A 44,409-nucleotide genomic window follows, 5' to 3' on the forward strand; every position below is an offset into this window, starting at 1 on the left:
CGCGAGGCGTCGCGCCGGGGCGCTGCCCCGGACCCCGCGGGGGCTGTTCGCCCCTCGACCCGAACCAGGGCAAGCCCTGGACCTTCAGGGAAGAACTGCGCGATGCGCAGTTCTTCCACGGGCCGGTGGCAAGACCAGGGACAGCGTTGCCAATAGAAATGGCAGCGCGGCTGTCTTGGTTGGCAGGGGTCGTTCCTCGGCCTGTTCGATGAACTGCGCATCGCGCAGTTCATCGACCCCGGGTCCAGCGCTTGCGCTGGTCCGGGTCCAGGGGCGGATAGCCCCGGTGGGGCCTGGGGCAACGCCCCAGCGAAGCGGCTCCCAGATGAGACCAATGCTCAGCCCCCCCCGCGCACGTTTCGGGAGTCCGCTCTCGCCTGCCTCGTCGATCATTGCGGCGGGCGCGCCTGTAAAGTTGGCCACCCATTGTAGGGCGACTACCTTGCCGCTCCAACACCAGAGTTTTCGTGTGTCTCGAGACGCGGTGTTGGAGAGTTATGCCCCGCGACGATTTCCGAATCATCAACCGCCTTTTCGCCGTCCTGTTTGCCACCCTCGCCGTCGCTGGCAGCGGCGCATGCAGCCAGATCGACGAGAGCGTACCCGCTGAGGACGTCCACTCCTACCACGACAGCGAGCTCGGCTTCTCGCTTCAGGTCCCCGCGGGCTGGAAGCTCCCCGACGAGCAGCCCATGGGCATCGGCACGACGGTCTCCTTCCGCGATCCGAACTCCACCGCGAAAATCGAGATCGGCGTCCACACGGCATCGTTCAAGCCAAACGATACGCTGGCGAGCTGGACTCGGAAGTACGAGAAGGCTTCTGCCGTCTACGGGCCCGGGGAAACGTCCACGACCCTCGAGACGGGCTTTCGGGTGTCCGGCGAGGATGCGTTGCTCATGACGGGCACGACGCCCGAGATCTCGTACCGAATGGTGAACATCCGTCGTGGTGACGCCATATGGTTCGTCTGGTCGAACCTCCCCGAAAGCGACGCGGCCCTCTTCGACCGCGCCGTTGCGTCATTCACCTTCGACGAGACGAGCCCTCGGACGCTCGCCGAGGTCTATGGCCCGGACTTCCGCGCGCTCGATCTCGACGCATACGATTCGTCCGGCGTTCTCGCCATCAAGGCGCCGACCTCGGCGACCAACCTCGTGGGGACGTACCGGCTCCCGTTCGTCGGAACCTCGGCCATCAGCACGGGCCCGGGGTGCAGCGCGACGCACCAGGGAAGCCATTACGAGGCCATCGACTACATGCTGAGCGACAACTTCCCGGTCCGTGCGGCTTACAGCGGATGGGTCTCATTCTTTGGGTGGAACAATGAAGGTTTTGGTAACCTGCTCAAGATCAACCATCAGAACAGCGAGGAGTCCTTCTACGCGCATCTCAATGGCTGGGCCGGCACGATGTGGAATGGTCAAGCGAGGAGCACCGGCTGCACGGTCGCGTACGCTGGCTGCACGGGCAACTGCAGCGGCACCCACGTCCATTTCGAGGTGCGCGTGAACAGTGTTGCCGCCTCGATCCGGAACCTCCCCGGCAACGTATGGTATACGTCCGCCAATCCGCCCTGCGTGACGAACAGCACCGACGGCTCCGGTACGGGGCCGAGTTCCCCGTGCCCATGAGCGCTGAGCGCCAGATCGTTTCCCGGTAAAGCTTTCCGGGTACGCGGCTAACGCCCGAGATATCGCGTCTCGCCCACGTCGAGGATCCAGAGGTTGTCCTCGGCGCCGCCCTCGGCCTGCCACGCCGCGCGCGCCCGCTCGGGCGGCTCGCCGATCGGCTCGTCCGTCAGCTTGAACGTCCCCCAATGCATGGCCACGAAATGCTTCGCGCGTAGCATCTTCGCGGCCGACGCCGCCTCCTCGGGCCCCATGTGTTGCGGCTCCATGAACCAGCGCGGCTCGTACGCGCCAATGGGCAGCATCGCCCAGTCGATCGGCCCCGCCCGGCGGCCAATCTCTTCGAACGTATCCCAGTACGCGGTATCCCCGGAGTGATACGCCGTGCCCTCGGGCCCGCGGATCACGTATCCGCCCCAGAGCGCGTCATTGCGATCCCAAGGAAGATACATCGACCAGTGCCGCGCCGGCACGAGCGTGATTTCCAGCGAATCGATGCCCGTCGTCTCCCACCAGTCGAGCTCCACGATCTTCGCCGACGCCCCGGCCGCCTTCAAAAACCGCGCATTGCCGAGCGGCGCCACGTACGTCGGCCGATCGCCGAGCCGCTCGATGCTCCACGCGTCGAGGTGATCCCGGTGGTTGTGCGTGATCACGACGATGTCGATCGGCGGCAAGTCCTGCCACGTGATCCCCGGCGCGACGAGCCGCTTGATCGGGCCGATCCGCTCGCCGAGGACCGGATCGAAGAGAATGTTCTTCTTGCCGAGCGTGAGCAGAAAACTCGCGTGCCCGATCCAGGAAAGGCTCGGCTCGGGGCTCTTCACGAGGTCCGCGTCGTGCGGGCGGCTCGGCGTGATGAACCCGCCCGGATCCTTGATCTTCTTGCCTTTCAGCGGATCGAGGACCCGCCAGCGGAAGAGGTCGGCCGGGCCGCGGCGAGGCTGGGTGGCGAGGTGATCGAATCGACCCACGAGACCTCCTCCTTTTCGGAACGCGCTAGCTCACGATACGCAGGCTCTTGCCGACGAGGACCTCGTTGTGGCTGCCCACGCGGTAGCCGGCGAGGTCGAGCGTGACGTACTTGAATCCGTTCTGCTTGCCCGCCGCGACGATCGCGTCGCGGATCTCCGGCTCGGCCGCGCGCGTGAGCTCGGCGAGCGCGAGCTCGATCCGAGCGAGCTCGCCGTGGTAACGCACGCGCACCTGCCGGAAGCCGAGCCGCTTCAGCGCGGCCTCGAAGCCGCCGATCTGCGAAAGCCGTTCCCGCGTGACGCTCGTACCGTACGGGATGCGGCTCGACAGGCAGGCGGCCGCGGGTTTGTCCCAGATGGGCAGTCCCATCGCCGACGCGCCCGCTCGGACGTCGGCCTTCGTGAAGCCGAGCTCGACGAGCGGGCTCAGCACGCCGGCGAGCCGCGCCGCTTCGAGCCCCGGCCGGTAATCGCCGAGATCGTCGATGTTCGTCCCGTTCAGGATCGCCGAAAGCCCCCACTCGGCCCGCTTCTGCGCGGCGATCCGGTAGAGCTCGCTCTTGCAGTGGAAGCAGCGGTCGGGGTTGTTCGCGACGTAGCCGGGATCCTCGATCTCGTTCGACGCGACCAGCCGATGATCGGCGCCGATCGAGCGGGCGACCTCGATGGCATCCTCGTGTTCGCCCGGCGCGAGGCTCGGCGAAACGGCCGTCATGCCGATGGCGCGAGGACCGAGGGCCGCGTGGGCGGCCGCGAGCACGAACGCGCTGTCGACGCCGCCGGAGTAACAGACGAGGACCGAGCCGAGCTCGACGAGCCTCTCGCGAAGCCGAGCGAGCTTGTCCTCGATGGCAGGTGCTTCGGCCATGGGCTGAGGATGTAACACGCGGTCAGTCCCCGGGAGGGGAGGCGGCCCGCTTTTCGTCGGCGTTCTCCGGAGCGGCCACGGGCGCGGCCTTTCCATCGGGCGCCTTCGTATCCTCGGGTTTGGCTTCGGTCGAGGGCGCCTTCGGTGTGTACTCGAACACCTGCAGGTTCGGTTCGAGCAGCTTGAAGATGCCCTTTTGCACGTCGTCGCCCATCTGGCCGGTGATCACGGCGATCCAGTGCGGGTGCGTGTTCGCGGCCTGTTCGAGACGGTTCCACATGCGCGGGCGCAGGCTCACGCGCGCGCCTCGCTTGCCGAAGTCGACGTGGAATTCCTTCCAGCCGTTCTTGTCCGTGGTGACCTCGGTGGGGAGTCGGTTGATTTTGATGGTGACTTCGAGCTTGCCGACGAGCGCCATGCGGGCCTCCACGTCCTCGGGACGGTGCCTAAATCGGAGCCGGAACACAAGTCGAGCCCGCCTCGCACCGAGTTACTTGCGGGAGAAGGCCGGAATGGGTGACGCTTGGGGCCTCTCATGAACCGCACCTCGCTTGGAAGGTCCGTCGCGCTCGCCGCCACGCTGGGGGCTTTCGCCGCGCTCGTCGGCTGCTCGGACAACCGCCTCCCGCCCGTGCCCGTGCCGAAGGCGGAGCAGAAGAGCCAACTGCCGCGCTGGTACCCCGAGAAGGCCTGGACCGCGAAGGAAGGCCAGAGCCAGATCTACATCGAGGGCAAGATCGTCTTCCAGACCGGCAGCGCCACGATCCACAAGTTCGGCGAGACCGAGAAGGTCCTGAAGACGCTGCTCGCGTTCATCAACGAGCACCCCGAGGTCACGCGCCTGCGCATCGAGGGGCATACGGACGACGCCGGAGCCGAGGACAAGAACCAGGACCTCAGCGCGAGGCGCGCGCTCAGCGTGTGCAACTGGCTCGTCGACAACGGCGTGAGCCACCTGCGCCTGCTCGCCGTGGGCTTCGGCGAGACGAAGCCGCTCGCGCCGAACGAGCTCGAAATGGGCCGCGCCGAGAACCGCCGTACCGAGTTCCACGTCGCCGAGGTCGACGGCAAGGCGTTCCTCGGCAAGGACCCGACCGCCGGCGGCATGGTGCTCGACGTGCCGAGCCTCGAAGAGCGCAAGGCCGAGGAAGAAGCGCGCAAGAAGCCGGTGATCGCGGTCGTGCCGACCTTGAACTTCAAGCCCACGGGCAACGAAGTGAAGAAGGTCCAGGACAAGCAGATCTCGCTCGACCCGACGCAGAAGAAGCCCGAGCAGAAGAAGTAGCGGCTACGGTCCGAGGTGCCGCGCGGCGGGGTTCGGCGTGCGGTACCGATCGAGCATCGCGAGCGTCTCGCGGAGCGACTGCCAGTAATCGAGCACGTTGCCCTTGGGCGTCGCGTATTCGAGGAAGAGGTTGTCGTCGGTGGAGACGATCGGCTCCCCGGGCGTCTCCGCGACGAACCGATCGAGCTCCTCGCCCGACGCCACGAGCTCGTCGAGCAGGCCCGGGAGCGTGCCGGCGCCGAGCGTCTCGCGGATTGCGGGCACGGTGGCGAGGCGATCGAGCTCGGCGCGCGAGGCGACGAGGGGCCGCGCGCTCGCCACAAGGATGCCCTGCGATCCGCCGACGAAGAGCGCGACGTGCGGGAAGACGACGCGCAGCGTGCGCACGATGGCGGCGAGCTCGCGCCTGCGGATGTGGTGGAGCTGCACCCACTGCTGGAGGATGCCGCCCTCGGCGAGGCGCGCTCGTACGAGCTCGTAGAATTCGCGGCTGTAGAGGCTCGCGGCGCCCGCGAACCACACGCTCGTGAGCTCCATCGTGACGAGGTCGTATCCGCCCGGCGAGACGAGCAGGTGGTTTCGACCGTCCTCGAGCGAGAGCACCGTGCGCGGATCGTCGAGCGAGTTTCGCGCCGGGCCCGAGAAATATTTCCGCGACGCGTCCACGATCGCGGGCGAGATCTCGGCGACCTCGATGCGCTCCCACGGATAGGTGGCGATCGTGCCGAGCGTCGTGCCCGTGCCGAGGCCGATGACGAGCACGCGCTTTTCGCTTCCGCGGAGGAACATCGAGGGGAAGTGCGCGAACCTGCGCTGCGCGGCCATCTCGGGGCCGTTGTCGCCCTGGAATTTGCCGTTCGTGTAGAGCGTGAGCACCTCGGCGCGCCGCGCCACCGTGGTCACGCCGCCGTGCACGTCCTCGCGCACCATCTCGATACGATCGGGCGGCGGGCCCGCGGAGAAGTAGACGTTCGCGCCGTTCGTCATGCGCGCCATGTCCCAGCGCGGGAGTACGAGCGCGACGACGATCGCGGCCGCGGGCAGCGCGAAACGCGACACCGCCGAGCCCTTGTCCCCGGCCGCCACGCGTGACGCGAGCACCGAGGCGATCGCGAGCGCCGCGACCACGCCGAGGAGCGTGCCCTGCGACCCGAGCGCCGGGAGGATGAAGTAACCCGTGATGATCGAGCCGAAGATCGTGCCGACCGTGTTCACCACGGTCAGCCGTCCGACCCGCGCGCCGACGTCGGGCATCGAGGCGACGCGGTGGAGGAGGAGCGGAAACGTCGTGCCCAGGAAGACCGTTGGGACCGCAAGGATCAGGAGCGCGGCGAGAGCACGCACGAGCTCGCGGCCGGCCCAGGAGTGCACGTGCTTGCCCGCGAAGAGGAAGAGGCGCGGGAGCTCGGCCCAGAGCGGCATCGTGACCGCGAGCGAGATCGCGGCGGCGCCGAGGCCGAGCGCGAGCGCGCGATCGCCGCGTTTCTCGGCGAGGGCAGGGGAGCGCGCCGCGCCGATGGCCAGGCACACGAGGAAGACGGCGAGCATCAGGCCGAACGCGTACGCGCTGTTGCCGATGAGCAGCGCGAGCAGGTGCGTCTCGACGACCTCGGCCGCGAACACGATGAACCCCGAGGCGAACGCGAACGCGAGCGCCATTTCCTCGCGGTAAGGACCGTGATCCTGCGCGGCGGGCGCCGTGGCTTTCCGGCCCGCATCGTCCGGCTCGTTCGTCTCCTTCGCATTCAAGATGGAACGCGCCGGGGTCTCCGCGGGCGCGCGTCTGCCCGCGACGATCGCGGTCACGCCGATCGTCACGTTCGCCAGGGCCGCGGCCCAGATCGTCCCGCGCACGCCGAGCGCGGGCAGGACGAGGTACGCGCTCGTCAGCGCGCCGATCGCGCCACCGGCCGTGTTGATGGCGTACAGCAGCGACAGCCTGCGCCGGCTGTGCTCGCCGACCTCGCCGGCGACCACGCGCGACAGGATCGGCAGCGTCGCGCCCATCGCCACCGTCGGAACGATGACCACGAGCGCCGTCAGCGCGCCGCGCGCCGCCGTGAGGATCGCGAGCGAACCCGGGGCCTTTTGCGCGACGTGGACGTACGCCGCGGTCAGGGCTTCGAGCGCGGCGGGCGAGGCGGCGACGACGAGGCCGACGATGATCTCCAGCACCCCGTAGGCCACGAGCGGGCGGGCGATGCGCGCGGCGCGCTTGCCGCCGAGGTGCGCGCCGAGCGCCATGCCTCCCATGAACGCGGCGAGCACCGTGCTCACGGCGTACGCGGTCGCGCCGAAGACGTAGCCGAGCAGCTTGCCGAACGCGACCTCGTAGAGGAGCCCGGTCGAACCGGAGACGAGGAAGAGCGTCACGACGAGGGAAAACCGAGGTCGCACGCCGCGGACGATAGTCGAAGGGGCCGAGATCGCACGGCGCGAAAAAGGCCATCGCGTTGATCCCGGCGCGCGTGGCCCGCGGTATCCTCGGGGCGCGATGCGTGGCCCTGTGATGAAGATCGAGGACATCGCCGTTCGTTACGGTGATTGCTGGTCCATCCGATCGGCCACGATCACCCTCGAACCCGGCGTGATCCACGCGATCCTCGGGGAAAACGGGGCGGGCAAGTCGACGCTGCTCAAGGCGGCGGTGGGGGTCGCCCCGCGCGTGGCCGGCACGGTGCGGATCGAGGGCGGTGCGGGCGCCATTGGAATGGTGCACCAGCACTTCATGCTCGTCTCCGCGTTCACGGCGCTGGAGAACCTCGTCCTCGGGAACGAGCCCACGCGCTCGTTTGGCCGACTCGATCTCGCGAAGGCGCGGCGTGAGGCCGAGGCGCTCATGGAAAAGACGGGGCTCCGGGTGAACCTCGACGCGCGCACCTCGGATCTCGCGGTAGGCGAGCGGCAGCGGCTGGAGATCCTGCGCGTGCTCTACCGCGGCGCCCGCGCGATCCTGCTCGACGAGCCGACCGCGGTGCTCTCGCCGCTCGAAGCGGAGGAGCTCTACACGACACTCGGCGCGCTCGCAGAAGGCGGCGCGACGATCGCCGTGGTCACGCACCGCATGGACGAGGTCATCCGCTTCGCCGGCCACGTGACGATCATGCGGCGCGGCAGGACCGTGCTCTCGCGGCCGATCGCCGCGGAGGAGCGCAGCGATCCGAAGCGGCTGGAGGACCAGCTCACGCGAGCGATCATGGGCGGAGAGCCGCCGCCCGAGGCGAGCCCGCCCGCGCTCGCGGACGATGCGAAGATCGCGCTCTCGATCGAAGACCTCGTGCTCGTCGACGCCGGGGGCAAACGTGTGCTCGACGGCCTCAGCCTCACCGTGAAGAAGGGCGAGATCGTGGGGATCGCGGGCATCGAGGGCAACGGGCAGCGCGAGCTCGTGCGCGCCGTGGCGGGGCTCGAACCCGGCGTGGCCGGCTCGATCGTCCTCGGCGGGGCGCGCCTGCCCGCCGTTCGATCCACGGAGGATCTTCGCAAACGGCGCCGCGCGATCGCCGTGGTCCACGAGGATCGCCACGCGGACGGGCTCATGCTCGACGCGTCCGTGGGCGACAACCTCGTGCTCGGCGAGCTCGGCGAGATCGACGGACCGGGCGCGGAAGCTGCGTTGATCTCGCGGCGGATCGAGCGGTTCGGCGTGAATCCGCCCGAACCGGCGCGGCGCGCGGGGGAGCTCTCCGGCGGCAACCAGCAGAAGGTCGTGGTGGGGCGCGCGCTCGATCGCATCGAGGCGAGCCCCGAGCGCGCGCTCGTCGTCCTCGGACAACCGACCCGCGGCGTCGACGTCGGCGCGGCGTCGACGATCCACGGCGCGATCGTCAAGGCCGCGGAAAAAGGCCTCGCCGTGCTCGTCGTGAGCGCGGACCTCGGCGAGCTCCGGCGCCTCTCGCATCGCATCCTCGTCCTCCACCGCGGCCGCATCGTGGCCGAGCTCCCGCCCACGACCTCGGACGACGTCATCGGCCGGGCCATGCTCGGCATGGAGGACGCGTGAACGACAAACGCGCCCGCGCCCTGCTCCCGATCGTCCTCGCGATCGCGGGCGGCATCCTGCTCTTCAACCTGATCGCGTTCGCGTTCGGAGAGGCGCCGGCCTCGGCGCTGCGCCTCGCGTTCGAGGGCACGTGGGGAACGCCCTACGGTTTCGGGCAGGTCCTCTTCAAGGCCACGCCGCTGCTCTTCACGGGCCTCGCGTTCGAGGTCGCGCTCCGCGCAGGCCTCTTCAACATCGGCGCCGAGGGACAACTCGCGCTCGCGAGCCTCGTGGGCGCGCTCGTCGCCGCGAAGCTGCCCGCCTCGCTGCCCATGCCGATCGCCCTGCCGATCGTGCTCGCCTCGGCCGCCGCGGTTGGCGCCCTCGTCGCGTTCGTCCCGGCGATCCTGCGCGCGCGTCGCGGCGTGCACGAGATCATCACGGCGATCATGGTGAACCGCATCGTGGACGCGATCCTCCCGTGGACGTTCTCCACGGTGCTTGGCTCCACGTCGCTCCGCACCGCGGACATCGCGCCCGGCGCTGCGCTCCCGCGCCTCGATCGTGTCGTTCCCTCGTTCGCGGGCAGCGCCGCGAGTTTTGCGTTCCCGTTCGCCGTCGTGACCGTCTTCGTCGCGATGTCGCTGCTCGACCGCACCCGGCCTGGCCGCGAGATCCGCTGGGTCGGCCTTCGCCCCGAGGCTTGCCGCGCCGAGGGCATCGACGTCGAGCGGCGCATGCTCTTCGCGATGCTCCTCTCCGGCGCGCTCGCCGCGCTCGCCGTCTCCTCCACCGCGCTCGGGTACAAGGGCTACTACGAGCTTGGCCTCGGCGCGGGCGCGGGGTGGAGCGGCATCGCGGTTGCGATGCTCGGACGCGGCAAGGCGATCGGCATCGTGCTCGCCGCGATTTTCCTCGGCACGCTGGAGCAAGCCGGCCTCGCGGTGAACGCGCGTGTCCCGAAGGAGGCGATGGACGTCCTCGAAGCCACGCTCATCGTCCTCGTCGCCGTGGCGAGCCGTGTCGCGACCAAGCGCACGGGCGTCGTGCAGACCGCCGATCCCGAGCCTGAACCTCCCCGCGACAAACCCGCCGCCACGCCTGCCTCCGAGGAGGTCCGCTCGTGAGCTCGATCTTCTCCCTCACCATGCTCGCCGAGTCGATCCGCATCGCCGTGCCTTACGCGTGCGCGGCGATCGGCGGCGTGTGGGCCGAGCGCGCGGGCGTCATCCAGATCGGCCTCGAAGGCATCCTGCTCACGGGCGCGTTCACCGCGGTCGCCGTCACGCACGCGACGAACAGCCCCACGCTCGGCCTCGTCGCGGCGATCGGCGCGGGCGTCGCGCTTTCGCTCGGCCACGGCCAGCTCACCGAGCGCGCCCGCGTGCACGCCGTCATCAGCGGCATCGCCTTGAACCTGCTCGCGCTCGCCGCGACGCGCATGGGCCTGCGCGCTCTTTACGACAGCGCCTCGAACTCCCCCGGCATCGAGGCGTTCCGCTTCGGCCCCACGGGCGCCACGGGCGGCGCGATGCTCCTGCGCGTCCTCGCCGATCCCGTCTTCTTCTGCGCGCTCGCGGCCGTCGCCGCGACCCCCTTCGTCCTGCAACGCACCCGCTTCGGCCTGCGTGTTCGCGCTGCGGGGGAAAACCCTGTCGCGGTCGCGAGCGTCGGCATCTCCGTCACGCGCGTCCGCCTGGCCGCGCTCGCCGTCTCCGGCGCGATCTGCGCGCTCGGCGGCGCGCACCTCGCGTACGACCAGCAACGTTTCGAGTCCGGCATGTCCGCGGGGCGTGGCTTCATCGCGCTCGCGGCCGTCGTCGTCTCGGGATGGCGCGCGGGCCGTGCAGCGCTCGCGTGCCTCGCGTTCGGCGTGCTCGAAGCCTTGCAGATCATGCTTCAGGGTGACGTGCGCAAGACGGCCATCGGCGACCTGATCCAGACCTTGCCCTACGTCGCGACGCTGCTCGTGCTCGCGCTCGCCCCGCGCCGCGCGGGCGCGCCGGAGGGGCTCGGCAAGCACGCTGCCGACTAGGCGGCATCCCGGCCGCACCTCGATCGACGCAAAAGCTCCCCACCGCGTGCCGTGACTGTCCTTGCGCGCGTGCAACTCGCCTCGATCCACGTGCACGGAGCTCCTTGCACCCGGGCGAGCGCAACCAACGACCGTGGATCCCTCCGCTTGCACCGACGCAAGCGCGAGCCCGCACACCCAATCTCCTCGCTCGCGCCGGTGCGAGCGCCCCCGCGCCATGTGCGCGATGCGCCTTGCGCGGGTGCAAGCCACTCCGAGCAGATGGCGCGGACCTGCTTGCGCGTGTGCAAGCGCATTCGGCGACGGGTGATGGATCCATTTGCGCGCGTGCAACACACGCCCCGCAACGCGAGGAGACTCTTTGCTCCCATGCAGGAGCTTTGACCTCACCCCCCAACCCTCCCTCTCCACACAGTGGAGAGGGAGGGTTGGGGTGGGTGAGGTCGGATGCCTGTGGAACCCCCTCTCAACCCGGCCGCTTCACCACATCCACAAAACTCTCCACCGTCCGCCCATCCGCCACCCCGATCACCCGTGTCTCCCGCGACGGCCCCGTCGCTCGCACCACCTCGTCGAGCGGCACGCCCCACGCGCGCGCCAGCGCCTCTAGCACCGCGCCTGCCAGCGTCTGCAACACCGCGCGCCATGGCTCGCTCCTCGGCGCTTCCTCGCTTGGCCACAGCGTCGGATCACGCGTGTCTTCGAGGATCGCCGGCAGGTGCATCCGCACCACGAGCACGTTCGGCGCGAGCTTGATCTTCGAGCGCCACCACGGACCGCGCCCGCTCTGGTGATCCCGCACGAGCAGCACCTCGTCCGGCACCGCGTCCCACGCTGCGATCGCTTGCTCCGACAGCCATCCCGTGGCGCCCTCCGCGATCGGCAGCGCCCCGAGCCGACCGCCGCATGCACGCACGACCTGCGCGCACGCCATCTGCTCCGCCGGCTCCTTCACGAGCGCCGGCAAGAGCGCGGCTTGCTCCGACGCCCACCGCGCGAGCTCCTGCCGCTCCACCACCGGCACCACCGTCGCCTGCCGTGTCGCCCCGGGCCGACCCACGAGCACGCCCGAGATCCCGCGCATCGAACACGCGCGCAGCCCGCCCACGGCCACCACGCCCGCGTAGGTCGGGTGGATGCACGCGCGGCCCACCATGTCGCCCGACGAGGTCGCGAGCGGTCGCAGGTTCTGCGCCATCTCCGGGATCTCGCGTGGCCAGAGCCTCTCGAACGGCTCGGGCTCCGGGCTCCATGTCCGACCGAGCAGCTCGTAGCCGTCGATCGTCATCCAGTCCGACGCGGGCACCACGCGCGTGCGCTTGCCGTGCGCGTCCTCCATGTCGAGGTGCACGTCGAGCGCCGGGCACAGCCACGCGCAGAGCTCCTCCAGCGTCCAGCAGCGGTCGTGCCCGCGCCGATAGAAGATCCCGTCCGGCGCGTCCGGCGGCGCGCGCAGCCACACCCGCACGCGCGTCCCCGCGTCGCTCATCACCTCGCCTTCGCCGGCTGCGCGCAAGATCGGGCGCGTCGTCCCGCCCGCGTAGAGCTCGAGCACGCTCGTCTCCTTGCGCCCCCGCTCCGACGTGCGTGTCGTGATCCGGGCCCTTTGACCCCAAAGGAACACGGCGAACGGCCCGAGCCCGCCGCCTCCGCGGCGGAAACCCTTCGCCAGAAGCCCCGGCGGATCACGGCGCAGGAGCAGCGACGACCAGTACTCGCTCGCCGTGTCGCGCAGCGGCGCCGAGAGCGCCGCCGCGGACATCCCCGTACCCGTGTCCTCGATCTCGAGCCAGTGCCCTTCCTCGTCCTCGCCGAGCCGTACCGTGATCGTGCCCCAGTCGCTCGGCCACTCCTCCAGCATGCGCCGCGCGCGCACCGCGCTCGCCGCGTTTTGCACGAGCTCGCGCAGCGGTATCGACGCGTCGCTCTCGTCGAGCCGCGTCGCGCCGAGCCGCTCCACGAGCGACGGGATGTCCGTCACGTGCACCCGCGTGTCCACCGGCGTCCATCCTTCGACGGGAAGGAAATCCGCGAGCCGGCTCGGATCCTCCACGCCCGCCACGCCCCGCGCCACGAGCCTCGGACGACCTGCCTCCGCGAGCAGCGTGTCCACGATCCGGAGCTCGCGATCCACCGCGACCAGCGTGTCCATCCCGAGCCAGAACGCGGGCGCTTCCTCCACGGTGAAGGGACTATCCGCGAGGAAGATCAACCGGCTGTTCGCGACGTACGGCTCGCGCAGTTTCTCCTGCAGAACCCAGTGCTCCCGCCGCGCCCCCGCGGGCCTGCGCGCCGCGCGCCAGAAGTGCGGCGCGCGTGAAAAATCGATCCGCGACACGTCCGCGATGCGCAGAAGGCACGCGAGCTTGAACGCGTCCACCGTCCAGCTCGAGGGCATCCCGGGCAGCGGCGCGATCGTTTCGTGGAAGTGCTCCGGCAGCTCCGTCGCGAGCCACAGGTGGCTCCGCGCGATACGCCCGATCGTCGACCCGTACGCGTGCCTGAGCTCTGCCGGCTCGACCAGGTGGTGCTCCTGCCCGCGCGCGTCCCCGTACGGCGCGAGCGCGAGCCGCTCGGCGTGCCGCGCGTAGAGCGTGCGCAACGTCTCCGCGATCGCCTCTTGCTCGATGTCGGCCGGCGGCTGCTCGAGCTCCGCTGTCGTCGGCGCGCGCCCGAGCTTGCGCACCAGCATGCCCACGACCGCGTCGAGCCATGTGCGCTCGCCCTTCAGCGCGTCCGTGCCTTCGTGCATCGTCGCCAGCGCGAGCGCGAGATCGTGCACCACGAGCGACGATGCGAGCACGAACGCCTCGGGTGGCGTGAGCGGGAAATTCGGCCCCGCCACCGTGTCCGCGCTGATCCACAGATCGTCGGTGTGCAAAAGGTCCGCGAGGCTCGGCTCGTCGGTGCGCGCCGCGACCATCTCGTTCGCGATGGCCGTGGCGCGCCCGCGGATGCGCATCAGCGCGTCGCGCAAGGTCCCGCGTGGACTCGCGGCGTCGTCGGCCTCGCGGGGCGCGAGCGTGCTTTCCCAGAGCGTGGTCGTCTCGAGGTGCGCCATCGAGACGAGCGTATTCTGACTCTGCCCGTGAGGGGGAGGGGGAAGGGGGCGCGGGAAAGGGAGGAGACGTGCTCGTCTGCCGAGCGCAATGCGTTACGGCGCGGGCGAGCGCGGCTCCTGCGTGGCGGGCTTGTCCGACGCATCCCGCGGGAACCGCTCCTTGTGCGTCGCGAGCATCCGTTCGGCGATCGCGACCACGTCGCCTACGTCCTTGCCGTATCCATCGGCGCGGATCTCCTCGGCGAACGAGGGCGTCGTCACGGCGCCGCCGATCATCACCACGTGCGGCAGCCCCTGGCCTCGCACGGCGTCGATGACGTCCTTCATGCGCATCATCGTCGTCGTCATCAGCGCGGACAGGCCGATGATCTGCGCCTTGTGCTCGCGCGCGGCGGCGAGGATGTCCTCGAGCGGCACGTTGCGGCCGAGATCGTGCACGTCGAAGCCGAAGTTCCGGAGCATCAGCCCCACGATGTTCTTGCCGATGTCGTGGATGTCGCCCTTCACCGTGGCGAGGATGACCGTGCCCTTCTTCTCGACGTTGCCCGACGCTTCGAGCAGCGGCATCAGCACGGCGACGCCGGCCTTCATCGCGTCGGCGCTGGCGATGAGGTGCGGGATGAACTTCTTGCCCGTGCCGAACAGATCACCGAGGTGCCGGATCGCCGGCGTGAGCACGTTCAGGAAGATGTCGAAGGGATCCAGGCCCTCCGCGAGCCCGCGCTTCACGAGCCCGGGCACGCCGTCCTTGTCGCCCTCGACGACCGCGTCCCAGAGAAGGTCGCGTGTCCCCTTCGCCTTGCCCGCGCCCGCTTCGCCCTTCGGCTCGTCGCCGCCCGGCGTCGCCACGTTGAGGAGCTGACCCGCCTTCGCCGCGTCGAGCATCGCCTGATCACGCTTCCTCTGCGCTTCGAGCGGCACGGCCATGTCGATGTAGCGCCGGCAGCCCGCGTCCCTTCCTGCGAACAGGCTCGCCGCGGCCACGGTCTCCTTGAGCAGAGGATCGACCGCGTTGCAGATCGCGCTGTCGAGCCCCGCCGCGATCGCCTGCGCGAGGAACGTGTTGTGCACGGTCTTCCGCAGCGGGATGCCGAACGAGACGTTGGACAACCCCAGCGTCGTCGCGCATCCGAGCTCGGTCGTGATGATGCGGATCGTCTCGATCGTCTGCGCCGCGGACGCGGGTGCCGCGCTCACCGGGATCGAGATGCAGTCGAAGACCACCCACTCCTTGGGGATCCCGTGCTCCTCGCACATCCGCAGGATCTTCTCGGCGTTGCGCACGCGATCGATCGCGCGCTCGGGGATCTCGCTCTCGGCGCACATACCGATCACGGCGCAGCCATAACGCTTGATGATCGGAAGTAAGAAGTCCGCCTTCTCGCGCACCGGATCGACGCTGTTCACGAGCGGCCGGCCCGGGAACGCCCGGATACCACGCTCGAGCGCGTGCACGTTCGCCGAGTCCACGACGAGCGGCAGATCCGTCACGTTCTGCACGGCGAGCACGGCCTTCTCCAGCATCGCCGCCTCGTCCACGAGCGGCACGCCGACGTTCACGTCGAGCGCCATCGCTCCGCCCTCGGCCTGCGCCCGCGCGTCTTGCACGATGAGGTCCGTCCGGCCCTCGCGGATCGCCTGCGAGAACACCTTCCGCCCCGTCGGGTTGATCCGCTCGCCGATCGTCACGAACGGCGCGCCCTTCCCGATCCGGAGGCTCCGGCTCCGCGACGTGATCCACGTCCCCGGCAAGCGGCTTGTCGCCGCGTGCGGCTTGTGCCCGACCTCCGAGGCGATCATGCGGATGTACTCGGGCGTCGTGCCGCAGCAGCCGCCCACGATCGCCGCGCCGCGATCCACGAACTGCTTCGCGAACGGCGCCATCTGATCGGCCGTCTGCGGGAAGACCGTGCGGCCGTGCCGCATCACCGGCAGGCCCGCGTTCGGCTGCACCGAAAGCGGCAGTGACGTCGCGCGCGCCATGCGCCCCACGACCTCCAGCATGTCCTCCGGCCCGACCGAGCAGTTCACGCCGATCACGTCGGCGCCGCAGGCTTCGAGCACGATCGCCGCCGTCTCTGGATCCGTGCCCGTGTCCGTCAATCCGCGCACCGTGTACGTCATGTGCGCGATCACGGGGACCGTCCGCGAGACGTCGCGCACGCCGATGAGCGCCGCCTTCATCTCGACGAGGTCGAACATCGTCTCGATCGCGATCACGTCGACGCCCGCGTCCACGAGCGCGCGTGCTTGCTCCGCGAAGATCTCGACGGCCTCTTCGAACGGCAGCTCTCCGCCCGGTTGCAGCGTCGTCCCGCTCGGGCCGATGTCGCCCGCGACGAGCGCGCGCTTATCCCCGATCGCGCGCCGCGCGTTCTGCACGGCCGCCGCGTTGATCTCGCGCACGCGGTCCGACGCGCCGTACTCGCCGAGCCGGAGCCGCGAGGCCCCGAACGTGTTCGTCAGGAGGATGTCCGCGCCGGCGTTCACGTACTCGCGGTGCACGGCGACGATCGCGTCGGGCTCCTCCACGTTCCAGAGGTCCGGCGCGTATCCGTCGGGAAGCCCGCGCGCCTGCAAGAACGCGCCCATCGAGCCATCGAGGATCAGCACCTCGCTGCGCAGCCGCCTCGCGAATTCCTGACGATTCACGCGGTCTCCTTAGCTCGATTTCGAGCCGGTGACGACCGGATCCCCCTCGTTTTCCAGCGCTCCCCCGTCCTCCCGCGGTACGAACGCCACCACCGTCGTCACGGATTTCCGGGGCCAGAGGCTCATCGCCTCGTTTGCCGTCACGCCGATCCGCGAAGCCTCCACGAACTGGCAAAGCGCGCCTTGTGCCTCGATCGGATAGCCTTCATACCCCGGCCGATACCGCGAAAGCCGCGCGAGCCCGGCCCGCGCGAGATCCGATGCGATCCGCGCCTCCACGGCCCGCGACGCACGGTCCACGAGGAACGTCCCCAGCGCGTCGAGGAACCACGCCTCGGCCGGCTCGCCGCGCCGTGCGAGCTCATCCAGCGCCTCGTCCCATCGCTCCCCGAGCGTGACCGCCAGGAACCCGACCTCACGCGCGCCCGCAAACCGCCTCGCGAGCACGGACGAACGCAGAAGCCCCGGCGGCGCCCCGCACGTCACGACCTCGTCCTCGCGGATCTCCTCGACTTCCGCCGTTCGAAACACCCCTTCGAACGAGGCCATCGCGAGCGCGCGGCCGTACGCGAGCCGAATTGCCTCCTGCACCCCGCGCTCCTCGATGTCGGTGATCCGCGTCGCGTGCGGCACGCGGAGGGCGCGCAGCACCTCGCGCTCGTCCGGCGCCTCGAGCCCGCTCCGCATCGTGATCACGCCGTGACGTAGCAGCCGCATGGCGTTTTGTTCCGTAGCGTCATCTACCACTGGCAAGTGCGCGGGAGGTTGCCTATCTTAGGGAGCGTCTGGGAGCCGCCGGCCTCTGCGCGGCCTCTGTGACGCAACAACCGGCGTCCATGGCTCCTCCGGACGAGGCTACGAGGAGGACTATGTCTATCAGCATCACGCCTAAAGCGGCCGAGAAGGTCGTCGAGATTGCGACGGCCGAGGACCTCATCGGGCAGGGCCTGCGTCTGCGTGTCATCGGCGGTGGTTGCGCCGGCTTCTCCTACGATCTCTACTTCGAGGACAAGCCGACCGACCTCGACGAGACCTTCGAGGACAAGGGCATCAAGCTCTACGTCGACCCCCTGAGCTATCAGTACCTCGACGGTACGGAGATCGATTACGTGGAAGGCCTCCACGGCTCGGGTTTCAAATTCTCGAACCCGAACGTGAAGAGCACCTGCGGCTGCGGCTCTTCGTTCAACGCCTAGCACGCTCCCTGAGCCCGCCCGAGGCGCTCCCACGCGCCTCGCCGTCCGCTCTCCCGCGGACGGCAAAAGACACGAAAATCCCTTCGATTTCCGGTTTTCTGCGTTCTCCGGTCCCTCGGAGATCGCCCCCGTTGCGCCCGTTCCGGTCGCACAGCGTGCAGCCACGCCGCACCCATGGTCCTTTCTCTCTGGGGCCATGTCACCCCGTGAGCCAGGGGCGTGCCACACGTTGGCCACCTTCAAACGAATCGCGGGCGGCGTGAGTCATGCAGGGAGTCGGTCCGTCGGGGCCGACGTCCTCGAAGGCCCCTCAAACGGCGTCCACGGCGGGTAGGCCCGAGCGACGACGGTGCGCCTCACTGGAAATCGCACCTTTCATGAGAATGAGGGAAGACGTGCAGACCTCTCGAGACCAAAGCAGCGCGGTTTCTCGGTATATCGCGCACGTTCGGCAAATTCCGGAGCTCTCGCGCGAGGAGGAGGTCGAGCTCGCCCGTGCTTTCCGGGATCGGGGAGACGAGCGCGCGGCCGCACGGCTGGCGCTCGCCAACCTGCGGCATGTCGTGTCCATCGCGATCAGCTACCGGCGTTATGGCATTCCTCTCGCCGATCTCATCGCCGAGGGGAACTTCGGGATCGTACACGCGATCCGCAAGTACGACCCGGATCGCGGCAATCGGTTCGTCACGTATGCGGCATACTGGATCCGTGCGTACATCCTGAACCACGTGATTCATTCGTGGAGCCTCGTCGGCGTCGGATCCGGCCCGCTCCGGTCGAAGATGTTTTTCCGTCTCCGCCGCGAGCGCGCGCGTATCGCAGGGCTCGTGGGCGAGGGCGAAGCGGGGGACAAGCTCCTCGCCGAGAAGTTCGGCGCCCCCGCGGAGAAGGTCGTCGAGATGGCCCGGCGGCTCGAAGCCCGAGACGTCTCGCTCGATACGAAGGTGTTCGAGGACGGCGCGCGCTCGCTCGTCGATACGCTCGTCGCCGAGGACCAGGATCAAGAGGAGCGATTCTCACGCGCCGAGGAGGGAGCGCTCCTGCGCGAGCGGCTCGAGCAGGCGGTGCAGAATCTCGATCCGCGGGAGCGATACATCGTAGAGACGCGCATGATGGCCGATCCGGAGGAGGAGCTGTCGCTCGCCGAGATTGGCAGGCGCCTCGGCGTGTCGCGCGAGCGCGCGCGCCAGCTCGAGGCCCGCGCCAAGCGGAAGCTGCGCGACCGGCTGCACCCGCTGGCGGCTTGATTCTCTTTGGCCGAGGGGGACGCACAGCGTCCCCCTGGCGTGCTGCTGCTGCTGCTGCTGCTGCTGCTGCTGCTGCTGCTGCTGCTGCCGCTGCCGCTGCCGCTGCCGCTGCCGCTGCTGCTGCTGCTGCTGCCGCTGCTGCTGCTGCCTCCGGAACGCTCGTCCTTTCTTCTCGTCCGGGGAGGTCGATTGTGCCCGCGTGCTCGGAAGGCGAAAGGCCGAGCCGTGCTCGCCGTGCTCGCCGTGCTCGCTTCGCTGCGCGCGGCTCCGCGCGGCTGCGCGCGGTGCGAGGCTTCGCCTCGCAGCCTTTCGCCTTCCTCCGCGCGCGGGCCGGGGTTCGGGGTCCCCGGTCGGGGATACGGAGGAAACGATGGCGCTCAGGATTTATGGCGTGGCGATTGAAATGCTCAGGCTGTTGCGGCCGGTGATTCAGAGGATCGGGACGAAGGATCCGAATCTCGGGGACCAGTTGCGGCGGGCGGCGGCGAGTGTGCCGCTGAACCTGAGCGAGGGCGCGTATTCACAGGGAAGGAACGAACGGGCCCGGTGGCATACGGCCATGGGTTCGGCGGCGGAGGTCCGCGCGTGCCTGGACGTGGCGGAAGCACTCGGATACGTGAACACTCTGAACGAAGAACTACGCAGCAAGCTGGACCATGTCATCGGCACCCTGCATCGCCTGACCCGGCGTTAATGGCCCCGGCGTGCCGCCCTCCGTTGGGCGGCACGCCTTCCAGCAGCAGCAGCAGCGGCAGCGGTTCTTTCAAGACGAACCATTGCCGTTTTTTCGTTGCCTTCTCCGATAACTCGTGAGACAAAGCAAGCGACGCCAGCCGGTGCTGACATCACCGACCGGCGTCTCCCCACAACCCCGCGATACCCGGAGTCATGAGTATGGCAACGATACCGTTCCATCCGCCGCCGGCAAACTTTACGGCGGCACACGCCCTCCTTGGGCGGCTTTACCTCGAACATCGCGATTTCCTGCGCCGCCTTCTTCTGGTCCAGGCCATCCCTTCCAGCGACGTCGAGGATGTGGTGCAAGAGGTCTTCCTCACGGCCTGGCGACGCCTCGAATGTCTTGTCACGCCCGAGCAGGCTCGCCCGTGGCTCCTGGTGATCGGGCTGAACCATGCCCGCAATCATCGAAATCTGGCGCGTTGCGAGCGGGAGGTCCTGGCAGGGCTCGCGGATGACCTTCCCGAGCAGGAAGTCGCTGCGCCGATGGAAATGCTTTTGCAGGCGACGTACGGGATGTTCCGGCTCAAGCGGTTCCTCTTGAGAATCGGGCCGCGCATCCGGGCCGTGGTGGTGCCTTACCTGGAGGGTCGTTCCATCCGGGAGATCGCCGAAGCGCTCGGCATCAAGACGAAGACCGCCTTCGCCCGCCTGCACCTCGCCCGGGAGCACCTGAAAAGGCTCGCGCTCGCCTGACCCGCCCGCCTACGCGCCTCTGACGGTCGTGGTCGTGCCGGTCGCCCCTGCGTTTGGCGCGGCGGACGACCGGCACGACGCTCGACACGAGGAGGGCCTGGGCTCCGTCGACAGACGGTCCGCTACCAGGTCACGGGCTGCCCACTTCAGTCGACGAGCTGTCCTCCGGCGTCGACCCACGCCTGGGCATCCGCGCCGATGTACTCGACATACTTCGAGTCACGCCGCTTCAACGACTTCTTGATGGTCGTATGCACCATCTTGGCCCACTTCCGGAACGCCTCGCTCTTCTCCTCCCACCCGCCATCCGGACCATAAAACCCCTCGACGTAGTACACGCGCCCCCGCCGCAGGATCTTCCCGTCGAAGAAGCAGCCGGTGAACTCGAGCACGGGCGAAAAAAGATCCTCCACAGTCCAATACCCCTGCGTTTTCACGTGGCGCATTACGATCTTGTCGAGGTCCTCGGGCCGCGCGAGGTACTTGCCGTACCACGGGTTGTCGTCCTCGGAGAAGTTCAGCGAGTCCACGACGCGTGGCGACGCCGTGGGTGAGTCATCGAGAAGGATGATGAAGTCCGTCTTCTCCCGAAGCCGCCGCTCGAGGTCCGCCTTGTCCTTTGGCGTGAGGTAGAAGGATGACTGATGTCCCATGGATCTCCTCACTTCTCCTTGTTGTAGGGATGGAACGTCGGCCGCTCACCCTTCGCGCGCTCCACGTCGTCGAGCGCCTTCCGTTCACGCGCCACGGGCTGCCCGTCCTTCCTTTGTTTCCCGACTTGGTGGTACTCGACGGGCGCGCTGCATGTTCGTGCGCGCCGCGAGGAGCCTCGATTTTACGGTGCCGAGCGGGATCCCGAGCAACTCGGCCGCCTCCGAGCACGAGCACTCGGCGAGGTCGACGAGGACGAGCACGGCGAGCTGCTCCGGCGAAAGCGTCTTCAGCATGATCGGGCGAGATGTTTGGATCGAAGGAATCGACCGGCTCGCGTCGATTTTCGTCCTCCGGCGGGAAACGATGCCGTGGCGGCTTATCGGCTAGGCATACGTTCTTCCAACGGGATGGCGAGCGGCCCGGGTTGCGCTGCGAGACGCGACCAACCCGGCTTCGAACCGCGCTCGATTCGAGCCCATAGTATGCCATCGATACTTACTTCAACCCCCGCGTCGAACCATGCACACTGGACAGCAGACTGCGGGGTCAACCGACGCACCTTCTCGGATTTGCAGTAGTCCCTCGGATTGAGGAAGGGCATCGGACTGGGGTCCTCCCAATTCACCGTGTCAGGTGGATCCATGACATTGTAAAGCCATACATCGCCCACGACCTCCTCGTCTTCAAGGAGGTATGCGTACGCCACTCGATTGTCATCATCCAAGACGACTGCAAGGCTTCCATCCGGATGATCGAACCGCAAGAGAACCTCATTGCTTTTTGCCGTCGAATCGCCCACGGTCGTGCTCCTTCGTCCAGTACCGCCGCTGCTGCTCTTTCCAGGCCTTTCTATCAATTTTGCTGGGCTCTTGCCCGGTATTCGAGTGATTTTCCGAGAAGTTCCCTTTGCCACGGTGCTCGGTGCGAGTCATTTCGTCCAGAGGGCTATCCGGTTTCTGCCCGCGGTGATGCAACTCAACCGGATGCCCATCGCTTCCTGTTGGTGCCTTTCCACGTTTTGCCGGCGGCGTTTTGAGCTCATCGTTAGGAATTCTCCTGCCCTCCGGAACAACCGTACCGCCTCCACTTCCCGCCGTCTTCCCTCCGCTCGACCCCGCCTGCCCCGCCGCCGCGCCGTTCGGCTTCGAGACCGGCTTCGTCGTCGTCTTGACCGTCGTCGTCTTCGGCGCCGGCTGCGGCGAACTCGCTCCCCCACCGCTGCCACTCCCCGTTGACAACGACTGCCCGTTGTTCGTCTCGGCGGGCTTCTTTTTGGACTTCGGAACGAAGTTCGGATGGCGGGCATGGCAAAGCCCCTGGAGGCACTCCCTGGCTCGGTCTTCCGCGAGCGCGGAGGCCTCCACCCGGCTGAGTCCCCAGTCCTCATACGCCTGCGCCGCGCTCGCCGGCAACTCCCTCGGCTTGGCCGGCTCGGGCCCCTGGCCGGGGCAAGGCTCGGCCGCGGGCGGCCGTTTGTCCGCGACAGCCTGCTCCGCGCAGCGCCACTTGACGAGCACCCTCGTGCAAGCACCTGCGCCCGTCCCGCTCCGTCTCCGCGTCTGACCCGGCTCCCGATACGCCGTGCACCGCTCTTGCCCTGGCGTCCTCGCGATCGGTCGCGACAGCGGCTTCGGCCGCTCCGCCTTCTTGCCCTCGTCCTTCTTCTCTTCGGCTTCTTTGGCCTTCTCCGTCGCCGCGGCGACGCGAGGCTTTGGCGGGGTCCTCGCCGGGCATTCGAGCGTGTTGTACGGAATCGGTAAAAGCCTCGCGCTCGCGGCAGGCGCGTCCAGGTCGAAAACATAGGTGGGGCTGCCATTGCCTCTCGCGCGGTCCACCTCCCGGACCCCGAAGAAGGGCGTGCCGTCGGGGGTGAGCCCCCAGATTCGCTTGTCTTTCGGTACGTTCGGCGGACGTACGCAGACGTGGACGACGTTCGGCGCCTCGAAGATCCGGGCCATCGTGGGATCGCGCGCAGAGGCGCACCCGGACAGAACGAGCGACAGCGCAACGAGCGCGGCGATGAACCCAACGGCCAAAGAATGGCGATGACGACGTGACGCATTACACGTCCGGCCGATCGGACGAGCCGAGGGAAGCCAGGCCATGGAAGGACCCTTCCGTTCCCGCAGGCCACACCAATCCACCCCCGTGGCTTTATGCGCGGGCCCGCGTTGTTCCTGACGATCCTTGTGCACGGCGAGTGCTGACCTGCGCAACGAGATTCGCAGGTAGGTGGGACATACCCTGTCAGGGAGTATGGTTGGCCAACAGGGGCACGACGAGCACGGCCAGCCACGGGCGCCCAGCAGGTTGCGCCGTCAGGCGCCGCAGCGCCTCAGCGGGTATTCCACGTCCCCTGTGGCATACCCACGCAGGTCCAGAGCTGCCTCTGCGAACCGCGCGCAATGCCGCGCGCGGTCGAGCCATGCCGTCTCCCAGGTCCACGCGCCGGCTCGTCGACTTCACGCGGGTGTTCTTCGGATTCAGGCGACCGGTTCACGAAACACACGCGTCCCTTCGAGAGCCGCAGGCGCTCCCTCGTGAACCTCAGGCGTGCCAGCGTGGGGCGAAAGCCGGTCGGACCCGAGGTCCACGTGACCGGGTCGTGAACCTCAGCCAATCCCGACCGAACCCCACACGCTCCCTCGCGAACCTCACGCGCCGCCGCGTGACCTCCATGGCGTCCCCAGGTCAACCGCACGCGCTCCGTGGCCAACTCCACGCGCTGTGACGCTGGACACGCACGCGAACGCTCCTGTAGCGTGCCCCATCCAACAGGAGAACATCCCATGGCGCTCGACTTGACGACGATTTCTCCCGAAGCGCGCGCGGTATTCATCAAGGACGGCGAGCGGTGGAGCTCCGAGGACACGCTCGAACAGGCCAATCAGACGTTGAATGCCTACAAGACCCACGGGCCGAAGCTCGCCGCGTCCGGCTTCGCGCCGGATGACGCCGCCGAGCTCTCGGACGCGCGGGACTTGCTCATCCAGGCGGGCGTGGGGCGCGAGGTCAAGCGGACGAACAAGATGCTCGACACCGCCGCGCACGCGACGGCCATGCGGGACGGGCAGGGCGTGCGATTGCGCGCACGGTCGGTGCTCGCCGGGGCGAAACGCGTGCTCTTGGTCGCCGGTCATACCGAAGCCGTCCAGAGAATCGAGGTTCTGCTCGAACGCGAGTCCGCGGCCGCCGAGGACGCCGAAGGGCTGGCCAAGCAGCTCGATGCCCTGTGCGCCGTCCTGAAGGAGCCTGCGGTCGCGGAGGCCGCCCAGAAGCGCGGCGGCGCGCAAGCGGCCCTCGATCTCGAAGTGAAGGCGACGGCGCTCCGTGTCGCGGCCAAGGCCAAGGCAGAGCCGAAGGGGACCCCTGTCGAGACCGAGACGCTGGATCTCATCGACGGGCTCATCGTGAGCCTCGCGCGGACGGCGCGCGAGGCGGCCGAGGCGGCGGCGCGGGAGCTCGGCGAGCCCGCCATCGCCACGGCGTTCGAGCTCTCGGCGTTGTACAAACGGCGCGGCAAGAAGAAGGCGGACGAGCCGAACGGTGGTGGACCGCAGGGCAGCTAGTGTCCTGGAGCGGAAGTCCGCTGCAAAAGGCGGACGCGCCTCACCCCCGGCCCCTCTCCCTCCGGGAGAGGGGTGACAGACGGCGTTTCTCCCCTCTCCCGGAGGGAGAGGCGATGGGGGTGAGGGAATCGTTCTTCGACGAACTTCGGTCCCAGGACACCAGCCCTATTCGAGGATCGTCGTGTCGGCGAACTGCGACGCGGACGCGAGCGCGTCGTATTGCGCGCGGTCCAGCCCGTTCTCCGCGAGCGACAACAACGCGAGGTGGGTGAGGTGGGAGGCCGCCGCGAGGGCGCGGACGCCGTCGTCCCCGAACCGGGTGCGCGACAGGTCGAGAACCACGAGGCCCGCGAGATGTGGCGCCTCGGCGAGGAGACGGACCCCCTCGTCGCCCAAGTCGTTCTGCGCGAGCTCGAGCGTCGAGAGCTCGGTCAGGTGCGTCGCCGACGCGAGCGCCTGCGCGCTCTCCTCGCTGAGCTGGTTGTGCTGCAGACCGAGCTTCTGTAGCGAAGCGAGCTGCGTCGCAGCGAGGAGCGCTCGCGCGCCCTCGTCGTGGAGCTCGTTGTCTGTGAGATCGAGCTCCGTGAGCCGCGCGAGGTGTCGCGCCCCGGCGAGGGCCTGCGCGCCTTCGGGCCCAAGGGCGTTGAGGCGCAGGATGAGCTGCTCCAATCGCGCCAGGTGGCTCGCGCGCGCGAGGGCACGCACACCATCGGGTCCCACCGCGTTGCACGCGAGATTGAGTCGGGTCAGCGCGGCAAAGGTCGGCGCGGAGACGATCGCGCGCGTACCCTCGGAGCCCAGCTGCGTGCCGCCGAGCTCGAGCACCCGCAGGTGTTCGAGCTGCGTGGCTTCCGCGAGCGCCTTGCCGCCAGCGCTCCCCAGCGAATTGCCGTTGAGCCCGAGGTGACGGAGCTGCGCAAAGGACCGCTCCGCGGCGACTGCGCGAACGCCCTCGGCGTCGATGGCGTTGTTGCCGAGGTCGAGGCGTCGAAGCGACGCGAACTGCGGTGCGCTCGCCAGCGCGCGCAGCCCTTCCGAGCGGATGCCGCAGTACCAGAGCTTCAGTTCTTCGAGGCGGCTCCGCGGCGTGGCCTGCGCGAGCGCCTGCGCGCCTTCCGGTCCGAACTTGTTCAGCGATAGATCCAGATGCCGCAGCGACGCGAGACCCGGGGACGCCGCGAGCGCACGCACGCCCTCGCTCGTCATCTTCACGTCGGTCAGAGACAGCGCTTCGAGCTGCGTCAGACCGTCTGCGGCTGCGATGGCGCGCACGCCGTCGTCGCCGAAGGGATTGTTGTCGAGCGTGAGGGACCGAAGCCGCGCGCCCATCGGAGACGACACCAGCGCCTGCACGTCCTCCGCGGCGAGATCGCATCGATCGAGGGTCAGGCGCTCGAGCGCCGTGAAGGGGCCGCCTGCTGCCAGGCGCTTCACCCAGTCGCTGCGCAGGTCCATCTGCGTCAGCGAGAGGCTCCGGAGTCGGACCAGCGAGCTCGCGTGCTCTAGCAGCATCTCGCTGACGTCGCGCGACAAGTCGTGGCCGCCGCCGTGGATCGTGAGCGAGCGAAGATGTCGCATCGCGGGATGCGACAGCGCGTCGGCGAGGCTCGCGGGGTCCTGACCCAGCAGCATCAGGTCTTGGATCGGCGCGCCGCGCTCCCACGCGTCCGCCACCTCGAGCACCCGCTCCGCAGTCAGCGCCACCAGATCGACGAAGCCCCGTCGAAATACGCACTCGGACCTGCGCAGTCCGAGCGGCGCACGAAAGGTGCCGCCGTGCGCCGCGAGTAGCTCGCGCTCACGCCGCTCCCAGCGCGCGCGTTCGGGATGCGACGACCAGGGATCGAGGCGCGCGAGCGCGCATTGCACTTCGATGAACTCTCCTCGCGGATCTCCTTCCGACCGAAGCCGCGCGGCGTGCGCGAGGCGCGTGGTGTCGCTGGTGTCGTCGGCACGGATCGCGGCGATTTCTGCAGCGGTGAGCATGGGGCGTTTTCGTGTACAGGAGGGGCTCGCGGGTGGCAAACTGCGCGGGACGTGATGACCGAGCCGGACCGTTCGACATTGCTGCGCGCGCTGGAGGTGGTGGAGGGCGTGGGCTCGCCGCGCGAGGCGTGGTCGCGCCTCACGGAGGCGGGGCTTTTGGGCCCGAAGCCCGCGTGGGTCGCGCGGCGGATGTTTACGCCCGCGTGGCGGCGCACGATCAGCGAGTACTGCGAGTCGCCTGCGCTCGACGAGGTGCCTCAGACCCTGCACGCGTGCCTGTCGCTCGCGGCCTCGTCGCAGGGGTTCGCCACGGCCGAGGCGCTCGCGCAGGAGGTCGCCGTGCGCTGGCCGCGCTGGGTGGAGGAGGGCGTGCGCGAGCCGTGGACGCTGGTGTGGCAGGTGGCGCCCGAGGGGTCGCTCGAGGACGCCGGCGAGATCGAGGGGGGCTGGTTCGAGGCGCTCGCCAGGGCGCTGTTCCTTCACGCGCCCGACGCGCCCGCGCGGGACAACGCGCCGCCGCCGCGCCCCGCGACGTTCGAGGCGCTGCGCGCGCAGCACCGGGAGCTCGCGGGCGTCTTGCGGAGGAATATGCAGGCCGCGAGCAGCGTGAAGCTCCCGGCGTGCCCGCTCGACCCGGCGGAAGAGCTCGCGGCGCGCGGGTACGCGCTCGGCGATGTGTGGTTGCACGGGGACTGGGACGGGCCGACGATCGTGCTGCTCGCGCCGAGCATCCCGGAGATCCCCGCGGTGACCGAGGCCGAGCGGCGCTACCTGTGGTCGCGGTGCAGGTGCCCGACGCCCATGGTGGACGCGCTGGCCGCGACGAGCGCGCGGGCCGAGCTGGCGGAGGCGCTGCTCGCGCTGTCGCGCTCGATCCCGTGGAGGGAGCTCTACGTGGAGGGCGTGCGCAGCCCCTTCAGCCGTCACAAGGAGCCGAGCGCCGAGGAGCGCGCCCTGGGCGAGCGCATCGCGGACGAGAGTGTGAGCGAGCTGCGGTGGATCGCGACGCTGCTGCAGAGCCCCGACGAGGGCGCGACCTCCGAGTTTCAAGAGTTCTGGGACAACCTGCACGCGGGCGCCGTGCAGGAGACCGAGCTCGCGTCCCGCTTCTGTAAAGCGCTGCGGGAGCGCTGGCCTGCGCCGCCCGCCACGGCGACGTGCGACGCGCTGCGGCCGTACGTGACGCTCTGACGACATCTCGACTTCCGGATCGGGGGGCGTTATCTTCGCCGTGTCGCAGCGGAGCAGGTGATCGCCGGCGGGTTTCCGCGGGAGGAAAGTCCGAGCTCCGCAGGGCAGGGTGCCGGGTAACGCCCGGTGAGGGTGACCTCGAGGAGAGTGCAACAGAGAGAAACCGCCGGCTCGAAGGTGCCCTCGTGGTGCTCGTCCAGTCGGTAAGGGTGAAACGGTGGGGTAAGAGCCCACCGCACCTCCGGTAACGGAGGTGGCTAGGCAAACCCCACCCGGTGCAAGGCCGTGTAGGGAGGCGATGGGACCGCAAGGTCCCGAGAGGACGGCCCGTCCGATGCCTCCGGGTTGGCTGCTGGAGGCACGTAGCAATGCGTGCCCTAGAGGAATGATCGCCGACGCTCTCGGGGGTGACCCCGGAGCGAGACAGAACTCGGCTTATGAGCCGCTGCGACCGAGGGGCTCCGATCGAACGATCGGGGCCTCTTGCTTTTTGTCGCCCCGCACGAAGCGAGCGATATCAGCCGCCGCGAGCGGGCTCATCCGTCCATGGTTTTTCAGGGCATGACAGGGACGTCCTCGCCTGGCGTGGCCTCGCTCGTATGTTACGTTGCAGCACCCCAATCGTTATCCATTCGCTCAATGCAGGAAATCATCACCCCCGAAGCGCCCCCCGCGCGATCCACGTTCGCCGTGATCTGGCCGTGGTTGCTCGCGGTCTCCACAGCCATGGTCTCGGTCGCGATCAGCGCAATGCTGATCCGGCCGCTCGGCGGCCTGTTCCTCTTCGGGCCGATCGGGATCCTCGCGCTGCTCGCGCTCGTCGTGGGGTTTCTTCCGAGCCTCGTTTCGCTCGCCGTCTCCGCGGTCGGCTTCGGATTCCTCTCGTTCGCGATGGCGTCGGGGAACGCCCATTCGGATTTCGTATTCACATACCTATCCAGGCTCGTCGTGTTTTTCGTGACCGGCGTGGTCGTGATTCTCGTCATGGGCTCGGAGCGCAGGTTGCGGCAACGTGCGCAGGCCGAGCGTCTGCTCGCCGAGCGCTCCAGGCTGGAGGCCGAGCGGGCCGCCGCGGCGGCTCGGGCGTCGCTCGCGGCGCTCCACGAGAGCGAGGAGCGCCATCGCGCTCTCGCCGAGGCGCTGCGGGAGGCCGATCGTCGCAAAGACGAGTTTCTGGCCATGCTTTCCCACGAGCTCAGAAACCCATTGGCTCCGGTCCGCAACAGCCTCTACGTGCTCGGCCGCGCGGCGCCGGGGAGCGAGCAGGCGAAGCGCGCCGAGCGCGTGATCGAGCGGCAGATCGTCCACATGACGCGGCTCATCGACGATCTGCTCGACGTGACGCGGATCTCACGCGGTAAAATCCTCCTCCAGCACGGGCCGATCGAGCTCTGCGAGCTCGTCTATCGCGCCGCCGAGGATCACCGCTCGGTCTTCGAACAGGGCGGGGTGACGCTCGGCGTGGAAGTGCCGGTCCGGCCCGTCTGGGTGAACGGCGACGGGACGCGGCTCGCGCAGGTCGTCGGCAATTTGCTGCACAATGCGGCCAAGTTCACGGATCGCGGCGGGCGGGTGCACGTCACGGTCTCGCGCGCGGAGCCGGCGCGGGCGTGCATTTCCGTGAGCGACAACGGCGCCGGCATTGCGGCGGAGATGTTGCCGAAGCTGTTCGATGCGTTCACGCAGGCCGACCGGACGATCACGCGGAGCCGCGGGGGGCTCGGCCTCGGCCTCTCGCTGGTCAAGGGCCTGGTGGAGCTGCACGGCGGTGACGTGCGCGCCGAGAGCGACGGCCCGGGCCGGGGCGCCACGTTCACGATCGAGCTGCCCGTGGGGGAGCCTGTGGCCTCGAACGGCGCGGCGAGCGTGAGCCGCGAGCCGCACCGCTGCAGCCGCATCCTGGTCATCGAGGACAACCACGACGCCGCCGCGAGCCTGGCCGAGGCGCTCGCGCTCGGGCAGCGCAACGTGCGGGTGGAGGTCGCCCACTCCGGCTCCGAGGGAATCGCGAAGGCGCGGATTTTCGATCCCGAGGTGATTTTGTGTGATCTCGGTTTGCCCGGGATGAATGGCTACGAGGTCGCGCGGGCGCTCCGGGCGGATTCTGCGCACCGGGACAGGATCCTCATCGCGCTCACGGGGTACGCCTCGCCCGAGGATCGGAAGCGCTCGCGCGCGGCGGGCTTCGATCGGCATCTCGCGAAGCCGCTGGACCTCAAAACGCTGGATCGGCTCCTCGCGGAGCTCTGTGGTCCCGCCCGGCCCCCCGAGCGTGTCTCCGCGGCGTAGAGCATCGACCGGTTCGATGCTCCAGGCGCGTCTGCTACATCGTTGGAGCGTCAGGGGCCCAGGAACTTCGTGAGAACGCCGTACCCGTAGCCGGAGTAGCTCGGCTGCGCGGCGTTATAGACGGGGAAATCCGTGGAGGTCGTGTGACCAGCCACGAAGGCGTTTCCATGACCATCGACGGCGATGCCGAACAGATAATCGATGCCGCTCCCGCCCAGATACGTCGCGTACGCCGCCGCCGATCCCGAAGTATTCAGCTCCATCAAGAATCCGTCGAAGGTGCCGTGGTGAGACGTCTGAAGCGCATTCGCCGTCACTGGGAAGCTGGTCGATTCCGCCACCCCCGTGACGTACGCCTTTCCGCTGCTGCTCACGGCGATGCTGGGGAAGTCGTACCCGGTCTCGCCGCTCCCCACCCAGGTGGAGTACAAAAGGGCGCTGCCAGGCTCGTTGACCTTCGTCACGAATACGTCTATTTCATGGGCAGGTCCGCTCTTGGCGCTGCGGAACGCGCCCGGCGTCGTGGGGAAGTTGGTGGACCACGACGTTCCAACCACGTACGCATTGTAAGCGCTGTCCACCGCGATTCCGACCCCGGAGTCGCCGTAGCTGCCTCCGATCAGGGTCGAATAATAAGGCGCCGACCCGTTCGGGATCAGCTCGGTGACGAAAACATCATAACCCCACCAGGGGTCACCGGGGTTCCTCTGATATGCGCCGGGCGTCGTCGGGAAGGGGAGGCCGGCGACGTTCGGTAGAGGGGTCGTGCTCCCGACGACGTAGGCATAACCGGCCGCATCGACGGCGATGTCCATGGCGGCGTCGGAGCCGCTCCCTCCGAGGTACGTCGAGTACACGAGGCTCGAGCCCGACGCATTCAGCTTCGTGACGAATGCATCCGAGTCCCCGTGGTGTGCTTGCTGCATTGCCCCTGGCGTCACGGGGAAATCGACCGAACGCGTCTCGCCCGTCACGTAAGCATTTCCCGCGGAATCCACGGCGATTCCGTTCGGCTGGTCATCACCGCTACCGCCGAACCGGCTGTAGTAGGCGAGCGCATTGCCCGCGGCATTGAGCTTCGCGACGAGGATCGTCTGCGTCGGGCCGTACGAATCGGTCTTCGCGAGCACGTACACGCATCCCGCTTTGTCCACCGCGACATCCCGGACATCCTCCCAGCCCTCGCCGCCGAAGGTCGCCGTCCACAAGGGCACGCCGCTGGCGCTGTATTTGGCTACGAAGATATCCTGGTTATTCTGACCCGCCACGTACACGTTCCCCGCCGGGTCAACCGCCGGCTTGGTGCGCCAGTCTTCTCCCGTTCCTCCGACGAACGTCGAGAAACCCAGCGAGGTGAGCGCCTCCGTCGCCTCGGCGACGTTCTCCTCTTCGCCCACCACGTCGGAGCCGCCGCTCACCTCGACCTCCTCCCACTCTTCGACGACCATCTCGTCCACGGGCGCGCAACCCATCGCCGGCGCGAGGCAGGCCAAACAGAGCCCCGCAGCCGTCCATCGGCCCGTCGTCATCATCGCTTTGCCCAAGGTATGCGCAGGATTCATCGTGTGCCTCCCGTTGTCGGAGGCAGCATTGGCAGGAACCGGGCCAACGCTCGGGAAGCGGAAATAGGGGGTAAAAGCTCGAGCGGGTTTGGCCGTGGAGGGCGGCTGACGCGTCAATCCCGCGCGGGTGACGTCAACGGGACCGCTGACGCGTCAGCTCATGTGGTCTCATCTCAAAGCCGCTTCGCTGGGGCGTTGCCCCAGGCCCCACCAGGGGCTATCCGCCCCTGGACCCGGGGCCTGCGCAAGCGCTGGACCCGGGGTCGATGAACTGCGCGATGCGCAGTTCATCGAACAGGCCAAGGCAAGACCAAGACAGCGACGCTGGCATCACGGTCCGTGCGTGAGACGCACCTCGACAGTCTTGCCACCGGCCTGTGGAAGAACCGCGCATCGCGCGGTTCTTCCAACCCGAGTCCAGGGCTTGCCCTGGTTCGGGTCGAGGGGCGAACAGCCCCCGCGGGGTCCGGGGCAGCGCCCCGGCGCGGCGGCCCCAGCCCAAGAAGAGACCAATGCTCAGGCAGGCAGCCCCGTGGGTGGCAAGGCCTCCGCCGCGTCGCCGGAGGGGCGCGAGAGGCGGACCGCGCAGAACTTGAATTCGGGGATCTTTCCGAACGGATCGATCGCGTCGATCGTGAGCACGTTGGCGGCGGCCTCGCGGAAATGGAACGCGATGAAGACGCTGCCGACGCCGACCTTCGTGCTCGATCGCGCGACGAGTTCGATCGAGCCGCGGCGCGAGGTGACACGGACGCGTTCGCCCGGACGAACCCCGAGGCGGGCGAGGTCCTCGGGGTGCACCTCGACGAAGGCTTCGGGGGCGATGGCGTCGAGGGCGTAGGAGCGCCGGGTCATGGTGCCCGTGTGCCAGTGTTCGAGCAGGCGGCCCGTGTTGAGGACGAACGGATACTCGGCGTCGGGCGTCTCGCGGGCCGGCGTGTATTCGCAGGGCACGAGCTTTCCGCGGCCGTCGGGGGTTGGGAAGCCGTCGTCGAAGAGGATCTGGACGCCGTCCTTGGCCGCACGATCCGGTGCGGGCCAGAGGCGGCCGGCCTTGCCGAGGATGTCGTAATCGAGGTTCTGGTAGGCGTCCGTGAGCGAGGTGAACTCGTCGAAGATGTCGGAGGCCTTCGTATAGGGCATGGGATAACCCATGCGGTTCGAGATCTCGCAGACGATCTGCCAATCGAGCCGCGCGTCGCCCGGCGGTTTCAGGGCGGGGCGGCCGATCTGGACGCGGCGATCGGTGTTCGTGTACGTCCCGAGTTTTTCGAGGTAACTCGTGGCCGGGAGGATCACGTCGGCGAACTCGGCCGTCTCGGTGAGGAAGATGTCCTGCACGACGAGGAAATCGAGCTTCGCGAGGGCTTTTTTGACCTTGTTGACGTTGGGATCCGAGAGGAACGGGTTTTCGCCCATGCAATAGAGGGCCTTGAGCTTGTCTTCGAGCGCGGCGGTCGTGATTTCGGTGACCGTGAGGCCCGGTTTCGGATCGAGCGGGACGCCCCAGGCGCTTTCGAATTTGGCGCGGATGGCCGGGTCGGCGACGCGCTGGTAATCGGGGTACATCATGGGGATGAGGCCGGCGTCGCTCGCGCCCTGGACGTTGTTTTGCCCGCGCAAGGGGTGCAGGCCCGTGCCGGGCCGGCCGACGTTGCCCGTGACGAGGCAAAGCGAGATGAGGCAACGCGCGTTGTCCGTGCCGTGCGTGTGCTGCGAGATGCCCATGCCCCAGAACGTAATCGCCGCCCGCGCAGAGCCGTACGCCCGCGCGATCTCGCGGATGAGATCCGGCGCGACGCCGCAGATCTCGCTCGCGACCTCGGGGCTGTAACGCGCCACGGTTTCCTTCAGGGCCTCGAAGCCGGTCGTGTGGTTTTCGACGTAATCGGCGCGGTACAGGCCTTCGGCGAGGAGGACGTGGAGGAGGCCATTGTAGAATGCGACGTCGGTGCCGTTGCGAATGCGGGCGTAACGCCAGGCGTATTGCGCGACGTCGGGGCGGCGCGGGTCGACGACGATGAGCTTCGTGCCGCGGGCCGCGGCCTGCTTGAAGAAGGACGAGGCGACCGGGTGGTTCGCCGTGGTGTTCGTGCCCGCGAGCAGCGCGACGTCGGCCTCGGCGATGCCGGCGAACGTGTTCGTGACGGCGCCCGAGCCGATCGTCTCGAGCAACGCGGCCACGCTCGACGCATGGCAGAGGCGGGTGCAATGGTCGACGTTGTTCGTGCCGAAGACGGCGCGCACGAGCTTCTGGAAGACGTACGCCTCCTCGATCGAGCATTTCGCCGAGCCGAAGCCGGCCATCGCCGCGGGGCCATGCGTATCCCGCGCCTCGCGGAGGCGGGTCGCCACGAGGTCGAGCGCTTCGTCCCAGCTCGCCTCGCGGAAGGCAGGCAGGACGTCCTCGTACCGCACGAGGTGCCCTTTTCGGCGCCCGCCGCGCGCTTCCTGTGCGTTGGGCGACGCATCCGAGAGCGAGCCTTTCGGATACCGCACGCGGATGAGCGGCTTCTGGAGCCGCTGCGGGTGCATGGCGTAATCGTAGCCATACCGACCCTTCACGCAGAGCCGCTCGTGGTTCGCCTCGCCGTCGCGGCCGTCGACGTACACGATGCGGTTCGCCTCCTCGTCGACGTTGTACGTGAGCGCGCAGCCCACGCCGCAATAGGGACAAACGCTGTCGACCTGCTTCAAATGCACGCGCGGCGCGAGCGGGGCGCTCACGGGCTTGTTGACGAGCGCGCCCGTGGGACACACCGCCATACATTCCCCGCACGAGACGCACGTGCTCTCGCCCATCGGGCGATCGAGGTCGAAACCGATCCGCGCACCATACCCCTTGCCCGTCCGGCCGATGACGTCGTTGTGCTGGATCTCGTCGCAGCCGCGGACGCATCGATCGCAGAGGATGCAGGCGTCGTGGTGGACGGAAATGACCTTCGAGGATTTGTCCTCGCCGCGGGCATGGCCGTGGGGCAAGCGGCTGCCATCCACGCCGTAGCGGCGGGCGAGCGCGTAAAGCTCATTTCCCCCGGTGGTGCTCTCCTTGGGGCAAACCTCGGGCTGGTCGCTCATGAGCAGCTCGACGAGGACCTTGCGCTGGCGTTCGACGCGCGGTGACGCCGTCGCGACTTTCATGTTCGGCTCGCAAGGCCGTACGCACGAAGCCGCGAGCGTCCGGCCGCCGACGTCGACGACGCAAAGACGACAGACGCCGACGGGGCGGAGGCGCTCGTCGTGGCAGAGGACCGGGATGTCGATGCCGAGGGCCTTCGCCGCTTCCCAGATCGTGGTGCCCTCGGGGACGGTGACGCTCTGTCCGTCGATCGTGAGCGTGACGGTGCGCGGGGACGTGGCCGTATCCGGTGCCGCGGGCGCTTGCATGCGGCGGATTGTGGCACGAGGAGGCCCGGACAGAAGTCGGGGAAATGCATCGGCTCGCCGCGTCAAAGGCGCGCGAGCTGCGTCAAGCAGTGCCGAGCGGACGGACGGCGGCCGCCGTCATTCGCAGCCCATTCCCTCGGCGGGCAGGCCGCAGGTGGAGAGCCAGTCGAGCAGGATTTGTTTGTCCGCTTCGGGGAGCGTGGCCATGAGGGGCATGAAGCCGCTCTCAACGACCTCGGCCATACGCACGAAGCGGGGCTTCGTGGTCATGCCATGGGGCAGGCGGGTGTCCTCGTACGTGAGCAGCGAGTAAGGCGCGTTGTTGAGCGGCGGCGATTGGTGGCAGCCGTGGCAGTGCGTTTGGAGGACAGTGAAGACGTCGCAGGGGAAATCGCCGGTGGCCGGCGTGTCCTCGCAGGTCGGGCCGGCGTCGCCGCCCCCGCCGCCGCCCGCGCCGCCGCCCCCGTCGCTCGTCGGGAGGGGAGGGATCGGAGGGCTGCCAGGCGGGACACATTGCCCGCCGAGACAGCCTTCTTCGAGCTCCGCGGTGCACGCGGGGCCGAGGGCGGCGAGGAACGAGAGCAAGGCGAGCGGCGCGAGTCGACGAGAAAGAAGAGGCATTGCGGGAGAATAGCGCAACCGGGCGGGCGTCGGGGGGTGGCTTTCTCGGGGGAAACACGCCACGCACCCCGCTCGCCCGGGTGCGAGGGCCGTCTATCTCACTTGCTCACTTGCAGGGCTCGGACATCGCGATCGTGTGCTTGCAATGCTCATCCGCCGCATCCGCGTCGGTCGCCGCCACCGAGAGGTGATAGAGGCGGCACTCGGTCGTATTGCCGCCCGTGAAGTTCGCCGCGTTGTACGGCATGCCCGCGGCCGTCCACGCCATGCACGACGTCATGCATTCGCCCTCCTGCGGCCACTCGGTCGGGCAGGTCTTCACGGCGAGCGAGCAGAACGCCTCGCAAAGCGAGCCGCACATCGCGCCGCCGCTCGGGCCGCCGTGCGGGCAGTGCTTCGCCGGATCACCCGTCGCCGCGCTCGTGTGATAAACGCGACACTGCATCGTGTTGCCGGCCGCGTCGTTGTCCTTGCCGTCGGCCGGGAAGCCCGCGCAGCTGCCCATGCAGCTCGCCTTGTCGGCATACTGCTGGTATTCGCCCGCGCAGTTCGTCGCGATGTCCGTGCAATATTTGTCGCAGTCGACCGCGCTCGCGCCGCCACCCGCGCCGCCCGCGCCGCCCGTACCGCCCGCGCCGCCCGTACCGCCGGCCGCACCGGAGCCGCCCGTACCGCCGGAGCCGCCGCTGTTCTCATCGCCGCAACCCGTGGCCGCGATGAGCGAGGTGGAGGCCAGCAAAGCACCCAGGAAAACAAGGCCATGTTTGGTCATGTAAAGCACTCTCTCCGTTCCGACCAGAACGTCGAGCCTGGGGCGTCCTCCGTGCGAAATTCGCTCGCAAGCGGAGCACGTCCATGGCGAAAGGAGGTCGGAGTCCCTCGCATACGCGCAGCGGGACGCGGCGGTTCCATGTCTCGATGTCCGCGATCCGCGCGCGAATTTCGAGTGGCAGTGATTTTGCTCACGGTCTCCGGGGGCCCCGATTTCCTGCTCATCGCAGCGGCATAAGGTTGACACCGGAGGCGCGTCGATTCTCTGCGGTATCGTAATGCGAATCAGGTGCAGCCGGTAGAATCTGAAAAGAATGGAGTCGGCCAGAGGGTGGCTCTTTCCGCGACGGGAACTGCGACTGCTCACTGGCTCTACCGTATCCGCGCCGCACACCGATCCGACCTGCGCGATCCGGGAAATGCAATCGGCGACGGTCGCATGGCAAGAGCTGCTCGCCCGGTGCCGATTCCCGACCGTCCAGACTGTCGTCATTCGTCCGGGTCGAGCGTCAGGCGTACATGGCGGAGCCCCGGCGTCTGGTCCGGCGATTGCTCCGAATCCTGAACATGTCGACGCGGTCCTCGCCCAGCAGGAACGTTCTCGCCACGAAGAGCGAAGGCACGAACGACGCGGCGCCCGTCTCGTCGAACCGGGGCAGCGGCATCCGTCGCGTGGTCCTCCCCGAGCCGTTGCCGCCGCCGAGCGAAGGGCTCGCCGCGGCGCTGTCGTTCCTCGAGGGCGTCGCCTCGCGACGGATGTGCCGGGAAGAGCTGCGCTCGTGGATCGACCGGAACCTCGTGCACACGGGTTACATGGCCCGTCCCTGGCGCATCCAGGAGCCGCTTTTCGGCGCCTTGCCCGCCGACAAGCACTGCAGCGCGTTCCTGCCCGAGATCCCGCCGACGGACGAGACGGCCGCGATCCTGGTCCGCACGCGCGCGCGCGTGGTCGGGTACCTGCGCGGGCTGCTCCAGTCGCCGGTCGACGACCGCTTCCTTTCGGCCGCGATCTTCGCGGGTCGGGTCCGTCGGGTCGTCGTGGGCGATTCGATGCAATGGGTGCCGCGCCCGCGCAGCCACGACATCCTGAGCGACATCGTGATGAGCCTGTTCGTCTCCGACATTCTGGGCCAGCGGGAGTTTTACGCGCAAAACCTGTGCATTTGCGACACCTGCGGCCGCGTGCGTTTCGACCCCGAGCCGCCTCAGCGCGACAAGTGCTTCTTCTGCTAGTTCGCTTGCGCGGCGTCTGCCCGTAACGCGCTGCCGCCCACGAACAAGGCGTTGCCATGCGCGCTATTCCGGGTGAAGTAGGGGCATGATCGATCTGCGCTCGGATACCGTGACGCGGCCCACGGCCGCGATGCGGGAGGCCATGGCCCGGGCCGAGGTGGGCGACGACGTGTACGGGGAAGACCCGACGATCGCGCGCCTCGAGACGTACACGGCCGAGATCACCGGCAAGGCGGCGGCGCTGTTCGTGCCGAGCGGGACGATGAGCAATCAGATCGCCCTGCTCTGCCACACGCAGCGCGGCGACGAGGTGATCATCGGCGAAGGCGCGCACTGCGCGTTCTACGAGTCGGGTGCAGGCGCGGCTTGGTCCGGTGTGCAGTTCGAGATCGCCGGGCGCGGCGGTCTGTTCAAGCCGGACGAGCTGAAAGAGGTCATCAAGCCGCCGTACGACTACCACCCGCGGCCGCGCGTGGTCGCGCTGGAGAACACGCACAACCGAGCAGGCGGTCGGGTGTTTCCGCAACACGACGTGCTCGCGATCGCGGAGGTCGCGCGGGCACACGGGCTCGCGATGCACCTCGACGGGGCGCGCGTGTGGAACGCGTCGGTCACGTCGGGGCTCTCGGTCGCGGAGCTGTGTGCACCGTTCGACACGGTGAGTGTTTGCTTCTCAAAAGGTCTCGGCGCGCCGGTGGGATCGGCGCTCTGCGGCGACGCGCAGACGATCGTACGCGCGCGTAGGTTCCGGAAGATGCTCGGCGGCGGCATGCGGCAGGCCGGTGTGCTCGCCGCGGGCGCGCTTTACGCGCTCGAACATCACCGCGCGCGGCTCGCGGAGGATCATGCCGCTGCACGCGTGATCGGCGCTGCGATCCGCGAGGTGTCCGGGGCGTCCGTGCGCGAGGTGGAGACGAACATCGTGCAGATCGATCTGCCCGTGGCGGCCGACGAGCTCGTGGCGGCTGCGCGCGCGCGTGGTGTGCTCGTCGGCGCATCGGGCGCGCGGCGCGTGCGCGTGGTGACGCACCTCGATCTGCCGGCCGCGCGTGTCTCCGAGGCCGCCGCTGCGCTCGCGGATGCAACGCGCGAGGTCGTCACGCGAAAGGCGACGCCGACGTGAGCGCGCGGCGCGCCTTCGGGTTTGTCCTCGCGTGGTGGCTCGTGGGGTGCGGGCCGAGCCTCGGCGACGCGTACGAGCGCTCGTTCGCCGCAGGGCAGAGGGCGCATCACGCGGGGCGCTACGAGGACGCCGCGAAGAGCTACGAGGAAGCCGCGCGTGTCGCCGAGCGCGTGAAGGATCGCGACGAGGCTCTCTTCCTCGTGGCGCGCATGCACGAGCGGCGCGGCGCGCACGCCGAGGCGAAGGTCGCGCTCCAGAAGCTCGCCGAGACTTCACCGGATGGGCCACGCGCAGGCCGCGCCGCCTTCGAGCTCGCCGATCTCGAGATCGAGCACGGCGACGCGGAGCGCGGATACGCGATGCTCTTCGACGCGACGGCGAAGCACACGAAGAACGGCCTCGCACGGAGAGCGGTGAAGCGACTCGTGGAGCACGAGCGCGAGCGCGGCGGCGACGAGGCGGTGCTCGCGTGGGCAAAAGGCCCGGCGCGGATCCTCCGGAACACGGACCTCGAAGAGAACGTCGACTACGAAACGGCGCTCGCGCTCGAACGGCTCGGGCGCCTCGCGGAGGCCCGCGATACGCTCGTCGCGCTCTCGCAAGCGCATCCGTACCCGTTCGGGACGCTGACGGACGACGCGCTCTGGCACGCGTCGCTGATCGAAGAGAAGCTCGGGCGCTACGAGGCGGCGATCGATCATCTGCGCACGCTGCTCGCGGTGCGCGAGTCCTCGCACCTCACGGGCAGCTACGAACGTCCGCGGTATTCACCGGCGCAGATGCGCGTGGCGGAGCTCTACCGCGATCGACTGCACGATCATCGCGCCGCGCGCCGCGAGCTGCACAAGGTCTACGCCGATCATCCGACGTCCGTCCTGCGCGACGACGCGCTCTGGGCCGAGGCACGCCTCGCGCGCGAGGACGGCGACGCAGGCGAGGCTTGCGACCTCGCCGAACGCTTGCGCAAGGACTTTTCCGACTCGCGATACGCGCGCTGCGCGCACCTCGTCTGCGACGAGATCAGGCCCGCGCCGAACGAAAAGCCGTGCGCGGGCTACATCGAGCGAGAGGCGAGCGGACAGAAGGACGAGGCGCCGGCGGATCCCGGGGAAAACTGACGGCGAGCGTCAGTCCTCCTCGTCGTCCTCTTCCTCGAGCTCCTCGTCTTCGTCGTCGTCGAGGTCGTCGTCGTCGTCGTCGACGTCGTCGTCCTCGACCTCCTCCTCGTCCTCTTCTTCACGCTGCTCGTACTTGAGATCGATGCCCATCTCGCCGAGCTGCGTTTCGAGGAGCTCGAAGAGCTCGTCGACGTCGTCGCCGCTCCACTCGTCGAGGACGTCGGTCAAGAATTCGAAGAAATCACCGCTGTCGAGCCGACGCTCGATCTCTTCGACCTGCTCCTCGCTGAACGCCTCGAGGACGTCCTCGCGCAGGGCCTCCGTATCGCCTTCGTCGATCGCGTCCGCAGCGGAGAGGCGGATCTGCTTAACCGCACGCTTGTCGAGGTGGATCTCCATGAGCGTGGCTCCGTTTAGGCGACCAACCATGGCGACGTCAAGCGCGCCGATGATCGGCGAAAAGGTTTCCGAGACGTTGGCGCAGGCGCGCGCCGCGTCAAGGCGAGAGTCCCGGAGTCCGGCATGACCAGGTGCCCCCCGCCCGTCGCGTCGGGTCGCGCCTTCCTCGGCCTTGCCCGGAGCGGAAAGGGTAGGGGTCGAGAGGTCCCGCCCCCGCCGGGCGCCCCGGCGCGCGCGGCGGGTTGCGGGCTCCCGCGCACGCGCGTAGCGTGAGCGCCGGTGAGCGCGCAACGGCCCTTCGGTCTGCTCCTCTGCGCCTCTCTGCTCGCCGCCTCCGGAACGGCGCGTGGTGAGCCGAGCGCCTCGCTGCCTCCGGCAAACGAGCCTTTGCGCGTCCTCGGGGGCGTCCGTCCACCGCCGCTCCACGTCGAGTACTTCCAGTACGGCGTGGCGATCGTGGCCGAGACGAACCTCGACGCCGGCGCGGTCTGCGCACCCGAAGGTGGAAAGGCCGCGCCGTGTATCCTGGGCGGAGCCGGGGGGCTCGCGATCCGCGGCGGATATCGATCCGCCGGGCCCTGGTACATCGGCGGCGCCTACCAGTTCGCGAAGATGGACTCGAGCAATCTCTATCGGCTCGGGATCTTCCAGCAGCTCCGCTTCGAGATGCGCTACCTGCCGGACTTGGGGACGCGCGCCGCGCCCTACGCTTCCTGGGGGATCGGGGCGCTCGCATACGGGAACGAGTGGGGCGTCGAGACGGGCGGCGGGCTGCTCTTCGGGGGCCTCGGCGTCGAAATCGAGCTTTCCCGGGTGGCGATCCTCGGCTTCGGTCTGGTCTATCGACCGATGCTCATCGCTGGATGGACCGATACGGCGGGAGCAGTCCGTGCCACGGGCGTGGCGCACTTTCTGGGGGCCGAATTCCAGTTCGAGCTCCGCAGCGAGATCGGGCGCAGGTAGCTCGAGCGGGCCGCGGGGCGCGGTTTTCGTGTCGAGCTTGCGCTCGGGCACTTGACTCGAAAGCGCCTCCGCGGTCCTCTCGCGGCTGTGATCTGCGACGTCTGCGGTCGTGATAACGAGGGCAACCTGACGTTTTGCCTGGATTGCGGCAGGCGCCTCCGGACCCAGGGGCGCGGCGTCCCGCCCACGCCGCCCCACGGCATCGAGCGCGTCGAGCGCGCTGCCGTCGCCGAGGTCCGCAGCACGGACGACACGCCGAACTCCGCCCCCGCGATCGCCTCGAACCCCGCTCCCTCAGCGAACCCGACATCCGGCAGTCCGACATCCGGCAGTCCGACGTCCGGCAGCCCGACGTCCGGCAGCCCGACGTCCGGTAGCCCGACGTCCGGCGGCTCGGCTTCGTCTCCGAAGCCCTCGGCGCCGCGCTCCAGGCCCGAAGCGCCCGCGCTTCAGTTCACCGTCTCGTTCGGCGCCGAGGCGATCACGACGTGCCCGAGCTGTCGCTCGTCGAATCCGCCCGGCTATCGCTTCTGCGTGACGTGCGGCGCGTCGCTCGGGCGTCCCGCCTCGACCGCTTCGAGCGAAGCAGCCGTCGTACGTCGCGCGCCGGAGTCCGAGCCCGAGCCCGAGTTTTTCGCCGCGCCCGTGGCCGCGCCGCCGGAGCCGTCTCCGTCGCTGCCCGCGGCTGCTCCCACGCAGCCTCCCGCGCCCACGCCGATCACGGAGGCCCCCGCGGCCCGGCCTACGCTTCCCCGTTCGGTCGTCGCGCCGAGCGCGGAGAGCGCGCCGGCCACGAGCCCCGACGATGCGGGCGACAAGATCATCGGCGCGCCCGTCGTGGGCATTGCGACGACCCGGACCGGCCCTCCGCGGCTCGTCCGTTGTGCTCGCTGCCACGGTCATTCCGCGGAGGGCATGCGCTTCTGCAAGTATTGCGGCGCGCCGCTCGACGAGGGGGAGAAGGCCGCCCGTGCGGAGGCCGAGCCCACGTTCACCGAGCCCGTGACCGCGGGCCGCAGGGACGAGCGGCTCGTGTCCACCTTCGTGGCGCCCGCGCCGGCCTCGCCTTCGGTGACGCCGAGTGGTCGCGTCCAGACCGGCCGGCTCGTCGTGATCGTGGAGGATGGCAGCGAAGGCAAGTCGTTTCCGCTCGTGGACCGCCAGGTCGACGTGGGCCGGACCGAGGGAGACATCCTTCTGCCGGACGATCTGTACGTCTCCCCGCGGCATGCGCGCCTCCTGCCCCAGGGTGGTCACTGGATCCTCCGGAATCTTCATTCCACGAACGGGGTCTACCGGCGCATCCGGGAACCGCACGCGCTGAAAGACGGCGACTTGCTCCTCCTGGGCCTCGAAGTGTTACAGTTCGAAACCGTGAACGACGCGGAGCGAGGGCTCGGGCATGCAACCCAGCATGGGACCCTGTTGTTCGGGTCTCCCTCGACCCCGCGACGCGCACGGCTCTGTCAGCGGACGGTCGAGGGGGTGACCCGCGACGTGTACCATCTGTTCCGGGACGAAACGGTGATCGGGCGAGAGGTGGGAGACATCGTTTTTACGGCAGATCCGTTCCTGTCGAGACGGCACGCCGTCCTTCGTAGGAGCTCGATGAGCGGCGAGTTCACGATCACGGATCTGGACTCTTCGAACGGCACCTACGTCGCGATCCGCTCGGACGTCACCCTCGACAACGGCGACTACCTACGCATCGGCCAGCACCTGTTCCGGGTGGACCTCTCGTAGTGAGCCCATGAGCGAACAAGCCTCCCGAGAGACGCAGCCCGACTCGAACCGCCCCGCGGACAGCGCCGAAGGTCTACCCGGCGAGCGGAAGCTGAAGAAGTCCGCTCCGATCAAGCTTCGCTTGTTCGGCCGCACGGACGTGGGCCAGGTACGCGAGCACAACGAGGACAACTTCATCGTCGCGGACCTGACGAAGGCGAGCCGCGGCTTGATGGAGACCGACCGGAACCAGATCGTCGGCGAGCGCGGCGTGCTCCTCGGCGTCTGCGACGGCATGGGCGGCGCGGCCGCCGGCGAGGTCGCGAGTCAGCTCGCGGTCGACATCATCTTCCAAAAGATGATCTCGGGCGAGCCGCCGAAGGATCACGACGAGATCGCGGCGAGGCTCGTGCACTCGATCGAGTCCGCGGGCCTGCGCATCTTCAGCGAGGCGAAGCTCGATCGCACCCGGCGCGGCATGGGCACGACGTCCACCGTGGCGGCGCTCGTCGACGATCACCTCTTCATCGGCCAGGTCGGCGACAGCCGCGCGTACATCCTTCGCGGCGACAGGCTCGTGCAGGTCACGCGGGATCAGTCGCTCGTCAACCAGCTCATCGAGGCCGGTCAGCTCACCGAGGAGGAGGCCGAAACCTTCGAGCACAACAACATCATCCTGCAGGCGCTCGGCACCTCGGACAGCGTGCAGGTGGACCTCACGTTCGTCGAGCTCAAGCGCGGCGACACGCTGCTGCTCTGCTCCGACGGTCTCTCGGGCATGGTGCGCAACGAGGAGATCCGCGAGGTCCTGCGCACGATCGATGATCCGCTCGAGGTCTGTAAGACCCTGACCGATCGCGCGAATCAAGCGGGCGGTCACGACAACATCACCGTCGTCGTGTCGAAGTTCGAGGGCGAGGCGCTGCCCGAGCCGACGGAGGAGGACATCTCGGGGCTGCGCTACCGCAAGTACCAGCTCCCCGAGCCGATGCCGCCGAGCTCGCTCAACGCCCCCGATCCGAGCCGCCGTGTCAAGGAGCTCGATCAGCCGAAGATCTCGGTGCCGCTCACGCCGCTGCCCTCGTCGTCCTCGTCCGAGGGGCACCGCCGGGAGAGCGACTCGGAGCGGCGGGAAGAGCCCTCGAAGGACGGAGAGGGTCCATCTTCGTACGGGCCGCGTTCCCACGGCTCGGACGATCCCATCCACATCCCGACCGACGGCGCGCCGCAGTGGCTCATCGTGATGATGATCGCGAGTGCGCTCGCGTGTATCACGATCGCCGGGTACTACCTGCTCAAGCCCTAGAGCATCGACGTGCTCGGAAGCGCGCGAAGCGAGCTTCCCTCGGGGGGTGAATCGTCCGGGCTTTGCCCGGACGAGAGGGGGACGCGAGGCGTCCCCCTCGGGACAAAAGAGCTAGAACAGCGAGCGGTTTACAACCGCGCGATGTTCTAG

The 44,409-nt window shown here is 68.7% G+C and carries 35 protein-coding genes and 1 other RNA gene; 20 read left to right on the plus strand and 16 right to left on the minus strand.

The annotated features are described in order from the left end of the window. Positions 1-497 precede the first annotated feature (497 nt). The gene (locus tag KEG57_RS22195; protein ID WP_272421041.1) at positions 498-1,634 is read left to right on the plus strand and encodes a M23 family metallopeptidase; all 1,137 of its coding nucleotides are present in this window, start codon (positions 498-500) and stop codon (positions 1,632-1,634) included. 47 nt (positions 1,635-1,681) lie between these two features. On the opposite strand, the gene KEG57_RS22200 is transcribed toward KEG57_RS22195, so the two are convergent. Genes KEG57_RS22200 through KEG57_RS22210 form a run of 3 tightly spaced genes read right to left on the minus strand, consistent with a single transcriptional unit; the run spans position 1,682 to position 3,891 of the window. Next, positions 1,682-2,605 (minus strand): MBL fold metallo-hydrolase, encoded by a 924-nt coding sequence (locus tag KEG57_RS22200; protein ID WP_272421042.1) that lies wholly within the window; start codon positions 2,603-2,605, stop codon positions 1,682-1,684. A gap of 25 nt (positions 2,606-2,630) precedes the next feature. After that, on the minus strand, positions 2,631-3,473 hold the full coding sequence (gene larE, locus KEG57_RS22205) for an ATP-dependent sacrificial sulfur transferase LarE (RefSeq protein ID WP_272421043.1): 843 nt from the start codon (positions 3,471-3,473) through the stop codon (positions 2,631-2,633). 22 nt (positions 3,474-3,495) lie between these two features. After that, positions 3,496-3,891, minus strand: a complete 396-nt coding sequence (locus KEG57_RS22210) for a hypothetical protein (protein WP_272421044.1) — start codon at positions 3,889-3,891, stop codon at positions 3,496-3,498. 117 nt (positions 3,892-4,008) lie between these two features. On the opposite strand from KEG57_RS22210, the gene KEG57_RS22215 reads away from it, so the two are divergent. Next, on the plus strand, positions 4,009-4,758 hold the full coding sequence (locus tag KEG57_RS22215) for an OmpA family protein (protein ID WP_272421045.1): 750 nt from the start codon (positions 4,009-4,011) through the stop codon (positions 4,756-4,758). A 3-nt stretch (positions 4,759-4,761) separates the two neighbouring features. On the opposite strand, the gene KEG57_RS22220 is transcribed toward KEG57_RS22215, so the two are convergent. After that, positions 4,762-7,155, minus strand: a complete 2,394-nt coding sequence (locus KEG57_RS22220) for a fused MFS/spermidine synthase (RefSeq protein ID WP_272421046.1) — start codon at positions 7,153-7,155, stop codon at positions 4,762-4,764. A gap of 97 nt (positions 7,156-7,252) precedes the next feature. Here KEG57_RS22220 and KEG57_RS22225 point away from each other — a divergent pair, with 97 nt between their 5' ends. From KEG57_RS22225 to KEG57_RS22235, 3 genes are read left to right on the plus strand one after another with little or no spacing between them, the layout of a single operon-like run. Continuing rightward, complete coding sequence (locus KEG57_RS22225) at positions 7,253-8,761, plus strand: ABC transporter ATP-binding protein (RefSeq protein WP_272421047.1); 1,509 nt, start codon at positions 7,253-7,255, stop codon at positions 8,759-8,761. Continuing rightward, positions 8,758-9,867 carry an ABC transporter permease gene (locus tag KEG57_RS22230; RefSeq protein WP_272421048.1) on the plus strand — a complete coding sequence of 370 codons (1,110 nt, stop codon included), beginning with the start codon at positions 8,758-8,760 and terminating at the stop codon, positions 9,865-9,867. Before KEG57_RS22225 ends, KEG57_RS22230 begins: the two co-directional genes overlap by 4 nt. Then, a complete protein-coding gene (locus KEG57_RS22235) occupies positions 9,864-10,775 on the plus strand; it encodes an ABC transporter permease (RefSeq protein ID WP_272458785.1) in 912 nt (303 codons plus the stop codon). Before KEG57_RS22230 ends, KEG57_RS22235 begins: the two co-directional genes overlap by 4 nt. A 466-nt stretch (positions 10,776-11,241) precedes the next feature. Here the strand turns inward: KEG57_RS22235 and KEG57_RS22240 are convergent, their stop codons facing one another. The 3 genes from KEG57_RS22240 to KEG57_RS22250 all read right to left on the minus strand — a co-directional run bounded on the left by KEG57_RS22240 (position 11,242) and on the right by KEG57_RS22250 (position 17,205). Then, positions 11,242-13,836 (minus strand): HD domain-containing protein, encoded by a 2,595-nt coding sequence (locus tag KEG57_RS22240; protein ID WP_272421050.1) that lies wholly within the window; start codon positions 13,834-13,836, stop codon positions 11,242-11,244. Between the two features lie 93 nt (positions 13,837-13,929). Further along, a complete protein-coding gene (locus tag KEG57_RS22245) occupies positions 13,930-16,488 on the minus strand; it encodes a homocysteine S-methyltransferase family protein (RefSeq protein ID WP_272458786.1) in 2,559 nt (852 codons plus the stop codon). Between the two features lie 9 nt (positions 16,489-16,497). Continuing rightward, positions 16,498-17,205 carry a hypothetical protein gene (locus tag KEG57_RS22250; protein WP_272421052.1) on the minus strand — a complete coding sequence of 236 codons (708 nt, stop codon included), beginning with the start codon at positions 17,203-17,205 and terminating at the stop codon, positions 16,498-16,500. 152 nt (positions 17,206-17,357) lie between these two features. On the opposite strand from KEG57_RS22250, the gene erpA reads away from it, so the two are divergent. The 5 genes from erpA to KEG57_RS22275 all read left to right on the plus strand — a co-directional run bounded on the left by erpA (position 17,358) and on the right by KEG57_RS22275 (position 20,365). After that, complete coding sequence (erpA, locus tag KEG57_RS22255; protein WP_272421053.1) at positions 17,358-17,684, plus strand: iron-sulfur cluster insertion protein ErpA; 327 nt, start codon at positions 17,358-17,360, stop codon at positions 17,682-17,684. A 395-nt stretch (positions 17,685-18,079) separates the two neighbouring features. Beyond that, on the plus strand, positions 18,080-18,931 hold the full coding sequence (locus KEG57_RS22260; RefSeq protein ID WP_136931464.1) for a sigma-70 family RNA polymerase sigma factor: 852 nt from the start codon (positions 18,080-18,082) through the stop codon (positions 18,929-18,931). Between the two features lie 39 nt (positions 18,932-18,970). Next, positions 18,971-19,333 (plus strand): hypothetical protein, encoded by a 363-nt coding sequence (locus KEG57_RS22265; protein WP_272421054.1) that lies wholly within the window; start codon positions 18,971-18,973, stop codon positions 19,331-19,333. Continuing rightward, the gene (locus KEG57_RS22270; protein ID WP_272421055.1) at positions 19,302-19,625 is read left to right on the plus strand and encodes a four helix bundle protein; all 324 of its coding nucleotides are present in this window, start codon (positions 19,302-19,304) and stop codon (positions 19,623-19,625) included. Before KEG57_RS22265 ends, KEG57_RS22270 begins: the two co-directional genes overlap by 32 nt. Positions 19,626-19,825: 200 nt before the next feature. Continuing rightward, positions 19,826-20,365 (plus strand): RNA polymerase sigma factor, encoded by a 540-nt coding sequence (locus KEG57_RS22275; RefSeq protein ID WP_272421056.1) that lies wholly within the window; start codon positions 19,826-19,828, stop codon positions 20,363-20,365. A 146-nt stretch (positions 20,366-20,511) separates the two neighbouring features. Here the strand turns inward: KEG57_RS22275 and KEG57_RS22280 are convergent, their stop codons facing one another. The 3 genes from KEG57_RS22280 to KEG57_RS22290 all read right to left on the minus strand — a co-directional run bounded on the left by KEG57_RS22280 (position 20,512) and on the right by KEG57_RS22290 (position 22,977). Continuing rightward, entirely contained in the window at positions 20,512-21,018 is a 507-nt protein-coding gene (locus KEG57_RS22280) for a hypothetical protein (RefSeq protein ID WP_272421057.1), read from the minus strand. An 84-nt stretch (positions 21,019-21,102) separates the two neighbouring features. Continuing rightward, complete coding sequence (locus KEG57_RS22285) at positions 21,103-21,312, minus strand: sigma factor-like helix-turn-helix DNA-binding protein (protein WP_272421058.1); 210 nt, start codon at positions 21,310-21,312, stop codon at positions 21,103-21,105. Between the two features lie 477 nt (positions 21,313-21,789). Then, entirely contained in the window at positions 21,790-22,977 is a 1,188-nt protein-coding gene (locus tag KEG57_RS22290; RefSeq protein ID WP_272421059.1) for an HNH/ENDO VII family nuclease, read from the minus strand. Between the two features lie 831 nt (positions 22,978-23,808). On the opposite strand from KEG57_RS22290, the gene KEG57_RS22295 reads away from it, so the two are divergent. Continuing rightward, entirely contained in the window at positions 23,809-24,588 is a 780-nt protein-coding gene (locus tag KEG57_RS22295) for a hypothetical protein (RefSeq protein WP_272421060.1), read from the plus strand. Between the two features lie 165 nt (positions 24,589-24,753). Here KEG57_RS22295 and KEG57_RS22300 read toward each other — a convergent pair whose 3' ends face one another. Then, positions 24,754-26,574: a hypothetical protein gene (locus tag KEG57_RS22300; RefSeq protein WP_272421061.1), complete on the minus strand. Its 1,821-nt coding sequence runs from the start codon at positions 26,572-26,574 to the stop codon at positions 24,754-24,756. 54 nt (positions 26,575-26,628) lie between these two features. Between KEG57_RS22300 and KEG57_RS22305 the strand changes: the two genes are divergently transcribed. From KEG57_RS22305 to KEG57_RS22315, 3 genes are all read left to right on the plus strand, one after another. After that, complete coding sequence (locus KEG57_RS22305) at positions 26,629-27,765, plus strand: hypothetical protein (RefSeq protein ID WP_272421062.1); 1,137 nt, start codon at positions 26,629-26,631, stop codon at positions 27,763-27,765. Between the two features lie 45 nt (positions 27,766-27,810). Beyond that, positions 27,811-28,218, plus strand: an RNA gene (rnpB, locus tag KEG57_RS22310) — RNase P RNA component class A. A 186-nt stretch (positions 28,219-28,404) separates the two neighbouring features. Continuing rightward, positions 28,405-30,054 (plus strand): hybrid sensor histidine kinase/response regulator, encoded by a 1,650-nt coding sequence (locus tag KEG57_RS22315; protein WP_272421063.1) that lies wholly within the window; start codon positions 28,405-28,407, stop codon positions 30,052-30,054. Between the two features lie 50 nt (positions 30,055-30,104). On the opposite strand, the gene KEG57_RS22320 is transcribed toward KEG57_RS22315, so the two are convergent. The 4 genes from KEG57_RS22320 to KEG57_RS22335 all read right to left on the minus strand — a co-directional run bounded on the left by KEG57_RS22320 (position 30,105) and on the right by KEG57_RS22335 (position 36,396). After that, positions 30,105-31,616, minus strand: a complete 1,512-nt coding sequence (locus tag KEG57_RS22320) for an SBBP repeat-containing protein (protein WP_272421064.1) — start codon at positions 31,614-31,616, stop codon at positions 30,105-30,107. A gap of 516 nt (positions 31,617-32,132) precedes the next feature. After that, positions 32,133-35,003, minus strand: a complete 2,871-nt coding sequence (fdhF, locus tag KEG57_RS22325) for a formate dehydrogenase subunit alpha (protein WP_272421065.1) — start codon at positions 35,001-35,003, stop codon at positions 32,133-32,135. Between the two features lie 117 nt (positions 35,004-35,120). Further along, the gene (locus KEG57_RS22330) at positions 35,121-35,624 is read right to left on the minus strand and encodes a hypothetical protein (RefSeq protein WP_272421066.1); all 504 of its coding nucleotides are present in this window, start codon (positions 35,622-35,624) and stop codon (positions 35,121-35,123) included. A 106-nt stretch (positions 35,625-35,730) separates the two neighbouring features. Then, positions 35,731-36,396, minus strand: coding sequence for a hypothetical protein (locus KEG57_RS22335; RefSeq protein ID WP_272421067.1), 666 nt, complete (start codon positions 36,394-36,396; stop codon positions 35,731-35,733). A 566-nt stretch (positions 36,397-36,962) separates the two neighbouring features. On the opposite strand from KEG57_RS22335, the gene KEG57_RS22340 reads away from it, so the two are divergent. The 3 genes from KEG57_RS22340 (at position 36,963) to KEG57_RS22350 (ending at position 39,869) form a co-directional block, all read left to right on the plus strand. Beyond that, positions 36,963-37,628: a hypothetical protein gene (locus KEG57_RS22340; RefSeq protein WP_272421068.1), complete on the plus strand. Its 666-nt coding sequence runs from the start codon at positions 36,963-36,965 to the stop codon at positions 37,626-37,628. Positions 37,629-37,713: 85 nt separating this feature from the next. Then, complete coding sequence (gene ltaE, locus KEG57_RS22345) at positions 37,714-38,751, plus strand: low-specificity L-threonine aldolase (protein ID WP_272421069.1); 1,038 nt, start codon at positions 37,714-37,716, stop codon at positions 38,749-38,751. Next, positions 38,748-39,869, plus strand: a complete 1,122-nt coding sequence (locus KEG57_RS22350) for a tetratricopeptide repeat protein (RefSeq protein WP_272421070.1) — start codon at positions 38,748-38,750, stop codon at positions 39,867-39,869. The genes ltaE and KEG57_RS22350 overlap by 4 nt, the downstream gene beginning before the upstream one ends. Before the next feature lie 9 nt (positions 39,870-39,878). Here KEG57_RS22350 and KEG57_RS22355 read toward each other — a convergent pair whose 3' ends face one another. Then, on the minus strand, positions 39,879-40,268 hold the full coding sequence (locus tag KEG57_RS22355) for a hypothetical protein (RefSeq protein ID WP_272421071.1): 390 nt from the start codon (positions 40,266-40,268) through the stop codon (positions 39,879-39,881). 279 nt (positions 40,269-40,547) lie between these two features. On the opposite strand from KEG57_RS22355, the gene KEG57_RS22360 reads away from it, so the two are divergent. Genes KEG57_RS22360 through KEG57_RS22370 form a run of 3 tightly spaced genes read left to right on the plus strand, consistent with a single transcriptional unit; the run spans position 40,548 to position 44,259 of the window. Then, positions 40,548-41,231 (plus strand): hypothetical protein, encoded by a 684-nt coding sequence (locus KEG57_RS22360; RefSeq protein ID WP_272421072.1) that lies wholly within the window; start codon positions 40,548-40,550, stop codon positions 41,229-41,231. 51 nt (positions 41,232-41,282) lie between these two features. After that, positions 41,283-42,974, plus strand: coding sequence for an FHA domain-containing protein (locus tag KEG57_RS22365; RefSeq protein WP_272421073.1), 1,692 nt, complete (start codon positions 41,283-41,285; stop codon positions 42,972-42,974). A gap of 7 nt (positions 42,975-42,981) precedes the next feature. Continuing rightward, the gene (locus KEG57_RS22370; protein WP_272421074.1) at positions 42,982-44,259 is read left to right on the plus strand and encodes a Stp1/IreP family PP2C-type Ser/Thr phosphatase; all 1,278 of its coding nucleotides are present in this window, start codon (positions 42,982-42,984) and stop codon (positions 44,257-44,259) included. Positions 44,260-44,409: the final 150 nt, after the last annotated feature.

This window comes from Polyangium jinanense (assembly GCF_028435365.1).

Bases quoted from the DNA above. Each gene is read 5' to 3' on its own strand.
- KEG57_RS22195 (WP_272421041.1), top strand. From the start codon at position 498: ATGCCCCGCGACGATTTCCGAATCATCAACCGCCTTTTCGCCGTCCTG.
- larE (WP_272421043.1), bottom strand. From the start codon at position 3,473: ATGGCCGAAGCACCTGCCATCGAGGACAAGCTCGCTCGGCTTCGCGAG.
- KEG57_RS22210 (WP_272421044.1), bottom strand. From the start codon at position 3,891: ATGGCGCTCGTCGGCAAGCTCGAAGTCACCATCAAAATCAACCGACTC.
- KEG57_RS22215 (WP_272421045.1), top strand. From the start codon at position 4,009: ATGAACCGCACCTCGCTTGGAAGGTCCGTCGCGCTCGCCGCCACGCTG.
- KEG57_RS22225 (WP_272421047.1), top strand. From the start codon at position 7,253: ATGCGTGGCCCTGTGATGAAGATCGAGGACATCGCCGTTCGTTACGGT.
- KEG57_RS22240 (WP_272421050.1), bottom strand. From the start codon at position 13,836: ATGGCGCACCTCGAGACGACCACGCTCTGGGAAAGCACGCTCGCGCCC.
- KEG57_RS22250 (WP_272421052.1), bottom strand. From the start codon at position 17,205: ATGCGGCTGCTACGTCACGGCGTGATCACGATGCGGAGCGGGCTCGAG.
- erpA (WP_272421053.1), top strand. From the start codon at position 17,358: ATGTCTATCAGCATCACGCCTAAAGCGGCCGAGAAGGTCGTCGAGATT.
- KEG57_RS22270 (WP_272421055.1), top strand. From the start codon at position 19,302: ATGGCGCTCAGGATTTATGGCGTGGCGATTGAAATGCTCAGGCTGTTG.
- KEG57_RS22275 (WP_272421056.1), top strand. From the start codon at position 19,826: ATGGCAACGATACCGTTCCATCCGCCGCCGGCAAACTTTACGGCGGCA.
- KEG57_RS22280 (WP_272421057.1), bottom strand. From the start codon at position 21,018: ATGGGACATCAGTCATCCTTCTACCTCACGCCAAAGGACAAGGCGGAC.
- KEG57_RS22285 (WP_272421058.1), bottom strand. From the start codon at position 21,312: ATGCTGAAGACGCTTTCGCCGGAGCAGCTCGCCGTGCTCGTCCTCGTC.
- KEG57_RS22290 (WP_272421059.1), bottom strand. From the start codon at position 22,977: ATGGCCCGGATCTTCGAGGCGCCGAACGTCGTCCACGTCTGCGTACGT.
- KEG57_RS22295 (WP_272421060.1), top strand. From the start codon at position 23,809: ATGGCGCTCGACTTGACGACGATTTCTCCCGAAGCGCGCGCGGTATTC.
- KEG57_RS22300 (WP_272421061.1), bottom strand. From the start codon at position 26,574: ATGCTCACCGCTGCAGAAATCGCCGCGATCCGTGCCGACGACACCAGC.
- KEG57_RS22305 (WP_272421062.1), top strand. From the start codon at position 26,629: ATGACCGAGCCGGACCGTTCGACATTGCTGCGCGCGCTGGAGGTGGTG.
- KEG57_RS22315 (WP_272421063.1), top strand. From the start codon at position 28,405: ATGCAGGAAATCATCACCCCCGAAGCGCCCCCCGCGCGATCCACGTTC.
- KEG57_RS22320 (WP_272421064.1), bottom strand. From the start codon at position 31,616: ATGAATCCTGCGCATACCTTGGGCAAAGCGATGATGACGACGGGCCGA.
- fdhF (WP_272421065.1), bottom strand. From the start codon at position 35,003: ATGCAAGCGCCCGCGGCACCGGATACGGCCACGTCCCCGCGCACCGTC.
- KEG57_RS22330 (WP_272421066.1), bottom strand. From the start codon at position 35,624: ATGCCTCTTCTTTCTCGTCGACTCGCGCCGCTCGCCTTGCTCTCGTTC.
- KEG57_RS22335 (WP_272421067.1), bottom strand. From the start codon at position 36,396: ATGACCAAACATGGCCTTGTTTTCCTGGGTGCTTTGCTGGCCTCCACC.
- KEG57_RS22340 (WP_272421068.1), top strand. From the start codon at position 36,963: ATGTCGACGCGGTCCTCGCCCAGCAGGAACGTTCTCGCCACGAAGAGC.
- ltaE (WP_272421069.1), top strand. From the start codon at position 37,714: ATGATCGATCTGCGCTCGGATACCGTGACGCGGCCCACGGCCGCGATG.
- KEG57_RS22355 (WP_272421071.1), bottom strand. From the start codon at position 40,268: ATGGAGATCCACCTCGACAAGCGTGCGGTTAAGCAGATCCGCCTCTCC.
- KEG57_RS22370 (WP_272421074.1), top strand. From the start codon at position 42,982: ATGAGCGAACAAGCCTCCCGAGAGACGCAGCCCGACTCGAACCGCCCC.